General features: G+C 61.3%; 57 protein-coding genes (2 of these 57 only partly in view). 23 read left to right on the top strand and 34 right to left on the bottom strand.

Going from position 1 to position 55,256, the window contains the following annotated elements:
- From FHT29_RS19805 to FHT29_RS19795, 3 genes are all read right to left on the bottom strand, one after another.
- A protein-coding gene (locus tag FHT29_RS19805; protein ID WP_037193699.1) for a cytochrome c crosses the window boundary here: on the bottom strand, positions 1-750 show its 5' portion. 165 nt of this gene lie to the left of the window's left edge; only the first 750 of its 915 coding nucleotides appear in the window; the start codon lies at positions 748-750; its stop codon lies beyond the left edge, outside the window.
- A gap of 102 nt (positions 751-852) precedes the next feature.
- The gene (locus FHT29_RS19800; RefSeq protein WP_037193697.1) at positions 853-1,296 is read right to left on the bottom strand and encodes a cytochrome c; all 444 of its coding nucleotides are present in this window, start codon (positions 1,294-1,296) and stop codon (positions 853-855) included.
- A gap of 166 nt (positions 1,297-1,462) precedes the next feature.
- Positions 1,463-2,098: a LysE family translocator gene (locus FHT29_RS19795; protein ID WP_037193695.1), complete on the bottom strand. Its 636-nt coding sequence runs from the start codon at positions 2,096-2,098 to the stop codon at positions 1,463-1,465.
- 128 nt (positions 2,099-2,226) lie between these two features.
- Between FHT29_RS19795 and FHT29_RS19790 the strand changes: the two genes are divergently transcribed.
- Positions 2,227-2,928, top strand: coding sequence for a YafY family protein (locus FHT29_RS19790; protein WP_047559687.1), 702 nt, complete (start codon positions 2,227-2,229; stop codon positions 2,926-2,928).
- Between the two features lie 113 nt (positions 2,929-3,041).
- On the opposite strand, the gene FHT29_RS19785 is transcribed toward FHT29_RS19790, so the two are convergent.
- Complete coding sequence (locus tag FHT29_RS19785; protein ID WP_047559684.1) at positions 3,042-3,824, bottom strand: SDR family oxidoreductase; 783 nt, start codon at positions 3,822-3,824, stop codon at positions 3,042-3,044.
- Between the two features lie 164 nt (positions 3,825-3,988).
- Between FHT29_RS19785 and FHT29_RS19780 the strand changes: the two genes are divergently transcribed.
- Entirely contained in the window at positions 3,989-4,885 is an 897-nt protein-coding gene (locus FHT29_RS19780; protein WP_047559804.1) for an AraC family transcriptional regulator, read from the top strand.
- A 3-nt stretch (positions 4,886-4,888) separates the two neighbouring features.
- Here the strand turns inward: FHT29_RS19780 and FHT29_RS19775 are convergent, their stop codons facing one another.
- Positions 4,889-5,731: a metallophosphoesterase gene (locus tag FHT29_RS19775; RefSeq protein WP_047559681.1), complete on the bottom strand. Its 843-nt coding sequence runs from the start codon at positions 5,729-5,731 to the stop codon at positions 4,889-4,891.
- 120 nt (positions 5,732-5,851) lie between these two features.
- The gene (locus tag FHT29_RS19770) at positions 5,852-6,454 is read right to left on the bottom strand and encodes a superoxide dismutase (protein WP_034508020.1); all 603 of its coding nucleotides are present in this window, start codon (positions 6,452-6,454) and stop codon (positions 5,852-5,854) included.
- 387 nt (positions 6,455-6,841) lie between these two features.
- Between FHT29_RS19770 and FHT29_RS19765 the strand changes: the two genes are divergently transcribed.
- The 3 genes from FHT29_RS19765 to FHT29_RS19755 all read left to right on the top strand — a co-directional run bounded on the left by FHT29_RS19765 (position 6,842) and on the right by FHT29_RS19755 (position 8,244).
- A complete protein-coding gene (locus FHT29_RS19765) occupies positions 6,842-7,048 on the top strand; it encodes a cold shock domain-containing protein (protein ID WP_037193682.1) in 207 nt (68 codons plus the stop codon).
- A gap of 196 nt (positions 7,049-7,244) precedes the next feature.
- Positions 7,245-7,451, top strand: a complete 207-nt coding sequence (locus tag FHT29_RS19760; protein WP_037193680.1) for a hypothetical protein — start codon at positions 7,245-7,247, stop codon at positions 7,449-7,451.
- A 142-nt stretch (positions 7,452-7,593) separates the two neighbouring features.
- Positions 7,594-8,244 (top strand): aspartate/glutamate racemase family protein, encoded by a 651-nt coding sequence (locus FHT29_RS19755; protein WP_047559793.1) that lies wholly within the window; start codon positions 7,594-7,596, stop codon positions 8,242-8,244.
- 60 nt (positions 8,245-8,304) lie between these two features.
- Here FHT29_RS19755 and FHT29_RS19750 read toward each other — a convergent pair whose 3' ends face one another.
- On the bottom strand, positions 8,305-8,649 hold the full coding sequence (locus FHT29_RS19750; protein WP_047559678.1) for a nuclear transport factor 2 family protein: 345 nt from the start codon (positions 8,647-8,649) through the stop codon (positions 8,305-8,307).
- 184 nt (positions 8,650-8,833) lie between these two features.
- On the opposite strand from FHT29_RS19750, the gene FHT29_RS19745 reads away from it, so the two are divergent.
- The 3 genes from FHT29_RS19745 (at position 8,834) to FHT29_RS19735 (ending at position 11,667) form a co-directional block, all read left to right on the top strand.
- Positions 8,834-9,649 carry a helix-turn-helix domain-containing protein gene (locus tag FHT29_RS19745; RefSeq protein ID WP_037194364.1) on the top strand — a complete coding sequence of 272 codons (816 nt, stop codon included), beginning with the start codon at positions 8,834-8,836 and terminating at the stop codon, positions 9,647-9,649.
- Positions 9,650-9,757: 108 nt separating this feature from the next.
- A complete protein-coding gene (locus FHT29_RS19740; protein WP_047559674.1) occupies positions 9,758-10,441 on the top strand; it encodes a YbhB/YbcL family Raf kinase inhibitor-like protein in 684 nt (227 codons plus the stop codon).
- Positions 10,438-11,667 carry an MFS transporter gene (locus FHT29_RS19735; RefSeq protein WP_047559671.1) on the top strand — a complete coding sequence of 410 codons (1,230 nt, stop codon included), beginning with the start codon at positions 10,438-10,440 and terminating at the stop codon, positions 11,665-11,667. Before FHT29_RS19740 ends, FHT29_RS19735 begins: the two co-directional genes overlap by 4 nt.
- Positions 11,668-11,672: 5 nt before the next feature.
- Here the strand turns inward: FHT29_RS19735 and FHT29_RS19730 are convergent, their stop codons facing one another.
- The 3 genes from FHT29_RS19730 to FHT29_RS19725 form a co-directional block, all read right to left on the bottom strand.
- Positions 11,673-11,924, bottom strand: coding sequence for a DUF1488 domain-containing protein (locus tag FHT29_RS19730; protein ID WP_037193671.1), 252 nt, complete (start codon positions 11,922-11,924; stop codon positions 11,673-11,675).
- Between the two features lie 69 nt (positions 11,925-11,993).
- Positions 11,994-12,116 carry a hypothetical protein gene (locus FHT29_RS34965; protein ID WP_271024474.1) on the bottom strand — a complete coding sequence of 41 codons (123 nt, stop codon included), beginning with the start codon at positions 12,114-12,116 and terminating at the stop codon, positions 11,994-11,996.
- 227 nt (positions 12,117-12,343) lie between these two features.
- Positions 12,344-13,231, bottom strand: a complete 888-nt coding sequence (locus FHT29_RS19725) for a branched-chain amino acid aminotransferase (RefSeq protein ID WP_047559667.1) — start codon at positions 13,229-13,231, stop codon at positions 12,344-12,346.
- Between the two features lie 207 nt (positions 13,232-13,438).
- On the opposite strand from FHT29_RS19725, the gene FHT29_RS19720 reads away from it, so the two are divergent.
- The 4 genes from FHT29_RS19720 to zwf all read left to right on the top strand — a co-directional run bounded on the left by FHT29_RS19720 (position 13,439) and on the right by zwf (position 18,852).
- Entirely contained in the window at positions 13,439-14,479 is a 1,041-nt protein-coding gene (locus FHT29_RS19720; RefSeq protein ID WP_047559664.1) for a zinc-dependent alcohol dehydrogenase family protein, read from the top strand.
- A gap of 335 nt (positions 14,480-14,814) precedes the next feature.
- Complete coding sequence (locus FHT29_RS19715; RefSeq protein WP_168600062.1) at positions 14,815-16,374, top strand: TerC family protein; 1,560 nt, start codon at positions 14,815-14,817, stop codon at positions 16,372-16,374.
- A 15-nt stretch (positions 16,375-16,389) separates the two neighbouring features.
- On the top strand, positions 16,390-17,160 hold the full coding sequence (gene tam, locus FHT29_RS19710) for a trans-aconitate 2-methyltransferase (protein WP_168600061.1): 771 nt from the start codon (positions 16,390-16,392) through the stop codon (positions 17,158-17,160).
- A 171-nt stretch (positions 17,161-17,331) separates the two neighbouring features.
- Positions 17,332-18,852 carry a glucose-6-phosphate dehydrogenase gene (gene zwf, locus FHT29_RS19705; protein WP_168600060.1) on the top strand — a complete coding sequence of 507 codons (1,521 nt, stop codon included), beginning with the start codon at positions 17,332-17,334 and terminating at the stop codon, positions 18,850-18,852.
- A gap of 48 nt (positions 18,853-18,900) precedes the next feature.
- On the opposite strand, the gene FHT29_RS19700 is transcribed toward zwf, so the two are convergent.
- The 3 genes from FHT29_RS19700 to FHT29_RS19690 all read right to left on the bottom strand — a co-directional run bounded on the left by FHT29_RS19700 (position 18,901) and on the right by FHT29_RS19690 (position 21,765).
- The gene (locus tag FHT29_RS19700; protein WP_051963342.1) at positions 18,901-19,764 is read right to left on the bottom strand and encodes a carbon-nitrogen hydrolase family protein; all 864 of its coding nucleotides are present in this window, start codon (positions 19,762-19,764) and stop codon (positions 18,901-18,903) included.
- 87 nt (positions 19,765-19,851) lie between these two features.
- Entirely contained in the window at positions 19,852-21,207 is a 1,356-nt protein-coding gene (locus tag FHT29_RS19695) for a metallophosphoesterase (RefSeq protein WP_168600059.1), read from the bottom strand.
- Between the two features lie 162 nt (positions 21,208-21,369).
- A complete protein-coding gene (locus FHT29_RS19690; protein ID WP_037193654.1) occupies positions 21,370-21,765 on the bottom strand; it encodes a hypothetical protein in 396 nt (131 codons plus the stop codon).
- A 219-nt stretch (positions 21,766-21,984) separates the two neighbouring features.
- Here FHT29_RS19690 and FHT29_RS19685 point away from each other — a divergent pair, with 219 nt between their 5' ends.
- Positions 21,985-23,499 carry a helicase HerA-like C-terminal domain-containing protein gene (locus tag FHT29_RS19685; protein WP_168597085.1) on the top strand — a complete coding sequence of 505 codons (1,515 nt, stop codon included), beginning with the start codon at positions 21,985-21,987 and terminating at the stop codon, positions 23,497-23,499.
- A 124-nt stretch (positions 23,500-23,623) separates the two neighbouring features.
- Here the strand turns inward: FHT29_RS19685 and FHT29_RS19680 are convergent, their stop codons facing one another.
- Entirely contained in the window at positions 23,624-24,400 is a 777-nt protein-coding gene (locus tag FHT29_RS19680; protein WP_037193650.1) for a VOC family protein, read from the bottom strand.
- A gap of 219 nt (positions 24,401-24,619) precedes the next feature.
- Positions 24,620-25,342 carry a thioredoxin family protein gene (locus tag FHT29_RS19675; RefSeq protein ID WP_168597084.1) on the bottom strand — a complete coding sequence of 241 codons (723 nt, stop codon included), beginning with the start codon at positions 25,340-25,342 and terminating at the stop codon, positions 24,620-24,622.
- Between the two features lie 73 nt (positions 25,343-25,415).
- Between FHT29_RS19675 and FHT29_RS19670 the strand changes: the two genes are divergently transcribed.
- Positions 25,416-25,862 (top strand): MarR family transcriptional regulator, encoded by a 447-nt coding sequence (locus tag FHT29_RS19670; protein ID WP_168600058.1) that lies wholly within the window; start codon positions 25,416-25,418, stop codon positions 25,860-25,862.
- A 4-nt stretch (positions 25,863-25,866) separates the two neighbouring features.
- On the opposite strand, the gene FHT29_RS19665 is transcribed toward FHT29_RS19670, so the two are convergent.
- The 3 genes from FHT29_RS19665 to FHT29_RS19655 form a co-directional block, all read right to left on the bottom strand.
- Positions 25,867-26,619: an RES family NAD+ phosphorylase gene (locus FHT29_RS19665; protein WP_168600057.1), complete on the bottom strand. Its 753-nt coding sequence runs from the start codon at positions 26,617-26,619 to the stop codon at positions 25,867-25,869.
- Positions 26,579-26,962 carry an MbcA/ParS/Xre antitoxin family protein gene (locus FHT29_RS19660; protein WP_047559787.1) on the bottom strand — a complete coding sequence of 128 codons (384 nt, stop codon included), beginning with the start codon at positions 26,960-26,962 and terminating at the stop codon, positions 26,579-26,581. The genes FHT29_RS19665 and FHT29_RS19660 overlap by 41 nt, the downstream gene beginning before the upstream one ends.
- A gap of 127 nt (positions 26,963-27,089) precedes the next feature.
- A complete protein-coding gene (locus FHT29_RS19655) occupies positions 27,090-27,512 on the bottom strand; it encodes an organic hydroperoxide resistance protein (RefSeq protein ID WP_037193636.1) in 423 nt (140 codons plus the stop codon).
- Positions 27,513-27,645: 133 nt separating this feature from the next.
- On the opposite strand from FHT29_RS19655, the gene FHT29_RS19650 reads away from it, so the two are divergent.
- Positions 27,646-28,110: a MarR family transcriptional regulator gene (locus FHT29_RS19650; protein WP_047559633.1), complete on the top strand. Its 465-nt coding sequence runs from the start codon at positions 27,646-27,648 to the stop codon at positions 28,108-28,110.
- A 103-nt stretch (positions 28,111-28,213) separates the two neighbouring features.
- Here the strand turns inward: FHT29_RS19650 and FHT29_RS19645 are convergent, their stop codons facing one another.
- Both FHT29_RS19645 and FHT29_RS19640 read right to left on the bottom strand, forming a co-directional pair.
- Positions 28,214-28,945: a L,D-transpeptidase gene (locus tag FHT29_RS19645; RefSeq protein WP_047559784.1), complete on the bottom strand. Its 732-nt coding sequence runs from the start codon at positions 28,943-28,945 to the stop codon at positions 28,214-28,216.
- A gap of 159 nt (positions 28,946-29,104) precedes the next feature.
- Positions 29,105-29,911: a L,D-transpeptidase gene (locus tag FHT29_RS19640; RefSeq protein ID WP_047559630.1), complete on the bottom strand. Its 807-nt coding sequence runs from the start codon at positions 29,909-29,911 to the stop codon at positions 29,105-29,107.
- Between the two features lie 156 nt (positions 29,912-30,067).
- On the opposite strand from FHT29_RS19640, the gene FHT29_RS19635 reads away from it, so the two are divergent.
- Positions 30,068-31,420, top strand: coding sequence for a methylmalonyl-CoA mutase family protein (locus FHT29_RS19635; RefSeq protein WP_168600056.1), 1,353 nt, complete (start codon positions 30,068-30,070; stop codon positions 31,418-31,420).
- Positions 31,421-31,487: 67 nt separating this feature from the next.
- Positions 31,488-33,620: a methylmalonyl-CoA mutase gene (gene scpA, locus FHT29_RS19630; RefSeq protein WP_168600055.1), complete on the top strand. Its 2,133-nt coding sequence runs from the start codon at positions 31,488-31,490 to the stop codon at positions 33,618-33,620.
- A 109-nt stretch (positions 33,621-33,729) separates the two neighbouring features.
- Here scpA and FHT29_RS19625 read toward each other — a convergent pair whose 3' ends face one another.
- From FHT29_RS19625 to FHT29_RS19610, 4 genes are all read right to left on the bottom strand, one after another.
- The gene (locus FHT29_RS19625; RefSeq protein WP_037193622.1) at positions 33,730-34,716 is read right to left on the bottom strand and encodes an alpha/beta fold hydrolase; all 987 of its coding nucleotides are present in this window, start codon (positions 34,714-34,716) and stop codon (positions 33,730-33,732) included.
- A gap of 89 nt (positions 34,717-34,805) precedes the next feature.
- Positions 34,806-36,443: a cisplatin damage response ATP-dependent DNA ligase gene (locus tag FHT29_RS19620; protein ID WP_168600054.1), complete on the bottom strand. Its 1,638-nt coding sequence runs from the start codon at positions 36,441-36,443 to the stop codon at positions 34,806-34,808.
- Positions 36,443-37,453, bottom strand: coding sequence for a ligase-associated DNA damage response exonuclease (locus tag FHT29_RS19615; RefSeq protein ID WP_047559617.1), 1,011 nt, complete (start codon positions 37,451-37,453; stop codon positions 36,443-36,445). The genes FHT29_RS19620 and FHT29_RS19615 overlap by 1 nt, the downstream gene beginning before the upstream one ends.
- A gap of 28 nt (positions 37,454-37,481) precedes the next feature.
- Positions 37,482-38,228 carry a carbon-nitrogen hydrolase family protein gene (locus FHT29_RS19610; protein WP_246703057.1) on the bottom strand — a complete coding sequence of 249 codons (747 nt, stop codon included), beginning with the start codon at positions 38,226-38,228 and terminating at the stop codon, positions 37,482-37,484.
- Between the two features lie 242 nt (positions 38,229-38,470).
- Between FHT29_RS19610 and FHT29_RS19605 the strand changes: the two genes are divergently transcribed.
- The gene (locus tag FHT29_RS19605) at positions 38,471-39,841 is read left to right on the top strand and encodes a TIGR03808 family TAT-translocated repetitive protein (RefSeq protein WP_168600052.1); all 1,371 of its coding nucleotides are present in this window, start codon (positions 38,471-38,473) and stop codon (positions 39,839-39,841) included.
- Here FHT29_RS19605 and FHT29_RS19600 read toward each other — a convergent pair.
- From FHT29_RS19600 to FHT29_RS19570, 7 genes are all read right to left on the bottom strand, one after another.
- On the bottom strand, positions 39,838-40,626 hold the full coding sequence (locus tag FHT29_RS19600; RefSeq protein ID WP_168600051.1) for a crotonase/enoyl-CoA hydratase family protein: 789 nt from the start codon (positions 40,624-40,626) through the stop codon (positions 39,838-39,840). The two genes, FHT29_RS19605 and FHT29_RS19600, sit on opposite strands and share 4 nt — an antisense overlap.
- Positions 40,623-41,492 (bottom strand): hydroxymethylglutaryl-CoA lyase, encoded by an 870-nt coding sequence (locus FHT29_RS19595; RefSeq protein WP_037193609.1) that lies wholly within the window; start codon positions 41,490-41,492, stop codon positions 40,623-40,625. Before FHT29_RS19595 ends, FHT29_RS19600 begins: the two co-directional genes overlap by 4 nt.
- A complete protein-coding gene (locus tag FHT29_RS19590) occupies positions 41,489-43,477 on the bottom strand; it encodes an acetyl/propionyl/methylcrotonyl-CoA carboxylase subunit alpha (protein ID WP_168600050.1) in 1,989 nt (662 codons plus the stop codon). Before FHT29_RS19590 ends, FHT29_RS19595 begins: the two co-directional genes overlap by 4 nt.
- Before the next feature lie 9 nt (positions 43,478-43,486).
- Positions 43,487-43,870, bottom strand: coding sequence for a RidA family protein (locus FHT29_RS19585; RefSeq protein WP_047559598.1), 384 nt, complete (start codon positions 43,868-43,870; stop codon positions 43,487-43,489).
- Positions 43,871-43,880: 10 nt separating this feature from the next.
- Complete coding sequence (locus tag FHT29_RS19580) at positions 43,881-45,488, bottom strand: carboxyl transferase domain-containing protein (RefSeq protein WP_168600049.1); 1,608 nt, start codon at positions 45,486-45,488, stop codon at positions 43,881-43,883.
- Between the two features lie 35 nt (positions 45,489-45,523).
- Positions 45,524-46,687, bottom strand: coding sequence for an isovaleryl-CoA dehydrogenase (locus FHT29_RS19575; RefSeq protein ID WP_168600048.1), 1,164 nt, complete (start codon positions 46,685-46,687; stop codon positions 45,524-45,526).
- Between the two features lie 69 nt (positions 46,688-46,756).
- Positions 46,757-50,275: an indolepyruvate ferredoxin oxidoreductase family protein gene (locus FHT29_RS19570; RefSeq protein WP_348644869.1), complete on the bottom strand. Its 3,519-nt coding sequence runs from the start codon at positions 50,273-50,275 to the stop codon at positions 46,757-46,759.
- A gap of 394 nt (positions 50,276-50,669) precedes the next feature.
- Here FHT29_RS19570 and FHT29_RS19565 point away from each other — a divergent pair, with 394 nt between their 5' ends.
- Entirely contained in the window at positions 50,670-51,329 is a 660-nt protein-coding gene (locus FHT29_RS19565) for a glutathione S-transferase family protein (protein WP_047559587.1), read from the top strand.
- A 7-nt stretch (positions 51,330-51,336) separates the two neighbouring features.
- Here the strand turns inward: FHT29_RS19565 and FHT29_RS19560 are convergent, their stop codons facing one another.
- Positions 51,337-52,233 carry a LysR substrate-binding domain-containing protein gene (locus tag FHT29_RS19560; protein WP_037193594.1) on the bottom strand — a complete coding sequence of 299 codons (897 nt, stop codon included), beginning with the start codon at positions 52,231-52,233 and terminating at the stop codon, positions 51,337-51,339.
- A gap of 149 nt (positions 52,234-52,382) precedes the next feature.
- Here FHT29_RS19560 and FHT29_RS19555 point away from each other — a divergent pair, with 149 nt between their 5' ends.
- The gene (locus FHT29_RS19555; RefSeq protein ID WP_047559584.1) at positions 52,383-52,568 is read left to right on the top strand and encodes a hypothetical protein; all 186 of its coding nucleotides are present in this window, start codon (positions 52,383-52,385) and stop codon (positions 52,566-52,568) included.
- A gap of 27 nt (positions 52,569-52,595) precedes the next feature.
- Positions 52,596-52,958, top strand: coding sequence for an MmcQ/YjbR family DNA-binding protein (locus FHT29_RS19550; RefSeq protein ID WP_047559581.1), 363 nt, complete (start codon positions 52,596-52,598; stop codon positions 52,956-52,958).
- Here the strand turns inward: FHT29_RS19550 and FHT29_RS19545 are convergent, their stop codons facing one another.
- Positions 52,959-53,579 (bottom strand): glutathione S-transferase N-terminal domain-containing protein, encoded by a 621-nt coding sequence (locus tag FHT29_RS19545; RefSeq protein WP_047559578.1) that lies wholly within the window; start codon positions 53,577-53,579, stop codon positions 52,959-52,961.
- A 154-nt stretch (positions 53,580-53,733) separates the two neighbouring features.
- Positions 53,734-54,090 carry an NUDIX hydrolase gene (locus FHT29_RS19540; protein WP_047559575.1) on the bottom strand — a complete coding sequence of 119 codons (357 nt, stop codon included), beginning with the start codon at positions 54,088-54,090 and terminating at the stop codon, positions 53,734-53,736.
- A gap of 123 nt (positions 54,091-54,213) precedes the next feature.
- On the opposite strand from FHT29_RS19540, the gene FHT29_RS19535 reads away from it, so the two are divergent.
- Complete coding sequence (locus FHT29_RS19535) at positions 54,214-54,969, top strand: DeoR/GlpR family DNA-binding transcription regulator (protein ID WP_047559781.1); 756 nt, start codon at positions 54,214-54,216, stop codon at positions 54,967-54,969.
- Between the two features lie 142 nt (positions 54,970-55,111).
- Positions 55,112-55,256: the start of a DUF2127 domain-containing protein gene (locus FHT29_RS19530; protein WP_052212500.1), read on the top strand. 332 nt of this gene lie beyond the right edge of the window; only the first 145 of its 477 coding nucleotides appear in the window; its start codon is at positions 55,112-55,114; its stop codon lies beyond the right edge, outside the window.

Genomic DNA, 55,256 nt, shown 5'->3' with positions numbered 1-55,256 from the left:
GCCGATCTTCTTGGAACCGGGTGTTATGTCCGGAATCTGCCCCTTGCCCTCGGGATTGGGCGCTCCGGCCAGCCATTGGCCGCTCAAGAAGCCGCCGAGAGCATCGCGCGGGGTGTGACACTCGCCGCAATGGCCCAGGCCCTCCACCAGATACTGGCCGCGTTTGATCTTGTCATCCGCATTGGCAAGCACGACGCGCGGCTGGTCGTTGAGATAGAGGAATTTCCAGGCGCCGAGCGCCAGCCGGATGTTGAAGGGAAACGGCAGTTCATGCGGCGGGGCAACATTGTCGCTCTTCGGTAGCGTCTTCAGGAAGGCCCAGAGATCGTTGATGTCCTTGTCGCTCATGCGGGTATAGGAGCCGTACGGGAAGGACGGGTAGAGATGCTCGCCGTTTTTGCCGACACCCCGCTTCATGGCATTGCCGAAATCGGCCAGTGTCCAGCTGCCGAGCCCGGCCTTTTCATCCGGCGAGATGTTCGGCACATGGAAGGTGCCGAAAGGACTGGTGAGCGCCAGGCCGCCTGACAGCACCAGCTTCGCGTCCCCTTGAGCACCGGACGCGGCATGACAACTCGTGCAGCCACCGGCCCAGAACACCATCTCGCCGTTCTTGACATCGGGATCGCCGAGGTTGGCCCAATGGCTCGCCGGCAAGGGCGACGGCGCGGTCACGACATAGAACGCGCCACAGCCAAGAACGATCACGCCGACAAGGCAAAGCAGCCACCGGACAAACCGCGCCATCACATCTACCCCTTTAGCTCGGCTTTAAAACCATAAGGCATCCGCATCGGCGGCAAGGCCGATGCGGATGCCGAAACCAATTTTCAGACGAGGCCGACCTACCGCTTAGTCTTTCTTGATGCGGTAGGCCTGATGACAGGCGCCGCAGCTGCCGCCCAAGGTCTTCAGCGTTCCGCCGACGCCGGCCTGGTCAGCCGGGAGCTGGGCGAGCGCGGTCTCTGCATCGGTGGAGAGCTTTGCGGCCTTCGCCTTGAAGTCATCGAGATTGTCCCAGATCTTCGGGTTGACCTCGGCGTCGGTCTTGTCGCTCTGCGGATTGAACTGATCCGGAAACGCCTTCGCGGTTTCGGCGATCGTCGACAGCGAGGCCTTGACGATGTCGGCATCATAGGGCTTGTCGCCCTTGGCAATCGCTCCGAGAGCGCCCGTCGCACCGCCGATCTTCTTCATCATCCCGATGCGGGAATCATGCGTGCCGTCGGCTGCGACGACCGAACCCAGGGCGATGCCGGCCAAAGCCGTTGCCGCCACAATCGCTTTCCACTTCATTTTGTTCTCCTACCTCTCACTAGCCACAAAGACCGCGTGCGCGGCCGGCGCATGGTCACGGGTGACATGTTTGCCGGTTTCCGCTCCGGCAATGAAGTCACAAAGTGGTGAGAACCTAGCAAAATCAGTGTCATGTTCCCGACACACGGGCTGCGCCATCCCCAAGTCACGCCATCCTGAGCCCTTCCCAGACGGTGAACGCCGAGACCGCGACAAGGAGCAACCCGGCGGCGCGGCCGGCAAGGGCAGTCGCGCGGGGATTGGCAATCAGCAGATTACGGCTGCGCCCGGCGGTGACGGCAAGCCCGCCATAGATGGCAAATTGCGTTACTATGGTCATGGCTCCCATGATGACGGCCTGTATCCACATCGGCCCGTAATCCGGTTTCAGAAACTGCGGATACACGGCAAAGATGAAGAGATAGGCCTTCGGATTGATCAGGCAGGTCACCGCTCCCTGGCGGAAAGCCTTCCAGGCGGAGCGACTGCCGGCCGGCCCTTCCTGCCCGACGGTGATGGAACTGCGCATGAGCGTGACCCCGATGAAAGCCATATAGGCGCCACCGGCAATGAGCAGTGGGTTGAAAAGAATGGGCACGAAATGCATCAGCAGGCCGATACCGAGAGCGCCGTTCAGCGAATGCACCAGGCCGCCGAGCATGATGCCGCCGGTGGCGGCCAATCCGCGATTGCTGCCGCCCGTCAGTGAGTTGGCAAGGACGAACAGCATGTCCATGCCCGGTACTATGATGATGCCCAGGAGAAGAAGAAAGAAAAGCCAGAGATTTTCCGCGTAACCCATGTCAGTTGCCTATCGTTCTCCGCACGGATGCGGCAGAGAGAGTTGTTGATTTTCAAATCGATAGGCATTCTTATAGATCAGCCCAACTGACAGGGTATTGTCAGTAGCCTTCAATTCGGGACGATGAAATGCGCAAGGCGTCGCGCCTGTTCGAGATCATTCAGATCCTGCGGCTGGCCAAAAGGACGGTGACGGCCGCCGATATTGCGGAGCGGCTGGAGGTGACCGTTCGCTCGGTCTATCGCGATATCGCCGCGCTGCAGGCGATGCGGGTGCCGATCGAGGGCGAGCGCGGCATCGGCTATATCCTGCGTCCCGGCTTCGACCTGCCGCCGCTGATGTTTTCGATCGAGGAAATGGAGGCGATCGTCTTGTCGCTGGCGCTGCTGGAACGCACCGGCGACGATGAGTTGAAGCAGGCGGCCAAGCGGGTGAGCGCCAAGATTGCCGGCGCCGTGCCGCCGCCCCTGCGCCAGACCATCGACGCCAACGCGCTGCATGCCTGGGGTTTTGCCGCGCCATCGGCCTCGGCCACCGATCTGGCGCTGGTACGCCGCGCCATTCGTGACGAGGAGAAGCTGGATCTCGCCTATCGCGACGAACTGGGCCGCGCGACCGAGCGCATCATCCGCCCGATTGCGCTGATCTATTATGCCGAAACCGCCAACATCGTCGCATGGTGCGAGCTGCGCCAGGCGATCCGCAACTTCCGCAGCGATAGAATCGAGAGCTGCGAGGCGACCGGACGATCGTTCAAGGGCGAAGGAGACGCGTTGCGGCAGATGTGGGTGAATGGCTGGCAGGTGAATGCACAAGCTGCCGCCCCCTGAGCGACTGCGGAGGCTCAGGACCATGCCCGAATGGCGTGGCCCCGAAAACTCGTCTCATCGAAGATTGATCCTAAATACGACGCCAAAAAGGACAGCAAGTCCGTAAATCTAATTCAAACCACCATGCCGCCGGAGACCTCTATGCGCTGGCCATTGACCCAACGATTGTCCTCCGACAGCAGCGAGGCGATCATCGGGCCGATGTCGTCGGGCAGGCCGGCCCGGCCGAGTGCCGTCATCGACGCAACCATCTTGTTGACTTCGGGATTGTCGCGAACGATGCCGCCGCTGAAATCTGTTTGGATCGCACCCGGCGCCACCGTATTGACGGCGATGCCACGAGAACCAAGCTCCTTGGCGAGATATCGCGTGAGAACTTCAACCGCACCCTTCATCGCTGCATAGGCCGACGAGCCCGGGTTGCTGAAGCGGGCAAGGCCGGAGGAAATGTTGACGATGCGGCCGCCATCCTGAATGAGCGGCAGCAGCTTCTGGGTCAGAAAATAGACGCCCTTGAAATGGACGTTGTAGAGCTTGTCGAACTCGGCTTCCGTCGTTTCCGCAAAGGATGCGTGATAGGACGTGCCGGCATTGTTGACGAGAAAATCGAAACGGTCCCGCCCCCAGGTCTGGTGCAGCGCATGGCCGATGGCCGCGATGAAATCATCGAACGTGGCGACGTTTCCAGCATCGAACCGCAGCGCCACGGCCTTCTGTCCAAGTGCCTCGATCTCGGCCACGGCGCTGTCGGCTTCCGCCTTCTTTGAGTTGTAGGTCAGGATGACATCGACGCCACGGCGGGCGAGATGAATGGCCGTGTTTCGGCCGAGACCACGGCTGCCGCCTGTGATGATTGCGATCTTTGCCTTTGATTTATCGATATTTTCAGTCGTCATTTGCCATACTCCAGAGAATGCTTGATGACGGAAGTCTACGCCCGTCGAGCCATTTCCTTGAATGCCGGAACTCTCGAATTTCTTGCCTATTCCTCCAACTACCTTGTCGCCCGATGTCACACTGCTATGATGACGACATCGGCACCCTGCCCTGGAGACCATCGATGTCATCCGCTCTCAAAGACGCACTCACACACTTCATCGAAGCCAGCCCTGACGGCGACAACGGGATATTTCCGACCGGCATCGATGGCCTGCACATCATGCGCTCGACGGAGCTGAAGATGCCGCATGCGATGATCTACAGGCCGGCGCTCTGTGTGATCGTCCAGGGTGCCAAGCAATTGATGTTGCATGACAGGGTGATCGACTATGCCGAGATGCAGGCGCTGATCATCAGCATCGAGCTGCCCGCATCCGGCCGGGTGATCGAGGCAAGCCCGGAGAAGCCCTATATCGCCATCTCCCTCGAATTCGATGTCGGCATGATGCGCGAGGTGATGGAGCAGCTCGACACGCCGCCGAAGCCGGCCGGCAGTGCCCGTCTCGGCATCTTCGTCGAGGATCTCAGCCAGCCGCTTGCCGATTGCCTGGCGCGATTGACCAGGCTGCTCGCGACCCCAAAGGCCATTCCGGTGCTCTATCCGGCGATTATGCGAGAAATCTGCTTCTGGCTGCTCACCGGACCCAACGGCGGCGAGGTCTGCAAGCTGGTGCTGCCCGACGGCCAGACCCGCCGCATTGCCGACGCCATCCGCCTGCTGCGCGACAATTTCGCCGAGCCGGTGCGCATCGAGCAACTTGCCGCCGCCGCGCGCATGAGCCCCTCCTCGTTCCATCAGCATTTCAAGACGCTGACCTCGATGACGCCGCTGCAGTATCAGAAACAGATGCGGCTGCTCGAAGCCCGCCGGCTGATGGTCGCCGGCCACGCCAATGTGGAGAGCGCCGCCTACCGGGTCGGCTACGAAAGCGCCTCGCAATTCAGCCGCGAATATACCCGCATGTTCGGCACACCGCCGAAGCGGGATGTGGCAGAGATGCGGATGGCGGCGGAGTGAGCGTCAGCTCAACGCCAACCTTCTGCTTGTCTCCCGACCGAACCCGACAACATCAAGCCGGTCCTCATGGACCGAGACGATCGCAAAGGCGTTGCTGTCTTCGGTATCGACCATGCCTTTGAAATTGACGAAATAAGTTCCGCCGACGACGCCGAAATTGCCGGCGTGATTGTGGCCGTTGAGATAGGCGACGACATGATCGTGTTCGGCAAGGAGCGCCAGCATGCGGTCGCTGTCGAGCGCGTTATGCGAATCGTCCGGGAAAATCGGGTAGTGGTTCATGACGATGACTTTCTCGCCCGCCGTCTTCGCTGCCCGCAGTTTGGCCGCTAGCCAGGCATATTGGGTACTGCCGATGGCGGCATTCCAGCGTTGGCCGTTCGACGCCCCCGAAGTCTGCAGTGCCTTCATCCGCGCTTTCGCCTCATCCCGGCGAGGATCGCCCTCCGGCGGCGCGAACACGCTGATCTCGTTGCCGTCGAGCGCGATGAAGCGATAGCCCGCATGGCCGAAATCGTAATAGGCCGACGGCATGCCGACGCGCTGGTGAACTGCCTGCAGATGCTCGGGCGCTACAGCGAAATCGTGATTGCCGAGCAGGAAATGCTTTGGGTGGCGCAAGGTCTCATAGACAGGCAGAATGGCGTCGAAGCTCTTCCATTCGCGGTCGATGATGTCGCCGAGGGTCACGACAAAGGCGAGCTCGTGCCGGTTGAATTCTTCTATCGCCCCGCGAAGTTTGACAAGGCTGTTCGCGGGATAGCGATTGAGGGTCAGGTTGGGCTCCAGATCGGCATATTGCGGATCTGCGACGACACCGAAGCGGAAGAGCGGTGTGGACGACATGCAGCCTCCTTGGGCCGGCAAAGCGGTACGCGGACAACATCATTATTGACGATCGGCGGATAAGAAAACACCCGGCGCCAAGGTGACGCCGGGTGTGAAAGCCAGCCGATACGGCGAAGCTTATTTCGTTGCGGCTTCGTAGCGCTCCAGGACGTAGTCCCAGTTGATCAGGCTGTCGATGAAGGCTTCGAGATACTTCGGGCGCAGGTTGCGGTAGTCGATGTAGTAGGAGTGTTCCCATACGTCGACGCCGAGGATCGGGTTGGCGCCATGAACGAGCGGGTTTTCGCCGTTCGGGGTCTTGGAGATTTCGAGCTTGCCGTTCTTGACGGAAACCCATGCCCAGCCCGAACCGAACTGCGTGGCGCCGGCGGCAGCGAAATCGGCCTTGAACTTGTCGTAGCCGCCGAGATCGGAAGCGAAGGCTGCTTCAAGCTTGCCCGGCAGCTTGTTGCCGCCGCCGCCCTTCTTCATCCACTTCCAGAAATGGATGTGGTTGTAGTGCTGGGCAGCATTGTTGAAGAGGCCGGCATTGGTGCCGAAGGACTTCTTCACGATCTCTTCGAGCGAGAGATCGGAAAGGCCTGCTTCAGCGGCGAGCTTGTTGCCGTTGTCGACATAGGCCTTGTGGTGCTTGTCGTGGTGATACTCGAGGGTCTCGCGCGACATAAACGGCGAAAGCGCTTCGTAATCATAGGGAAGTTCAGGCAATTCGAAAGCCATGGTCATATCTCCTCTTGGCAAAAAATTGCGTCGGCAGGTGATCGGGAACATAGGAGGGGATGCTTGGAAGGGCAACCGGCGACATGCCAAAAAAGTCGCGGGCCGGAGGAAAATTTACCCGCCATCAGTCGGATACCATTTGCGCCGATCAAGCCAGCATGGACGTGGTATCGCCATCTAAATGCAGCAAAGACGGTCTATTCGCGCTTTCAGCCAAGACTGGTCTTATTTAAGCCTTAATCATCTTGTAGTTGCAAAGGATCGTTTTGGGTGGCTTGGCTCTTCGCGGCGTCAGAGTTCTCGACCCGCCGATCTCCTCAACCGTATGGTCTGGATATGGACGGCACAGCTGCCGTCATTTGACCATGCCAGGCCCGGGGAGACAGCATGTTCAATGGTATCGTCAAGAATTTCGACCTGGAAAAGGGCTACGGCTTCATTCAGCCGACCGACGGCAGCGTCGCTATTTTCGTTAACGCGAAAACAGTGGTGAAATCCGGCCTGGAAACACTCAAAAAAGGTCAGAAGCTGATCTTCGAAATCGAGCAGGACGGCATGGGCCGCAGCTCTGTTTCCAAGCTCAGATTGGCATGATTTGAACGGAATGCGGCGCTGACCACGGATGTACTGGCAGCCCGCGATCACTCCGTCGATAATCAGGCCACGATGTTCGGCAAGCGGCATCTCCGCCGTCTTGCCGGACATGCATTTCCCGACAGACGACATTCGCGCCATAGCGCCATGATAACAGGGCCATGCAACAGAGGTGGCCGGAAAGAAGAAGTGTACCGTGCCCATCCACCGTTTCCCCATCGGCCAGATCGTTCGACTCAAGAGCCGGAAAGGTCTTTCCCCGAAAGCGGCGGACATTTACCGGATCACGGCTTTTCTTCCGGCGAGGGACAATTCCCCGCAATACCGGATGCGCAATGACGACGTCGCCCAGGAACGTGTGACGCAGGAAGTCGACATCGAACCGATCGCGGACGCCGAATAGCGCACGCTGCGACGTCAGGCTGCTCTCAGGTTGAAGCCGCGCGGCCACGATCTGCGACATGACACGTGTCGACAACGAGATCGCCAAAGGCTAGCCTCGGCGATTCCCGACAGTGTCGAGTGGCCTCAGCGAGACAAATTCCGTGAAAATAGCCTGCCTGCACACAGCCGACAGCAATATCCCGATCTATGAGGATGCCGCAAGGCAGCTTGGACTTCCGGCAGGCGCCCTTCATCATCATGTCCGCGCCGACCTCCTCTTGACTGCCGAACGGCTGGGAGGACTGACGAGCGATATCGTGATGGAGACGGCTGATGTCCTGCAGTGCCTTGCGCGGGATGCGGATGCTGTCGTCCTCAATTGCTCCACTCTCGGCCCGGCGGCATCGGAAGCCGCCGCAAACGCAGCGGTTCCGATCGTCAGAGCCGATGGCGTGCTTGCGGAAGAGGCCGTCAAAGCGGGTGGCAAGGTGATCGTGCTCTGCACCGTCGAAACGACCATCGGCCCGACCACCGGGCTGTTCGAGTCGGCGGCCGAAGCGACCGGTGCTGCGATCGAGGTTCGATTGATCCCCGGCGCATGGGCGTTGTTTCGGGCGGGCAATCAGCCGGCCTATCTGGCATCCATCGCCAAGGCGGTGGAGGCGGCCCATGGCGAAGGCCCCGTCACGGTGGTTTTCGCGCAGGCCTCCATGACCGACGCCGCGCAATTGCTGCCCGAAAATTCCGCCCAGCCCATGAGTGGTCCGACGACCGCTCTGGCGGCAGCCTTGTCGAAGATCGCTGCCGTCTGAAGCGGCTATTTTTACGCAATTCCGGATGGAAATCCGCTTCGCACCTTTCCTGGAATTGCGTCAGACGTTACGCCCGAAATAGACATTCACCTCGGCGATCCTGTCGCCGGCGAAACGGATCAGTTCGACATTGCGAAAACTGTTCCCGTCCATCTTCTCGGCACGATAGCTGACGATCACGTCGTCGCCGTCGGGCACCAGATGCTCGATGTGAATGTCACGAAACACCTTCTCTTTCGGCCAGCAATGCTCGAAATACCGTTGCCGGTCGATGTGATCGTCGCGCGGGCTGGAAAAGGTGAAATCAGGGGCCAGCATCGGAGCGACGGTATCTGGATGCTGCGCCACATAGGCGGCAAACAGGCGCCGCACCGTATCGCAGCGGACAGTTTCAAGAGAACTCATGATGCGTCTCCTCTCCAAGGCAGGCGACCAACCCCAAATTTGTTGAGTTAGCCGCAAACTGATTGCAAAACGCAATCGGTTATAACATATGCCAACCGAACCGACAAGGCACTTTGCGGCCTTGGCATCGTCACCCGTGTGGTCCAAACTTGACGACGCCCCTCATCTGCAGAAAGCCATCGTCGTGTCCGAGGCCCACAATTACATACTGGAAAAGTTGCGCCGCCTGGCGGCCAAGGACAATCGTCCCGCCGCGATGCCGGTCGGCGCAAACAGCTACTCCACACTCTTCACCTTCGTCACGCGCGAACGCGAGCGCATTGCCGGCTCGGCCTTTTCCCAGCTCTCGATCGTTGCCATCCTCGAGGGCTCCAAGGAGATCCTGAGCATGGGACGGCATCGGCGCTTTGCCGCCGGCACGGTGATCGTGCTGCCCGCCGGCTGGAGCGGCGATGTCGTCAACGATCCCGATCCGCAGAGCGGCATCTATCGGGCGATCTTCATCACCTTTCCCGACCAACTCGCGCGCCGCGCCACCAAAGCCTTCCCGCCCGCCCACGTCGCCTCGCAGATCGATCTGCCGCTGGATTCGCTGCTGGCCGCCGCCGTCCATCACGCCGGCGAAGGCATTGCTACCGGCGGCATGCCGACCGCCCTGATCGAGCATCGCCTCCTGGAAGTGCTCATGGTACTCGGCATGCGCGGCGCGCTGCCGGGCTCGCCGGAAACGACCGCAGATGCTGTACGCGCTCTGGTGCGCTGGCAGCCGGATCGTCCCTGGACCGCCGATCTTATCGCCGCCGAACTCGGCACGAGCAATGCAACACTGCGCCGCCGCCTGTCGCGGGAGGGTGCGTCGCTGCGCGACGTGCTGGCGAGCGAGCGTATTGCCTTGGCCACGACGCTGCTTGTCGAAGACGGACTGTCGCTGCGCGAGGCGGCCCTCGCAACAGGCTATCGTTCCCCTCGCCGCTTCGCGGGTCGCCTGCGCAGCGCGTGAGCGTTTTTGGCCGCATATTGAGCGTTTGCGTGCGCCAATGCTCAGGGTGGATTTGCTACACCCTGCCCTCGAAAGCTCGCATGGAACGAAACGCGAAAGGGCAACATCATGAAAAGCAGTCTCACCCTCATCACCGCCATTGTCGCCGCGGCGGCCGCCACGCCGGCCCTATCGGCCGATCTCAAGGTGACGATCGAAAAGAGTAACGGCCGGATGATGTTGCCGGAGAATGCCTCCTGCATTTCGACACCGAACGACAAATCGGCGCCCGGTCCGAACAAGAGCCTTCCCCTGTCATGGGCGAAGGGACCGAAAGGCACGCGCTCCTATGCCGTGACCATGGTGGATCCGGATGTGCCGACCGACTTCTCGCTGTTCAACAAGGACGACAAGGCCATCCCGAAAGACTTCAAGCGGATGGAGTTCGTCCATTGGGTCCTTGCCGATATTCCCGCCTCCCGCACGAGGCTTGCCGAAGGCGCCGATGGCGGTGGCCCCTCGGCGAGCGGCCTGCCGCTCGAGCACACGGACCACGGGCGGCGCGGCCAGAACGGCGCCGGCGGCGGCAACTTGAAGGATGGGCCGCATGGGGGGTATATGGGCGCATGCCCGCCCTGGAACGACGAGCGCGTGCACAGCTATCATGTCACCGTCTACGCGCTGGATGTCGACCGACTGAACCTTCCCGACCTGTTCACCCGCGCCGACCTGCTCGCCGCCGCGAAGGGTCATATCCTTGCGTCAGGCAGCCGGGAATTGTTTTACACAATGAATGCGAAGGCCAGGAAATGACCGAGACGAGATGGGAAGCAGCCGCCCCGGCTGAGCCGGAAACCGCTCATTGGATGCGGAACCTGATCATCTGCCTCGTCGGCTCCTTCACGACCATCGTGGCGATGACGCTACTGCTTCCCTTCCTGCCGATCTATGTCGAGGAGCTCGGCGTTACCGACAAGGCGGCGATCGTGCAATGGTCCGGGATCGCCTATGGCGCCACGTTCTTCGCCGCCGCCTTCGTCGCGCCGCTCTGGGGGAGGCTCGGCGACATCTACGGCCGCAAGCTGATGCTGGTGCGCGCCAGCCTCGGCATGACGGTCGCGATCTCGCTGATGGGCATGGCGGGCAATGTCTGGCAGTTGGTAGCGTTACGCCTGTTCACCGGCCTTGCCGGCGGCTACGCCTCCGGCTCCATGGTGCTGGTGGCGACGCAGACGCCGAAGCATCGCTCGGCCTGGGCGCTGGGCACGCTGTCCGCCGGCATCATGGCAGGCAACCTCGTGGGACCGCTGATCGGCGGCGCGTTGCCGCCGCTGATCGGCATCCGCGGTACGTTCCTGCTCGCCGGCGGCGTCATCTTCTTCACCTTCCTGGCGACGACCTTCCTCATCAAGGAGGAGAAATCGGCGGCGCGGAAGAAGGCGGCAAAAGCCAGCGGCGGCTGGGCCTCCATCCCCGACAAACGCCCCGTCATCGCCATGCTGTCGATCGGCCTGCTGCTGATGCTGGCCAACATGTCGATCGAGCCGATCATAACAATCTATGTCGCGCAGTTCGTGGCCGATACGAATGTGACAATGGTATCCGGCGTTGTCATGGCCGCGGCGGCCCTGGGCAGCATCCTGTCAGCCTCATGGCTCGGCAAGCTCGCTGACCGCATCGGCCATTGGACCGTGATCATGGCAGCCCTGGCGGTCGCAGCATTGCTGCTGATCCCGCAGGCTTTCGTGACCTCGGCCTGGCAATTGATCGCGCTGCGTTTCCTGATGGGCGTGGCGCTGGGTGGGCTCCTGCCCTGCATCACCGCCGTTATCCGCCACAATGTGCCGGATGCAGCCACCGGCAGCATCCTCGGCCTCTCCATCTCCTCACAATACGTCGGTCAGGTGGTAGGTCCCGTCATGGGCGGTTTCGTCGGCGGCCATATCGGCATGCGCGCCGTGTTCCTCGGAACCTGCGTGCTGCTGGCGATCGGGGCAATTTACTGCTGGTGGGTCAGCCCTAGGAAAGAGACCGAGTAATCCCGTCAGCGAAAATCATTCGCCGTCAGGATATAGAGGCGCCGCCGGGCATAGCCATAGGCTTTCGTTGCGACCTTCTGGATCGCGTCGCGACCGGCATCGAAGGCGGCGAGATAGCCGGCCTCGGTGCTGGCACCCGGGAAGACATCCGCCTCGACGAGAAACGGAACCTCGAACATGCCGTCATGGCCCGTGAAACGGATGCGCCGTGCCGAGGCATCGTAACTGCGGCTGCGGTTGGGAAAGCTCAGGCTCATCGTCGACTACCTCTTAATAATATGGACCCGTCCGCCTTCATGGGCCGACGGCTTCGATCGCTTCCGATATCACCAGGTCAATCCGAACAGCGTCGAATAGATGATGAATGCAATCGCCAACACGACACAGAGCTGAAGAAAAACCCTGTAATAGTCGAAGAGATAGACAGACGCAGGAAGAGAAATTTTCATGGCGGCCTCCTTAGTGGTTATGCCGACCAAGTTCACTTTACCACAATAGCAATCGCTGCGGGATTAATTCTCAATATTTCTTATGTCGTAATTTATTCTTTTGCGCCCTGGCGCCTATGTTTGTTCCGATCCGAAAGCGCATCGACTATTGCTGACGAATGATCCGGCGGAAAGCGGCCTCCGCCGAACTCTGCGCTTCACCGAGGCTTAGTGCTTCGCCGTCGCCCTCATTCTTCGCTGGTGCGGCGTCCGTGTGCCCAATGCATGTAGAGCTCCAGAGCCTTGCGGGCGACTGGCCCCTGCTGGAATTCGCGGTCGTCCAGGCGATTGACGGAAACGACCTTGGAATAGTTGCCCGTCGTGAAGATCTCATCGGCGTCCGTGAACTGTTCGACAGACAGGGTCTCCTCGCGCACGTCGAAACCCTCCTGGCGCAGCAGGCCGATGACGCGGGCGCGGGTGATGCCGGCAAGGAAGGTGCGGTTGGCGACTGGTGTATAGATAACGCCGTGCTTGACCATGAACACGTTGGATGAGGCAGTCTCGGCGACATTGCCGTTCATGTCGCGCACGAGCGCGTTGTCGAAGCCGCGCTTCCTCGCTTCCAGGATCATGCGGCCGCTGTTCGGATAGAGCGAGCCCGCCTTGGCGTCGGTCATCGCCGTTTCCGGCGACGGACGACGGAAGGGCGAGACAGTCAGCGTGATACCACCAGTGCCGCCGAGCGGCGCCTCGAACAGGCAGAGTGCGAAACGGGTCGATTCCGCATCGACGGCGACGACGCTGCCTGCGGAGCCATGCTCGCCCCAATACATCGGCTTGATGTAGAGCGGCGTCTTGCCATCGAATTTCCTGATGCCTTCCCAGGCAAGCGCCTCGATTTCCTCTGATGTCTTGATCGGCTTCAGCCCCATGGCCACAGCCGAGCGGTTGATGCGCTGGCAGTGAAGATCGAGATCGGGGGCGATGCCGTCGAACCAGCGCGCGCCATCGAACACGGTCGAGGCAAGCCACATGGCATGCGAGGTCGGCCCGATCAGCGGCGGATTGCCGGTGAGCCATTCTCCTTCGACATGGGTCCATGTGGTGGTGCGGGGCGATGTATCGACGGCCATGGTGGTTTCCTCTCTAACGTGGCGAAAAGCAAATAACCGCACAATCCCAGGGTCAAGCAGAAACTGCGCGACAAAATCCATTTGCAACAAAGCGCCTGATACCGCATTCATAGCGCAATTTTCATGCGCCGAAACAACAGCTTGACGAATAGGTTCATCAGGAAAAATGATGGCCTGCAAAGACCGTTAGGAAAAGCGAGAAGTCCGATGAAAGCGATGTATTACGAGGCCTTCGAGGTGATGCCCGAGATCCGCACCCTGGCCGACCCGACGCCGGGCGAGGATGGCGTTGTCATCGCGGTCGGCGCGAGCGGGCTCTGCCGCAGCGACTGGCATGGCTGGATGGGCCATGACCCAGATATCAGGCTCCCTCACGTGCCGGGGCATGAGCTTGCGGGAAAGGTCGTGGCGACCGGTCGCGGCGTCGTCCGTTTCAAGGTCGGCGATCGCGTCACCGTTCCCTTCGTATCAGGCTGCGGCCATTGCGCCGAATGCCATTCCGGCAACCAGCAGGTCTGCCCCAACCAGTTCCAGCCCGGCTTCACCCATTGGGGTTCCTTTGCCGAATATGTCGCGATCGACTATGCCGACACGAACCTCGTTCACCTGCCCGAGACGATAGATGATGCGACGGCGGCGAGCCTCGGCTGCCGTTTCGCCACCTCGTTCCGCGCCGTCGCCGATCAGGCGAAAACCCGCCCCGGCGAGTGGATCGCCGTGCATGGCTGCGGCGGCGTCGGTCTCTCCGCGATCATGATCGCCAGCGCGCTCGGAGCGAATGCCATCGCCATCGACATTTCGGACGAGAAGCTGGCTTTCGCCCGTGAGTGCGGTGCTGTCGCGACGATCAACGCGGCAAGCGTCGCCGATGTCGCGGAAGCGGTGCGCGATATCACCAAGGGCGGAGCGCATGTGTCCATCGATGCGCTTGGCCACCCCGCAACCTGCTTCAACTCCATCAAGAACCTGCGCCGGCGCGGCCGGCATGTGCAGGTCGGCCTGATGCTCGGCGAGCATGCGACGCCGCAGATCCCCATGGCGCAAGTCATCGGCCATGAGCTGGAAATCTACGGCAGCCACGGCATGCAGGCCTGGCGCTACGATGCCATGCTCGACATGCTGGCGGCCGGCAAGATTGCGCCGCAAAAGCTGATCGGCCGCAGGATCAGTCTGGAGGAGGCCGTTCCGGCGTTGACGACGCTGGACAAGGCCGAGGGCACGGGGATCAGCGTCATCACGCAATTTTGAATCTCACTCCGAGCGCAATACGGCCCGCCGTCAACCTTTCAGAGTGGTCGAAACCATGGGCAAAAAAGCATTTTTGAAAAAATGTCATGGAACTCAGGTAGATTGATCTGCCCCGCGCCCTTGCGCAAATGCGATTTCGTGTCCAGATAGCAGGCCATGCCCGATAGCGAGCCTTATAGTTCTTGTCCCAGGAAAGCCGACCCGCTTGGTCTATGCGATCCGGATAGCGACGGCTGTACCAGCCGCGCTTTGGGATTGGCGCGCGGCATATCATCCGAAAAACTGAAGGAAAGAATTGGCAGGCCTATCATGGCCGGCGCCAAGCTTAGGAATTAATGATCTTCGACTGGCTATCCGACCCATCCGCCTGGATCGGGCTTGCTACCCTGATCGTTCTCGAGATTGTTCTCGGCATCGACAATCTCGTTTTCATCGCCATCCTTGCAGACAAGCTGCCGCCGCACCAGCGCGATGCCGCGCGCATGATCGGACTGGCGCTGGCTCTCATCATACGCTTGGCGCTGCTCGCCTCCATCGCCTGGGTGGTGACGCTGACGGCACCTCTGATCTCCGTCTGGGGCTTCGGCCTGTCCGGTCGCGACATCATCCTGATCGTCGGCGGCCTGTTCCTGCTGTTCAAGGGCACGATGGAACTGCACGAGCGGCTGGAAGGGCAAGAGGCCGAGGGGGAAAAGAAGGTCGTTCATGCCGTCTTCTGGCAGGTGATCGTCCAGATCGTCGTACTCGACGCCATCTTCTCGCTCGACAGTGTCATCACCGCAGTTGGTATGGTGCAAGAGCTCTCGGTGATGATGGTTGCCGTGATCATTGCCGTCGGCGTCATGCTGTTCCTGTCGAGGCCGCTGATGGCCTTCGTCTCGAAACATCCGACCGTCGTCATCCTCTGCCTTGGCTTCCTGATGATGATCGGCTTTTCGCTTGTTGTCGAAGGCTTCGGCTTCCATGTGCCGAAGGGATATCTCTATGCGGCAATCGGCTTCTCGATCGTCATCGAGGCCCTGAACCAGCTCGCCCGGCGCAACAAGGAACGGCTGATCACGCCGACCAACATTCGCAACCGCACCGCCGACGCCGTTCTTGGCCTGCTCGGCGCACAACGGCCGCAGGGCGCGCTCGGCGAAACGAGCGAGCGGACAGCCGAAAAGCTGGTGACCGAGGAAGTGTTCTCGACGGAGGAAAAGGACATGATCCACGGCGTGCTGACGCTCGCGGATCGCTCGGCCCGCTCGATCATGACACCGCGCACGGATATCGTCTGCCTCGACCTCGACAAGTCGCGCGAGGAGCAGCAACGCCGCGTCATCGAGATCGGCCATTCGCGCTTTCCGGTCATCCGCGGCAGCTTCGACAATTTCGTCGGCATCGCCAGCGCGCGCGACGTCATGCGCGATCTGCTGCAGGACGGCGAGATCGATATTAAGCGCTCCATCCGTCAGCCGCTTGCCGTGCATGAAAGCATCAATGTGCTGAAGTTGATGGAGCGGCTGCGCCAGTCCAACCAGGCGATGGCGCTGGTTCTCGACGAATATGGCGAAATCGAAGGACTGGTGACGACCACCGACCTCTTCGAAGCGATCGCCGGCGAATTCCCCGATGAGGACAATGAGCCGCTGACCATCGACAAGGGCGAGGACGGATCGTTGACCGTCGACGGCTGGATCGACATTCGCCATCTGTCGAAGCTTGTCGGCACCGACCTTATCGACGAGGCGGATCGCTATTCGACGCTTGCCGGCTTCATTCTATGGGGCCTTGGCCATTTGCCGCATGAGGGCGAACGCTTCAACTCTGGCCGACTCGCCTTCGAAGTGGTCAAACTCAATGGCCGAAATATCGACAAGGTCCGGATTCAACCGATGGAATATGCAATCTAGGTAGAGGATACGCTCATGGCATGGTCTGCTGGCCAATATGTGAAATTCGAGGATGAACGCACGCGTCCGGCGCGCGATCTTCTGGCGCAGGTGCCGCTGGAGCGCATCGAACGAGCGATCGATCTCGGCTGCGGCCCCGCCAATTCGACAGAATTGATCGTCGAGCGCTATGGCGCCGCCGGTGTCTCCGGTCTCGACAGCGATGAGAATATGCTGGAAGCGGCGCGCAAGCGCATGCCCGGCACGACTTTCGTCAAGGCCGATCTTGCCACATGGCGCCCCGAAGAGCCCGTCGACCTGCTCTTTGCCAACGCTGTCTTTCAGTGGCTGCCCGATCATCTTGAGATTTTCGATCACCTGATGGATGGGCTGAAGCGCGGCGGCGCACTGGCTATCCAGATGCCCGATAATCTGACCGAGCCCAACCATCTGATGATGGAGGAAACCGCGAAGAACGGCCCCTGGAGCGACGCTTTCGCGAAAAAAAGCGTGCGCCGCAATCCTCTTCCCACACCCTCGGCCTACTATAACAGGCTGATCGGCAAGTCGGCACGCGTCGATATCTGGCACACCAACTATAATCACGCGCTGGAGAATGCTGCTGCCATCGTCGAATGGGTCAAAGGCACGGGCCTGCGTCCCTATCTCGATCACGCTGGCGCCGAGCATCGGGACGCTTTCGCGGCCGAGTATCTGAAACGCATCGAAAAGGCCTATCCGCCGCTCGTGGACGGCAAGGTGCTGCTGCGCTTCCCGCGGCTCTTCCTGGTCGCCGTGAAGAAGTAGGCGACTGCCCATCCCAAAAGTCGGGCTGACAGCGGTCTGTCGATCCCATCGACAACCGGCGTTGGCCCGCGCTAGAACACGAGCAGCCAAAGCTGAAACAGCAATAGCTCCGAGGAGATAGTCGATGTCGTCCAGAAGCCCCTTGTATGGCCGCCAGAAGGAGATGCGCTCATGACCAGCCCCGACGTTGCACCGGCCCCGCCGCTGACATTCGTAATCTTCGGCGCGACCGGCGATCTTACCCGGCGCCTTCTTATTCCGACACTGATCAACATGACCCACAACGGGCTTGTGGGCGAAGATCTGCATGTTCTCGGCATCGGTATCGAACCCGGCAACGTCGAAATGCTGCTGGAGCGCCTGGATGCATTCTTGAAAACATCAGGCGACATCGAGGATCAGGAGCGAAAAGCGGCGTGGCAAAGCCTGCGCAAGCGCATCAGCTACATCTCCGGCGACTTCACCCAGAATGCTGTCTACAAGAGTATCGCGGATTATCTTTCGCATGCGCCGAGCGCCAATGCGGCTTTCTATTTCGCCGTGCCGCCGAGTTTCTTCGGTGATATCGCCGAAAAGCTTTCGGAAAACGGCCTAACCGACGAAACGACCGGCGCATTCCGGCGCATCGCGATCGAAAAGCCTTTCGGCCACGATCTTGCCTCGGCCCAGGCGCTGAATGCGCGACTCCTCAATCATGCCGAAGAAAGCCAAATCTATCGCATCGACCACTTCCTCGGCAAGGAAACCGTCCAGAACATCATGACGACGCGTTTTGCGAACATGATGATCGAGGCGCTTTGGAACAACAATTACATTGATCACGTCCAGATCACGGCAGCAGAACTGGTGGATGTCGGCCTTCGAGGCAAGTTTTACGATGCGACCGGCGCCTTGCGCGACATGGTGCCGAACCATCTCTTCCAGCTCCTGGCGATGGTGGCCATGGAGCCGCCAAACAGCTTCGACGCAGAATCGATCCGCAACGAAAAAGCTAAAGTTCTGAAAGCTCTGCGCCATTATTCGCGTGAGGAAGCAACCCAGAACGGTGTGCGCGGCGCCTATACGGCCGGCCCTCTCGCCGGCAGGGATCTGCCCGCCTATACTGAGACCGCCGATATTGCGCCTGACAGCGATACGGAAACCTTCGTGGCACTGAAGCTCCTGGTCGACACTTGGCGCTGGGCCGGCGTGCCCTTTTACCTGCGCACCGGCAAGGCGATGAAGACGCGCGATACTGAGGTGGTCATTAGCTTTCGGCAGGTGCCTTTCGCACAATTCCCCCGCCACGATTCGCGCCCTCAGCTGCCGCCGAACAGGCTCATCATCCAGGTGCAGCCCGATGAGGGGCTGGACATGGAAATCTCGATCAAATCGCCGGGGCTTGTGCTGAAAACCGCGCCGATTTCGCTCGATTTCCGTTATGCCGACCGTTTCGACATCGGCAAGCAGACGGGCTATGAAAGCCTGTTCTACGAGCTTTTCGTCGGCGACCAGACCCTGTTCCAGCGCGCCGACGGCATCGAGGCCGGCTGGGCAGCCGTGCAGCCGTTCCTCGATCTCTGGGCCGAGGGCGGCAAGCCCGATCCTTACGCGCCCGGCAGCATGGGCCCGGCCTGCGCCGACGAACTCATCGGACGCGATGGCCGCACCTGGCATCAGCCGGGCGATAAACCGGGCAGAAAGACGGTTTGAATGTGCACGGGCCGGTATCGATAGATGCCGGCCCGGCCGATCTACGTTTTATTCGGCCAGCCCGTATAAAATCCGCTCCGCGCGATGTGCTTCCAGCACCGCGGCAAAGAAGCGGTCTTGTTCCGGGTCGTCTGCAAGTGCGTTGATCGTGAAGCCGGCTTCATGGCGCGTAGCCTGGCCGCCCATATGGCCGCCACGCTCGATCCAGAGGCTCGGATAGTCCTGGCTCTGCCGGCACGAATTGGAAGAGCTGACCGCATAGAGATATTGTCTGCCATAGGCCTGCATCATTGCGGGAACGGTGTGCGTCTCGTTCTTGTCACGGCCTTGTCCGTCGGCGCAGGCGGAATGAAAGACCAACTCGACACGCCCCTCATATTCCCGCCAAACCTCCGGATAACTCCAATCGCGGCAAATGAGGAAGCCGCAGGCAACGCCGTCAATGTCGAGAACGAGCTGTCGACGGCCCAGTTCGAAAGCGCGCAAATCATTGGCCGAACAACAACGCTTGTCGTAGCGACCGACAATATTGCCATCACGATCGAGGGCATAGACGGAGTTGAATTTCCGGCCGGTGGCCTCGTCATTGTGCACACAGCCGGTCACGACCCAAACACGATGCGCACGCGCGGCCGATCGGACCTTTTCCAGCGCCGCTTGAAGGGCCGCCCAGTCGAAGCCGGTCCAATCAGGCCAATTGGCAGAGCCATACCCGGACAGGGCACATTCCGGGAAATGGGCGACATCCGCGCCGGCCTCAGCCGCCGCTTCTATCAGCGACAGAATCTGCGTCGTATTCGCTGCAATGTCATGGCCGACAGGGATCTGGCACGTCGCCACGCGTAGTCGCTCCGGCGCCCCGACAGCCGACGGCCGTTTGTGCCAAGTGTAGGCGCCATCCCATTTCGCCATGCCAATACTCCCCTGCCTCCGACTCGATCAGGCAAGCAGTTTAGCAGAATCCGAAACGGCGGCGGAAAGCACATGCTTGCCACAGCGCTAGCTTTCGTATCCAATCTGGACGGTGAGCTCGCTACCCATGAAGGGGCGATCGGCCGGACCGCCCTGACCATGTCCCACGCTCCATTGCGCCGGCCAGACCATATGCTCGAGGCCGGTTGCGGAGGCTCCGTGGAATGAATTCCATCGGTGATCCCCGTGCATGCGATAGAGCATGCCGCCCGGTCCCATGCCGGCATGCAAGGCGATGTCGATATCGAAAGGCTGGCCGGGGATCAGATCGGGTCCGAACCAATAATGAGGGCTGCGGCCGGGCTTGCGGCCGAGAATCAGGGTCAAGGTCTGATGCGGGCCGCGCAGGCCGAGCCAAAGCGGCGCGATGATTTGAGGATCGAAGGCGGAGAAGAGCGTTTGCGCCGGTGCATGCGCCCCATCTGCCATGAACCCCGTAATCCGCAGTTCGACGACATGGTTCGGCCCTTTGGAGCCGCCGAAGCCTGCCGCATGCGATCCCGGCGACAGATTCTGCCAATTCTCGGCCGGCTTGAAAGGCCATTGCAGTTTCTCGCGAACCACGCCATCGGTGTCCAGCACCTGATAGCGAAACCCGTCCGCATCCAGCGCGGCCTGGATGCTATGCAGATATTCCACCTCCTCCGGCATCCGATGCGCAGTACCTGCCCCTGCCGTGCAGAGTTGCAGGACGCCACGATGAACCTGAACGTCGAAGGCGAGCATATGGCTGCAGACATAGGCAAGCACATCGGCTTCCACGAGAATATCCCAGAATCGCCCGGCATATTCGGGACCGATTTCGCGTTGGTAGGCACCGGAAAAGCCGTTGACCGGGAAGACCGGATGATGGCCGAGGACGATCTTGTGCCTGATATCGGCATGCTTCCTCAGCGTCGCCTCCAGCCATTCCGTCTCGACATGCCCCTCGCCGCCAAGACCTGTCCATAGCGTATGGACGAAAACAAGCAGAAGATCGCCGCGGCGGACCCAATAGGACAGTCCCTCCTGCCCCGGCGGCCCGTTTTCCGGCAGCTGAAGCACCTCGCGGAACACCCGCTCGCTCATCTCGTCATAGGTCGTGTGGTTGCCGGTGGTGTGCCAGAGCGGCGTCGCCTGCCGGTCGAGCCATGCCATTTCATGATCGAGCCAATGCCGCCATTGCGCCCGCAGCGCTTCCGGATCGGCCGTCAGCCCGATGATCTCGTCACCCGGAAACAGAATGAATTCCGGCGGCGGATCGAGCCGGCGCAAGACGGCGTTGACGGCAGCGAAGGTCCCTTCATGCAGGGCACCCGGAACGCCGGAGCAGGAATCGCCGTATAGCACGAAACGATGCCCCGGCCCTCTCGGCAAAAGGGAGGGAATAGCGCTGACGGACATGAGGCGACCTCCCCAAAAGCCACGGCCCTCGCCTCACAAGGGATGGCGAAGGCCGGAAGACATGAAGATTGGACTGGCGCTCGCTGGCGGCGCCTGCAAAAATCGACGCGCGCCGGTGGCGGCCGGCCTCTCCGAGCTTTCCGGAAAGGCCTTACACCTATCTCAGAGGAACTGATGCAGGCCAGGAACGGAGTTGACGACCTGGTCGACCACTTCGTCGCCGGCATGCTGGCGGGCGGTTGCGATCGTTTCCTTGGCGAGCGAGGTGATCTCGCCCATGCTGAGGCCGCTGCTCATCAATTGCTGGCCGAGCGCCATGAGGCCGCCACCGCCGCCAACGGCGCTAAGGAGGCCGCCGAGCAGGCCGCCGCCCGATGTTTCCTCGCCATTGTATTGCGCAACGAGATCAGACGCGCCTGGGATCGATTCGATCATCTTGGTGACGGGGCCATCCGGAGCCTCGCGTTGCAGAAAGCCAAGGATCATGCCAACGGCCTTCTCTGCGAGATCAGGAGCAATGCCGGCTTTGGTCGCGATCTGATCAATAACTTCGTTCACTTTGGCCTCCTGCCTTTTTACGACGTTAACGTCAACGTAACTGAACGGGCCAACCGACACAAGCCGCGCCGGACCTCGTTATACTACCAGAAACATAACCGTGACGCGAATGGTTGTCCCCGTTCAAGTCAGTTCTTATAACAGTGTCAGGACAAATCGATGAACGGTTCTGGCAACCTTTAAGCGTTGCTGTGCCGCCGCCCAAAGGGAGACGACACCATGCCGCAGCAGGATGGACAGATTTTCGTCGGCGCCAGCCGCAATCCGGACGAAAGCATCAACAAGGACGAATTCCTGACGCTGAAATTCGGCAACCGCCACGGCCTCGTCACCGGTGCGACAGGCACCGGCAAGACGGTGACGCTGCAGGTGCTGGCGGAAGGATTTTCCAAGGCCGGCGTGCCTGTGTTTTGCGCTGACATCAAGGGCGACCTCTCCGGCATCGCCGTCAAGGGCGAGGCCAAGGACTTCCTGCTGAAGCGAGCCGAGGAAATCGGCCTGTCCCCTTATGAATTCGATCAGTTCCCGGTCATTTTCTGGGACATCTACGGCGAAAAGGGCCACCGCGTGCGCACGACCATCGCCGAGATGGGGCCACTGCTGCTCGCGCGCCTGATGGACGCTTCGGAGGCGCAGGAGGGCGTGCTCAACATCGCCTTCAAGATCGCCGATGAAAACGGTCTGGCGCTGCTCGATCTCAAGGACTTCCAGGCGCTGCTGAATTATATGGGCGAAAACGCCAGCGAGCTTTCCAGCAAATACGGCCTGATCTCGAAATCGTCGGTCGGCTCGCTCCAGCGATCGCTTCTGGTGCTGGAGCAGCAGGGTGCTGAAAACTTCTTCGGCGAACCGGCGCTGAAAATTTCCGACATCATGCGCGTCAGCAACGACGGCTACGGACAGGTCTCGGTGCTGGCCGCCGACAAGCTGATGATGAACCCCCGCCTTTATGCCACCTTCCTGCTCTGGCTGCTCTCGGAACTCTTCGAGGAGCTGCCTGAGGTCGGCGATCCGGAAAAGCCGAAGCTCGTCTTCTTCTTCGATGAGGCGCATCTGCTCTTCAACGACGCGCCGAAGGTCCTCATCGAGCGTGTCGAGCAGGTTGTGCGCCTGATCCGCTCCAAGGGCGTCGGCGTCTATTTCGTGACGCAGAATCCGCTCGATGTGCCAGAAACGGTGCTGGCGCAGCTCGGCAATCGTGTGCAGCATGCGCTGCGTGCCTATTCGCCGCGCGAGCAGAAAGCCGTGCAGACCGCAGCCTCGACATTCCGGCCCAATCCCGCCTTCGACTGCACTGAAGTCATCACCACACTCGGCACCGGCGAAGCGCTCGTTTCGATGCTCGAGGGCAAGGGCGCGCCGTCGATCGTCGAGCGCACGCTGATCCGCCCGCCGTCAGGCCGTATCGGTCCCGTCAGCGATGCGGAACGTCGGGCCGTCATCAACGCCAGCCCGGTCGCAGGCTTGTACGACCAGACGATCGATCGCGAATCCGCCTATGAAATCCTGACCGAACGCGCGCGCAAGGCAGCCGCGCCGCAGAGCGATAATGCTGGTGATGGCTGGACACTCCCCGGCTTTGGCGGAGACAGCAACAAGACATCAAGCCGCGGCCGCTCCGGCTATCAGCGCGAGACGATCATGGAAGCGGCCTTGAAGAGCGTGGCGCGCACAGTCGCCACGCAGGTCGGCCGCGCGCTGGTCCGGGGGATTCTGGGAAGCTTGAAGCGGTAGAAGGGTACCCTCCCCTTGAGGAGGTCGCGGCAAAGCCGCGGGTGGGGGTGACATGCCGCAAACTTGGAGATCACCCCACCCAGGCCCTTTGGGCCGACCCTCCCCCTCAAGGGGAGGGTAGAGATCACCGTATCGGCGCGACCAGGGAGAAAAACGCTCCCTGCGGGTCGGTGGCTTGGACGATCCAGCTACCGCCGGGAACCTCCATCGGGCCGTTGACGATCGCGCCGCCGCCCTCGCTGATACGCGTGATCGCCGCATCGATCGCCGGCACGTTGATGTAGAAATTCCAGGCCGGCACCGGCATTTCCGCGGGCTTGGTCATGATGCCGCCGAAGTCCCGATCGCCGATCTTGAAGATCTTGTACGTGCCCATCGGGCCCATATCGAAGTCGGAACTCGATTCCCAGCCGAACATCTCGCAATAGAAATCGAAGGCCTTCTGGCCGTCGCCGGCATAGAGTTCATGCCAGCCGATATAGCCGGCAGCAGCGGGCTCCGACGGACCCCAATCCTGCCCGGGTAGTGGCGTGAAGATGCAGAAGGCGGCTCCATAGGGATCGGCCACCACAGCAAACCGGCCGATGCCCGGAATATCCGTCGGCTCGCGATAGACCTTGCCGCCCTTCGCGACGATGGTCTTGGCTGCCTCGTCGACGTTAGGCACGCCGATATAGCCGGTCCAGCAGGGGGGCGTCCCCATGGCCTTCGCCTCTTCAGGCAGCACCATCAATCCGGCGACGGGACCCGCACCGGCGCTGAACAGCGTGTAGGCCATGCCGACATCCGGCATGCCGGCGTCCTCTGCGTCCCAGCCGACAACCTTCCGATAGAAAGCCTCTGCCGCTGCCATGTCGGTGGTCATCAACTCGTACCAGACAAAATAACCCTTCTCAGCCATCGAATCTCTCCCTATTCGTTTGTGGCATTCGTCCAGCTCAATTTGAGCCGGTTGTCAGCGCGAGCCATCATCGCCGATGAAAGTGACGGCCGAACGATAATCGATCAATCGACCTGTTTGTTTCGCTGCAAGCAAGCGCTAGGTCTTACCTAAATACAAAACACAACATTTCGACCCCTGCTCCCACGGAATCATCAAATATCACAGTCCTGTAGCGTCTCAATGGCAGGAATGCGCCTTGGCGGTATCCTCATATTCATCATGACGACGAACGAAATTCATCGTGCTGCTTTCGTTGCGCCCCTTGGGTGCGCGATCAAGAATCATCAGCGTGCCGATCAACTCTTCGGGGCCGCGGGCATAGCTTGAATAGGTGTGGAAAATATTACCAACCTCGTCCTTGTAGAAAGCGCTGAGACCAGGCAGCTCGTCATTGCCTTCAGCCGAATCCATGGGCGTGAAATTGTAGAAGACCGTCTCGCCGGCAAGCTGCTCCTTCGAGAAGGAGACATGATAATCGAAGTTGAAGTCGTTGGCGAAGGACGATACCCAGGGGAAGTTCCAGCCCATCCGTTTTTTGTAGGCCTCCACCTTGTCGATCGGGGCACGGGAAACGACGACCAATGTGACGTCATGATGGTTGAGATGCACAAGCGTTCCATCGAGATGATCCGCGAGGAAAGAGCAGCCAGGGCATCCAGCCTCCCAATCCGGACCGAGCATGAAGTGATAGACGATCAACTGGCTGCGGCCATCGAAGAGATCGGCAAGCGATTTCCTGCCGGTCGGCGTATCGAAAACATAGTCTTTCTCTACCTTCACCCAGGGCAAAGCCATGCGCTCCGCATTGACGCGATCGCGCAAATGCGTTGCCTCCTTCTCGCTGGCAAGCAATTGACGGCGGGCCTCCAGCCATACGTCTCGGGAAACGACCTGGTTCATTGTTCCGCGCCCTCCTCCGGCGTTTTCCAGTTCCAAATCTTGACAAATATATTGATATCAATATTAATGAATCATGTCAAACGCGATCGAAATTCCCTTTGAAACTACCCTGTTGGTGCGTGACACCTGCCTTTGCCTGCATGTCCAGCGTGCGGCGCGAGCTCTGGCGCGACGTTTCGACGAGGCGCTGAGGCCGCTCGGGCTCACCAACGGGCAGTTTTCCCTGATGATGTCCTTGAACAGGCCGGAGCCCGCGCCCATGGGTCCTGTCGCGACACTGCTTGCAATAGATCAGACGACGTTGACGGCAGCCTTAAAGCCGCTGGAGCGGCGCGGATGGGTGAATATCGTGCCCAATCCCAGGGATCGCCGCGCCCGCCTGCTCACCCTCACACCATCAGGCAAGGCGATGCTCGCCGCCGCCGTGCCGATCTGGAAGGCAACGCATGCGGCCTTGGAAGAGCGTCTGCCCGATGGTAATGGCGACCGGTTGCGGAGTGACCTGGCGGCATTGCTCTGAGCCGTTATCCCGCCAGACGGGGATCGCTGCCAAAATCCCTCCGTTCGAAGCCGATACGGCGCCTGGGGAATTCGCACAGCGCCTGAACACCGGCTCGCGACAGCCTGATGCGCCAGGTCTGTCGTTCCACAGGTTCGCGCGCCGCGAAGGCTTTGGCGGTTAGAAGCGCTATGTTTCTGCCGCCTTGCGGATCCCGGACCGAGCGATAGAGGATCGCCTCGATGCCCCCTGCGCGCGCTGCCTCGGCAAGCGATTGACATGCCTCGTAATTGACCGGATCGGTCCATTGCCGCAGGTCGCGATCCAACGGCGGCCTTGTCAGATCGATCGCCGCCTTCGTCTCGATCGCCGCGGCAAAGGCAGTATATTCCGCAGCATTGGTGGGCAGTGGGGTATCCGGGGAATCGCGGAAGAAGAGCAGCCGATAGAAGCTCATTTCCGCTAGGGACGTCTCCACCTGTTCGGAGGCGTAGAAAACGCCGAGCGTGCGGCCGGCACGGCGGAAGCGGGAACCGTGCGGATAGATCGCGCCATAGCGAAAGGGCGTGGCGAGCAGATAGTCGAGCCCGGCACATTCCGGCGGCAGGACCGGTTTGCTTTCTTCCAGAAGATTTTCGAGGAGCGCCTGCTCTTCCAGCGTATCGACCAGTTTCAGCGTCGAGACCTGATGCTGCGATTCCACCAGCCGCCAATAACGGCCGGAAATTGCCCCCGCCTCAGATGAGAGCGCGGCGGGCGTCCAGATAGGCAAGGACATCGGTCAAACCAGAAATAGAGGTGATCTTATCTTGCGGCGCGGCGCCAAGGGCGAGATTGCCGTTGCGCAGCCATTGACGCGCCACCATCTCATCGCCGCCCACAATGGCATCGAGCGAGCGAAAGAGACGAACGAAAAGCACGGCAAGTTCGAATGGCTTGCTGTCACGCTCCAGAAGGTGATCCTGCCGTTTCATGCGCGAGACGGTCGCCTCGGAAACGCCGATCACCGCAGCCAATATGCGCGCATTCAATCCCAGCCGCTCGGCGGCATTGACAACCGCCTTGGTGATGACGACAGCCTCACCAGGCGCCGAATGACCTACTATTTGAGCTTTTGCCATCGCCTTATCCTTTCCTGAGAAAATATATAGCATATTTCTTGCAAAAGAAAAGGAGCGGCAAGCAAAAAGCTCACCGCTCCCAATTTTGATTTGTCCGCCTCTCACGGCCGCGTGAGAGGATTTCGTTTTAGGCGACCGTGACCGGCACTTCGGTCGACGTGCGCAGGGCGTGGCTATAAGGGCAGACGATGTGGGCGGCGGCGGCGAGCTTCTCAGCCTCGGCCTTGTCCATGCCGGGAATGTGGACGGACAGAGACACCTCGATGCCGAAGCCGCCGCCGTCCGCGCGCGGGCCGATGCCGACAGTCGCGGTCACCTTGGCGTCTTCCGGAATCTTGACCTTCTGCTGGCCTGCCACAAATTTCAAAGCGCCGAGGAAGCAGGCAGAATAGCCAGCCGCAAAGAGCTGCTCGGGATTGGTGCCGGTAGCGCCATCGCCGCCGAGTTCCTTCGGCACAGTCAGCGTGACGTCGAGGACGCCATTTTCGGAAACAGCGCGGCCAGCGCGGCCACCGGTGGCGGAAGCTTTGGTGGTGTAGAGAATAGGCATGTCATCTCTCCTTCGGGTTGGATGTCGATTTTATATATCACGATTTAATCGTGCGCAATATATATTTTTGCAATTTGATTTTGCAAAGTGAATTTGTGACAATGCACCCAACAAGAAAAATGGCGGAGCAGCAATGACGGACAAGCCAAATGGGCAAAGCATGATCCCCGACGAAGAAAAGCGGCTTGAAAGGCAGCTTTGTTTTGCCGTCTACAGCGCCGCACATGCCTTCAACCGTGCTTACAAGCCGATCCTCGATCGCGTCGGCCTCACCTATCCGCAATATCTCGTCATGCTCGTGCTGTGGGAAAAGGGTCGCCTTTCGGTCAAGACCATCGGCGAAAAGCTGGATCTTGATTCCGGCACACTGTCGCCCCTGTTGAAGCGATTGGAGCAGGCTGGCCTGATCAGCCGCACGCGCGACCCGAAGGACGAGCGGCAGGTGATCATTTCACTGACGGAGAAGGGTACCGGTATGAAATGCCAGGTCGGCACCATCATGGACGCCATCGGCGAGGCCACCGGCTGCGACATGACTGAAATCGCCAATCTGCGCGACCGGCTACAGCAATTGAAGACCAATCTGACGGCCGAGTGAGCGGCGGCTGCCTTAGGTCATCTCGCCCGCCCGTTCGGTAGGATAGATGGGCGAGGAAGGACGCCCGCATTCGTGGCGTCCCTGTTGCGACAATAACCCGACGTTAAGACGTCACCAGGATCGGCGCGCGTTCCGGCACGCGATCATAGAGATCGATGACGTCCTGGTTCAGCAGACGGACGCAGCCGGAAGAAACGGCCTTGCCGATGGAGCGCCAGTCCGGGTTGCCGTGCAGGCGATAAAGCGAATCCTGCTTGCCCTCGAAGATATAGAGAGCGCGCGCGCCGAGCGGGTTCTTCAGGCCCGGATCCATGCCGCCATTGGCGATGGAGAACTTGACGAGCTCCGGCTGGCGGGCAACCATTTCGTCCGGCGGGTTCCAACGCGGCCACTTCTTGCGCCACTGAATGACGCCGCGGCCCTGCCAGGCAAAGCCTTCGCGACCGACGCCGATGCCGTAGCGCATCGCCGTGCCGCCCTGCTCGGTGACGTAGAGCATGCGCTGGGTGGTATTGACGATTACACTGCCCGGCGCTTCGCCTGTGGGATCGACGACGCGCTGGCGATAAAAGCGCGGATCGATCTGCTGATAGGGAATCGCCGGGAGATGGAAGCCGCTATCGTCCATGGCCGCATAGATCACGGCTGGATCCGGTTGCTCACCGTCATAGCTGGAGAGCCAGGTACGGAACGGCCTGGGCGCGCCGGTATATTGCACCGGGCTGACGACAGGGCCGTTGTCGATGGTGGAGGCACAGCCGGCGAGCGTCGAGACGGCACCGATGCCAGCAAGGGCGAGGAAATTACGTCGGGAAAAGGATGAAGGCAGGCTCATGTCGACAGCATCGTTCCTATTGAAGGGAAGCAAGAACCCGCAACAAAAAGCTGATTCGGCTGCCCCGAGGTTCGCAGAGACAGGAGCAAAACTAAAGAGCGCAGCCGAGCACGGCTATCGCACTTATGCAACATCACGAAAATTTGTGGTAAATTACCGCTACAAAACGACGATTTCCGCTTTGTCGGGCACGCGGTTATATAAATCCATCACATCCTGGTTGAGCATGCGCACGCAGCCGGAGGATGCTGCCTTGCCGATCGACTGCCAATCCGGCGTGCCATGGACACGGTAAAGCGTGTCCTTGCCATTCTGATAGATGTAGAGCGCACGCGCGCCGAGCGGATTGGTCGGCCCCGGATTCATGCCGCCGCGCTCGGCCGAAAGCGGCCTCATCTGCGGTTCGCGGGCAACCATTTCGGCGGGCGGCGTCCAGCGCGGCCATTTCTGCTTCGACTGAATGACGCCCCTGCCATGCCAGGCGTAACCTGCCGCACCGAGGCCTACGCCATAGCGCATCGCCTTGCCGCCCGGCTCGATGAAATAGAGATAGTGGCTTCTGGTATCGACGACGATCGTACCGGGCCGCTCGTTGGTCGTGTAGTCCACCTCCTGCCGCAGGAAGCGTGGATCGATGCGCTTGTAGGGGATCGCCGGCAGCGTGAAATCGTCCTCGTCTCGCTGCGCATACATGGCCTGATGCACCGGATTGAAGGTCGGCAGACCATAGGTCTGATGGAATTGCGTGCGGAAGAGATCGCGCGATTGCGGCACGGGCTGCACCGGCAGGCGCCGCACCTTCTGCGGATCGATGCCTTCGGGCCGATAGAAGACCGGTGACGTTTCCTGCACGAACCGATCAGGATCGGTCGCACCGGTATCGGGAATGACGCTGCAAGCGGACAATGTCGCCAAAGCGCTAGCGGCAAGCAGGTGGCGGGAAACGGGCAGCAGATCGGCCATCATCGGAAACCAGTTGGAACACACGTCGGGTCGGCGGCATGATGACCGGCGCGGCTGGAGCGAGGCTGGCGTCACGGGCGAAGATATTGCACGGATTGGCCAAACTCCTGTTTTCCCCCGCGACATCATGGGCTAGACCATTGCGGGACGGAGGATGGCATGAATATCGACAGTCTCGACCCGAACATCTTCGCTGGAGCCGATCGCAAGACATGGCTCAAGCTGGTGGAACGGGCGCTGAAGGGTAAGGATTTTCAGGAAACGCTGGTCTCGCAAACCGATGACGGCATCGCGATCGAACCACTCTACGAGCGCCGCCGCGATTGCGCGCCGCTATCGCGCGGACGAGCCGATCTCCCCTGGACAGTCACCCAGCGACTGGACGATCCCGACATGGATCGTGCCCTGCAACAGCTCGATGACGATCTTGCCAACGGTGCAAGCGGGATTTTACTCGTCTCCAAAACCTCGGTCTCAGGCTTCGGCACCGGAATCGACACGGAGAGGGAGGCGCTCGCCAACCGGCTTGTCACGGTGATGTCGGGCAAGAATGTCTCGCTGCGCCTCGATGGCTTCACTCCCGACACCGCGAAGACTCTGATCGCTGCCTTCGGAGAAAAACCGCCCGCGGCGCTGCATCTTGGCCTTGACGCTTTCTCGATGGGCGACAAACAGGCCGAGACAGCAAGGGACATTCGCCGTTTGTCCGAACAGAAGCTGCCCGGCACCACCGTCAATGCAGACGGCCGCTCAGTCCACAATGCCGGCGGAACCGAGGCGCAGGAGCTGGCGGTCATGGCCGCAAGCCTCGCAGGCCATCTGCGGTCGCTGGATGAGGTGGGACTTTCACCGGAGGCCGTTCTGGCCGCAACGAGCCTCTGCCTTTCAGCCGACCAGAACCAATTCACGACCATGGCCAAGGTCCGTGCCGCGCGATTGATCTTCAGCCGCATCGCCGAGGCCTGCGGCGCCTCCGATCCGCAGCCCGCGCATATCTTCATGGAAACGAGCTATCGCATGCTCACGACGCTAGATCCGGAGACCAACATTCTGCGCAATACGATCGCGGTCTTTGCGGCGGGCACCGGCGGCGCCGACGAAATCGCCGTGCTGCCGCACAGCCTGACGCATGGCATCCCCGATCCGCTGGCGCGGCGCCTGGCGCGCAATACGCAGACGATTCTGATCGCCGAAAGCCATCTCGACCATGTCGCCGATCCCGCCGCCGGCGCCGGCGGCATCGAGGCGCTGACGGACGCTCTTGCCGAAAAGGCATGGGAGATCTTTACCGGCATCGAACGCGACGGCGGATTGGCGAACGTCATCGCCAGCGGCCGGCTGGCGGCGATGGTTGCCGAGGCGCGCGCAAGCCGCATCGCCAAGCCGATTGTCGGAACCACATTGTTTGCGATGAAGGCGGACCGGCCGGTTGCGGTCTTGGGGCCGCTGGGTCCGCTCGTTGGCGGGATGGGGCTGACGCCGATACGGCTGGATGAAGGATTGGGGGCATGAGAACGATCATCGAATTCGTCGCAGCTGGGCGTAACGCAGGCTCGGCATTCGCGGAGGTACCGGCCGCATGACCCTGATTCCCGATTTCGCCAATATCCCCTGGGCAAAGCCGCAAGCCAAGACACGCACGACAAGCGCGCCGGCCTGGGACACGCCGGAAGGGATCGCCGTCAAGCGCAGCTACGGTGAGAGCGACCTCGCCGGCTTGCATTTCCTCGATACCCATCCGGGCGCCGCCCCTTTCCTGCGCGGGCCCTATCCGACCATGTATGTCCAGCAGCCCTGGACCATCAGGCAGTATGCGGGCTTTTCCACCGCCGAGGAATCCAACGCCTTCTATCGCCGCAATCTTGCCGCCGGACAGAAAGGCCTCTCCGTCGCCTTCGATCTCGCCACCCATCGCGGCTATGACAGCGATCATCCGCGCGTGGCGGGCGACGTCGGCATGGCAGGCGTCGCGATCGATTCCATCCTCGACATGCGCCAGCTCTTTGACGGTATACCGCTCGACGAGATGAGCGTGTCCATGACTATGAACGGCGCCGTGCTGCCCATCATGGCGCTCTATATCGTCGCGGCGGAGGAACAGGGCGTTTCCGAGGACAAGCTTTCCGGCACGATCCAGAACGATATCCTCAAGGAGTTCATGGTCCGAAACACCTATATCTATCCGCCGCAGCCTTCGATGCGGATCGTTTCGGATATTTTCAGCTACACCAGCCAGCGCATGCCGAAGTTCAACTCCATCTCTATCTCCGGCTACCACATGCAGGAGGCCGGTGCGAGCGCGGATCTGGAGCTCGCCTATACGATCGCCGACGGCATAGAATATGCACGGGCCGGGGTCGCTGCCGGACTGGACATAGACAGCTTCGCCCCCCGCCTCTCCTTCTTCTGGGCAGTCGGCATGAACTTCTTCATGGAAGTCGCCAAGATGCGCGCCGGCCGCCTGATCTGGGCCGCGCTGATGCAGAAGAATTTCGCGCCGAAGGACCAGAAATCCCTGGCGCTCAGGACGCACAGCCAGACCTCCGGCTGGTCGTTGACGGCGCAGGATCCGATGAACAACATCATCCGCACCATGGTCGAGGCCATGGCGGCGACGCAGGGGCATACGCAGTCGCTCCACACCAATTCCTTCGACGAGGCGCTGGCGCTGCCGACCGATCATTCGGCCCGCATCGCCCGCAACACGCAGATCCTGCTGCAGAAGGAGTCCGGCACATCAGGCATCATCGACCCCTGGGGCGGCTCGGCCTATGTCGAGCGGCTGACCCATGATCTTGCAGCCCGCGCCCTTGCCCATATCGAGGAGGTCGAGGCGCTCGGCGGCATGGCGAAGGCGATCGAGAAGGGCATTCCGAAGCTCAGGATCGAAGAGGCGGCCGCACGCACGCAGGCACGCATCGACAGCGGCCATCAGATCCTCGTCGGCATCAATTTTTCAAGGCCGGAAAAGGACATCGAAGTCGACGTGCTCAAGGTGGACAATTCCGAGGTGCGCGCCCGGCAGCTCTCGAAATTGCAGCAATTGAAGGGCACGCGCGAGACGGCTGCGGTGGAAACCGCCTTGGATGCTCTGGCAGACGCCGCGCGCAACGGCACCGGCAATCTGCTCGACTTCGCGGTCAAGGCGGCGCGGGCGAGAGCGACGGTTGGCGAAATTTCGCTGGCGCTGGAAAAGGCCTATGGCCGGCACGTTGCCAAGATCAGGACCATTTCGGGCGTCTATCGCCAGGAAGTCGGCGATGCCGACCCAGCATTCAACAAGGCCGTCGCCAAGGTCGAAGCCTTCCGCAAGGCGCGTGGCGAGAAACCCCGCATCCTCATCGCCAAGATGGGCCAGGACGGTCACGATCGCGGCCAGAAGGTCATCGCAACAGCGTTTGCCGATCTCGGCTTCGATGTCATCGTCGGCGCGATGTTCCAGACACCGGAGGAAGTGGCCGATGTCGCCGTCCGTGAAGGTGTTGATATCCTCGGCGCATCATCACTGGCTGCAGGCCACTTGACGCTGGTGCCGGAGCTGAAGGAAGCGCTCGCCCGCCGCCATGCCGGCAATATCCTGATCGCCGTCGGCGGCGTCATCCCGCCCCAGGATTTTGCAGCGCTGGAGGCCGCCGGCGCGGACGCGATCTTCCCGCCCGGAACGGTGATCGCGGAAGCGGCGGCGGCACTGATCGAAAGACTGATGGCATAGCCGATACATAGTGCGGTGCAGCGTTTCACGAACTCGCCGAACCGCTCTACGCGTTGCTCTGAGGCAATTCCGGACGGAAAACCGCTGTGCATTTTTCCTGGAATTACTGTTAGGCGGCCACGCTCTCGAAGAACCGGATGCTTTGCTCGATCTCGCCCGGCAGCGCGGAATTGTGGCTGCCCGGCATGGTTTCCATGTCCATCTTCACGCCGCCCGCCGTCGCCCGCTTGGCGAGCAGAGCGAGCCGAGAGTCGAAATGAGCCTCCTCAGTGCCGTGAAACAGCTTCATCGGGCATTTGAAGTTGTGCGCATAGCAGAGCGGCGAGCGCATCTGATATTCGCGCGGGTTCTTGGTATTGAAGCGGATATCCTGCGGATAACGGCTGAAGAAGGCATAAGCATCCGGATTGCCTGATATCGGCGCGGCCGCGCGGAAGCGCCTGGTCGACATGGCAACGAGCATTGTCAGCGTACCCCCCACGCTATGTCCAGCCAGGAACATGCGATGCGGGTCGACGCCGGGCAGATGCCGCAGCCGGTTGGAAGCGGCCAGCACATCCGAAACCTCGTCATAAAACCCGGAGAAATTGCCCTTCTGGCCGTTTTCACCCCGCATCGAAGGGATCATGACGACGTAGCCAGCCTCGATATAAGGCTTCATCAGCTGCCAATGACCCTGGCCGATCGCGTTGCCGCCATGCAGGAAAAGCACGGCCGGTTTCGGCTTGGCCGTTCGCGTGTAGCGGGAAACCCAGGCGACGAGCTCCAACTCGCTGCCGACGCCGCTACGATAGAAAAGCTGGTCGGCGGTCGACGGCGTCACCAGCGGTTCGTATATGTCAGGAGCAGGCCCCTTGCTCAGCAGATCCGTGCGGAACAGGTGGCGCTCCTTGGCATAATCGCCCGACAGCAGCGGCGGCGCATCCGCTGCCTTTTCCTCATTCTTTGCGACGGCGCTCTTGCCATCGGCAGGCTTAGGTCCGGCCGTGCTGTCATCGGCAGCCCTAACGATGTTGGGAGCGAAAAGCGCGGCGGCGAGGCCGGCAAGAACGCCGCGGCGATTGGGACGGAATGTGTTGTCGTCAGACATGGTCATAGGCTCTGTCCAATTATCCCGGCGCAGTTCAAAATTGCACGGGTTGAAAGGCAGGGCCAACTCACATTGTGGTGGGGAATCGCCCTCACCTATTCATCAACAGCGGGAGCCTTCGCGTCAATCAGTGCGATCAAACTTTCTAGCCGATCCGCCTCATAGGGCGGCTTGTCCGGCCGAAGCCTGGCAATGCGGGGAAAACGCATCGCAACACCGGATTTATGACGGGTGGAGCGGTTTATCCCCTCGAAGGCGACTTCGAGAACGAAGCCGAAATCGCGATCGGCGCGCACCGCCCGCACCGGACCGAAGCGATCGACCGTATTGTTGCGAACGAATTTGTCGAGCACTTCGAGCTCGGCATCGGTGAAACCGAAATAGGCTTTGCCGACGGGCACCAGCTGCTCGCCCTCCGGCGTCATCGACCAGACGCCGAAGGTGAAGTCGGAATAATAGCTTGAACGCTTGCCATGACCGCGCTGCGCGTACATCAGCACGGCATCGACATTGTAGGGGTCGCGCTTCCATTTGAACCAAGGGCCTTTGGCCCGTCCGGCAAGATAGGCGCTGTCCCGGCGCTTGATCATCACGCCTTCGATCACCGGATCGGGCGGCGAGGCGCGCAGCCACTCCAGTTCCTCCCAGGAGGTGAACTCGACAAGGGGCGAAAGATCGAAGCGGTCATGGGGTGCCGCCTCGACGATCTCAGCCAGCCGTTCGCGCCGATCGAGAAAGCTGCGGCCGCGCACATCCTCCTCGCCGTCGAACAGCAGATCGTAGGCGCGGATGAAGGCAGGATATTCCTCCAGCATCTTCGGCGTGGCCGTCTTGCGGTTAAGGCGCTGCTGCAGGTCTGAAAAGCTGCGCGTCGGGTTGTTGGAGCGCACCGTGCCGCCGATCAGCAGCTCGCCATCCATGACGCCTTCGAAGCTCATCGCATCGACGATGTCGGGAAAGGCGCCGGAGATATCGTCGCCGGAGCGGGAATAGAGCTTGCTCATGGACCCGGCACGCGAAAGCTGGACGCGGATGCCGTCCCATTTCCACTCGGCTGCGAAATCCTTAGGATCTAGCCCATCGAGATCGCCTGGCTCGACCGGATTGGCGAGCATGACGGAATGGAAGATCGCCGGCGTCGCCAGCACCGGCCGCTCTGCCCGCCCTTCAAGCCAGCGGAACAGGCTCTCATAGGGTGGCTGCAGACCATGCCACAGGGTTTCGATTTCGGTCACGTCCCTGCCGCTGAGCTCTGCCAGTGCCTGCTTGGCGAGCCGGGCCGATACCCCGATGCGCAAGGCGCCGGTGGCGAGCTTCAGGAAGGCGAAGCGGCCCGAGGTATCCAGCCGATCAAGCAGGTCTCGAACGAAGCTGCGCACCTCGGTACGGCCAAGCGCATTCATGCCGCGGACGACCTCGCCGAGCCTGGGCTGCTCGCCGGCCGGGCGCACGATGTCGCTTTCCTTGTCCCAGACCAGCGATATGGTCTCGGCGAGATCGCCGACATAGTCGTAGGAATAGCGGAACAGCACGTCGTCCATGCGCTCCAGCACGAGTTCGCGCAGCATCGCGGGCTTGACGTTGCGAACCTCGAGCGTGCCGGCGATGGCGGCGAGACCATAGCCGCGATCGGGGTCCGGCGTGTCGCGGAAATAATCGGTCAACAGCTTCAGCTTGCCGTTGCGGCTCGGCGTCAGCACCAGGCGGTCGAGAAGATCGGCAAAGGCTTTCATCAATCGCCCTCGTCTTCATAGCCGATGAGATGCAAAGGCTTCGCCGCAATACCCTGCAGCTCGCACCAGCGGACGAGTGCTTCCTCGCGTCCGTGGGTGACCCAGACCTCGCCCGGCTTCAATTCGGAAATCGTCTCCGTCAGCTCCGGCCAATCGCAATGATCTGAGATGACGAGCGGCAGCTCGACGCCGAGCTGCTTGGCACGCTGGCGCACCAGCATCCAGCCGGAGGCAAAGGCCGGCAGCGGATCATGAAACCGCCTTGCCCAGCGATCGGAAAATGCCGATGGCGGGCCGACGACCACGGCGCCCTGGAAGATCGACTGATCGCGGCTCTCGACCGTTGCCGGCCGCAACTCGCCGAGCACAATGCCCTGACTGATGTAGTAATCGCACAGGGTCTCGAGCGCGCCGTGAATATAGATCGGCTCGTCGTAGCCGGCATCACGCAGCAGCCGGATGACGCGCTGCGCCTTGCCAAGCGCATAGGCGCCGATCAGATGGGTCCGCTCCGGGAATTGGCGAAGGGAAGCCAGAAACTTCTGCGTCTCTTCCATCGGGTCGGGATGGTGGAACACCGGCAGCCCAAAGGTAGCCTCGGTGATGAAGACATCGCAGGGAACGGGTACATAGGCGGCGCAGGTCGGATCCGGCCGGCGCTTGTAGTCTCCGGAGACGACGATCCGCAGCCCATCCTTCTCCACCGCGATCTGCGCCGAGCCGAGAACATGACCCGCCGGATGGAACCGCACCTTAACCTCGTTGATCGTCACCTCCTCGCCAAAGCCGACCGCCTGTTCCGAGCCGGCAAAGCCGGTGCCGTAACGAATACGCATGATATCCAGGGTCTGGCGTGTGGCGAGCACATGGGTATGGCCGGAGCGGGCATGGTCGGAATGGCCATGCGTGACGAGCGCCCGTTCGACCGGCTGCACGGGGTCGATATAGAAGCCGCCGATCGGACAGAACAATCCCTCGGGCGCTGGATAAAGCAGTTGTTCTGGTCTCATGGATGAAAGGATAGCGTGATTTGCGCGATTATGTAGCGATGACACCAGCTTTTTGATCGAATTTGCCTTCATGCTGTCGATCGGGCAGATCGAACACCAGCACATCCTCGCTATACGGCTTCGCCTTCGCAACGACGACGCCGTTGGGATCGACGATCGCTGAGCTGCCATAACTGAGCCAGCCGTCGTCGTTGCTGCCGACGACATCCGACGCCATGACCCAACATCCTGAATGCTTGGCGCATGTCTGCAGGCCTGATATGCCCGGCCTGTGCCACATCTCCGCCTTGTGCGGGCGAAGCATCAGGTTGACAGGATTGCAGATGAGGCCGGCACCCTTTCTGGCAAGCCGGGATGCCGTGTAGGGATATCTGAGGTCGGCACAGATATTGATGCCGAAGCGCCAATCGTCCAATGCCCAGGTAGGAAAATCCGTTCCCGGCGTGCAGCCGCTCTCAAGGGGATGCGCCTTGGCATAGACCCCGATTATATGACCTGCCTTGACGACGATCGCGCTGTTGTAGATCGCCTCCCCTCGCCGCTCGAAAAGCCCGATGACCGCGGTCGTCCTTGCCGATGCGCAGCGACCAATCAAGGTATTCAGGGCGGGATCATCGAGAGAGAGGGCGCGCCGCCTGGCAATCGCCTTGTTGTAGCTGTGTCCCTGAAGGTAGCATTCGGGAAAAAGGGCGAGGTCGATGCCTTGTGCTTCCGCCCATGCCACATCGCGCGCCAGCACCTCCGTCGTCCGATCGACGGCGTCGAAGAGTGCCATACGTTGAAAGGCTGCGATCCGCATGTGGCACAGCTAGCATGCGCCGCGATTCGCCCACAGCGCGAACCGATCGAATTCCAGCCATCGTCCGAGCCGGATCGGTAAACGAAACGATAAGCGTGCGGCCCGACGCCCAGGAGGAAAGCGTCCAAGTCACAGATTCGGCGTCGCATGCGTGCCAAAACGGGACAGATGCGCGTGGCACGATTTCTGCTTGATGAGTGCTATTTCGGGAGTCCGCAATGATCCAGCGCCGCGCCTTCATCGCCTCTGTGGCGGCTTCTGCCGCCGCCGGCCTGTTTGCGCCCCGCCTTTTTGCTGCGCCGCTTGCCGGGATGAACGGCGCCGCGCTGCGCGGCCCGATCGACGCCATCGCCTACAAGGCGACGCCGGGCACGAGCGACATCAAGAGCGGCAAGCTGCAGGCGATGATCGACAGTGCCGCGCGCAACAACGTGCCTCTCCTCCTACCGCCGGGCAACTACACCGTCTCGAACCTGACGCTGCCTGATAATACTCGCATAACCGGCGTGCCCGGCGCCACGCGCCTCGTCTATGGCGGCGACGGCCACCTGATGAACGCCGATAAGGCCAGGCGCGTCGAGCTTTCCGGCATCGTCTTCGATGGCGGCAATCGCTGGCTTGCCGACTATGCCGGTGGTCTCCTGCAATTCACCGGCGTCGACGAGGTGCTGATCGACAATTGCTTGATTGCCGGCAGCCGCAAGCATGCGCTGCAACTGGAGCGCTGCGGCGGCCGGATCGAGCGCAGCCGCATCTCCGGCGCCGCCGAGGCCGGCATCTACTCCGTCCAATCGGCCGGATTGACGGTCACAGGCAATAGCGTCGAGGATTGCGGCAATGGCGGCATCCTCATCCATCGCTGGGAGAAGGCCGAGGACGGCAGCAGCGTCACTGACAACCGCATAGCCCGCATCGGCGCCAATGGCGGCGGCACCGGCCAGAACGGCAACGGCATCAACGTCTTTCGGGCCGATGATGTTCTGGTTTCCGGCAACCGCATTGCCGATTGCGCCTTCACTGCGATCCGCGCCAATTCGGCATCGAACGTCCAGATATCGGTCAATCAATGCCTGCGCTCCGGCGAGACGGCAATCTTCTGCGAATTCGAATTCCAAGGCGCCGTCATCAACAACAACCTGATCGACGGCGCGGCAAACGGCATTGCCGTCGCCAATTTCGACAAAGGCGGTCGGCTCGCCACCGTGACGGGCAATATTGTCCGCAACCTGTCGCTAACGGCGCCTTACACTCAGGAAAGCGGTTTCGGCATCGGGATATCGGCCGAGGCCGACACGCTGATTGCCGATAACGTCATCGAAAACGCCCCGCTTTGGGGCCTGAAACTCGGCTGGGGGCCTTATCTCCGCAACGTCGTCGCGACGGGCAACATTATCCGCCATGCCGGCATCGGCTGCGTCGTATCGGTAGCGGATGGCGCCGGCTCGGCGCTCATCTCAGACAATCTCTTCCAGGAGATGGAGAAAGGCGCGATCATGGGTTTTCGCTGGGACAAGCCAGCTTCCGGCGATCTGGCGGCGGGAAACGGCGAGTTCCCGCAACTGACTATCGAACGTAACAGGGTCGTCTAGGCCTCTCGCCAGTTCGGCGGTCGCTTTTCGAAGAAGGCGGCAACGCCCTCCTTTGCCTCCTCGCTCTCCCACGCATCCGCCAATTGCTCGACAACGTGATCGATCATGCCATCGGTAATCGGCCTGCCGACCGAGCGAGCCAGCGCCTTGGCGCGGGCTGCAGCTTGCGGAGACGCGGCAAGGAAATGGCGGACTTCCGCTTCGACGGCCTCGTCCAGCGCCTCCTCGGGGACGACACGGGAAAGCAGGCCGGCGGCATGCGCTTGCCAGGCATCGATGATCTTGCCCGAGAGGAAGAGCGGACGGGCATTCGCCTCGCCGATGCGGGCCACGACATAGGGGCTTATGGTGGCGGGGATGATGCCGAGGCGGACCTCCGTCAGACCGAAGCGTGCCGTGGACGCGGCAATCACCAAGTCACACACGCTGAGGATGCCGATGCCACCACCGAAGGCATTACCGTGGACACGCGCGACCAGCGGCTTGGGCAATTCGTTCAATGCCTTGAAAAGCATGGCAAGCCGGCGAGCCTCAACCATGCGCCCGGCGCGCGTTGCGTCGAATTGGGCGCGCATCCAACCGAGATCGCCGCCAGCGCAAAAGCTTTCCCCCTCGCCTGCAAGCACGACGACGCGGACAGTTTTGTCGTGGCCGAGATCATGGATTGCAGCGGTCAAGTCATCGATCATCTCTGCCGACAGGGCATTGTGCTTTTCCGGGCGCGCCAGCGTCAGCTGGGCGACACCACGCTCATCGACAAGGACATGGATCGTTTTCGATATCATGCGGCACTCCTCAGGCTTCGCGCGAAGGCAGCGGCTCGGCCGAGCTTCTCTTCGTCAAGGCCGGTCCGGAAGCCGCGCGAAACCAGATAGTCATGCACGGCCACCGTATCGACATTGCCTTTTGCGCCAGGTGCGAAGGGGCAGCCGCCGAGGCCGCCGGCGGCGGCATCGAACACCCGCAAGCCGCGCTCCAGGGCAACAGCGATATTGTCGAGCGCGCGCCCGGACGTATCGTGAAAATGGCCGGCGAGTGCTGCGACGGGAAGTTCGGCCAGAACCGCCGCGAGCATTCTGTCGACGGCCTCCGGCGTTCCCTTGCCGATCGTATCGCCGAGGCTGATTTCATAGCAGCCGAGCGCCCGCAATTGCCAGGCAACATCGGCAACCTTCTCCGGCGATACCGGGCCTTCATAAGGGCATTCGACGACGCAGCTGACATAGCCGCGCAGAGGAAGGCCGTGATCGCGGCTCGCGGCCGCCACCGGCCGGAAGCGCTCGATGCTCTCGGCTATGGAGCAATTGATATTGCGCATGGAGAATGTTTCTGAAGCAGATGCAAAGATCGCCACTTCGTCGGCACCGGCCGCAAGTGCCGCCTCGAAACCCTGCATGTTCGGCGTCAGCGCCGCATAGCGCACACCTGGTCTACGCTCTATCCCGGCCATTACGGTGGCGGCGTCGGCAAGCTGCGGCACCCATTTCGGGCTGACGAAGCTGGTGACCTCGATGCGCTCGAAACCGCAATCGGAGAGCAGGTTCACCAGCTCGATCTTTCTTGCCGTATCGATGGGTTGCTTTTCGTTCTGCAGACCGTCACGCGGAGCCATCTCGACGATCGTGACATGGTCGGAGGGCTCTTCAATCATGCCATATCCTCCGGGCGGAGCAACAGAAGGACGGCGCTCTCACTGGTCTGATCGCCCTCGCCGACATGCAGGCTCTCCACGACGCCATCGCGCATAGCCGTCAGCGTCAATTCCATTTTCATGGCCTCCATGATGATCAGCGCCTGCCCCTTGGCCACCGCCTCGCCCTCGCGGACGCGGACGATCTTGACGAGGCCCGGCATCGGGGCGATCAGTCGATCGCCGCCGGCGGTCGCCTCTTCGCCGCCGTCCAGCGGATCGAGCCGATGGAAATGATGCGTGCGCCCGTCGAGGAACAGCGTCATGCCATGCGATGCCTCGAAGATATCGACGCTCGACTGCCGGCCGTCGATCTCGACGCGACGGACACCATTGCCATCTGCCATGAGGCGGACCGGAATGGTGCGGTCATCGAAGGCGACGCTGAAAAGCTGCCCGCCTTTTGCGATCACGCGGCAATTCGTCTGCTCGCTGCCGAAATGCAGCGTCACGGGCCGGCTCATTTCGCCCCAGAGCTGCCAGGCGCCGAGCGCATGCCAGGGATCACTTCCATCGAGCCGGGCAAAGCCGCCTGCCTCGACAATGGCTGCAATAGCGAGCGCCGCATCGTCAGGCTGTTGCGCCGATGTCAGGGTCTCCGCTTCCCGGTCGATCAGCCCCGTATCCGGACGGCCGGCGCAGAAATCCGGCTGGCGGCTGAGGCGAATGAGGAAATCGAGATTGGTGGTGGCTCCCGCCACCTGCGTCTGCTCCAAAGCCCGCGTCAGCCTGGCAAGTGCTGCCTGGCGATCCGGCGCGTGAACCGTCAGCTTGGCGATCAGCGGATCGTAGTGCGGCGTGATGCTATCCCCCTCGCGCACGCCCGCATCGATGCGGACATCGCCATCGGGAAACCTCAGATGCGACAGCGTGCCGGTTGCCGGCAGGAAGCCGCGCGATGGATCCTCTGCGTAGATCCGCGCTTCGAAGGCCCAACCGTTTATCGCAAGTTCGGCCTGCGTCTTCGGTAAAGGCTCGCCACCGGCAATCCTTAACTGCCATTCCACCAGATCGACGCCGGCAATCGCCTCGGTGACGGGGTGTTCGACCTGCAGACGGGTATTCATCTCCATGAAGAAGAAGTGATCCGGCGACAGGCCGTTGGACACATCGGCGATGAACTCGACTGTGCCGGCACCGCGATAGTCAATGGCCCGTGCCGCCCGTACCGCCGCCTCGCCCATGGCGCTGCGCATCTCCTGCGTCATGCCGGGCGCCGGCGCCTCCTCGATCACCTTCTGGTGCCGGCGCTGCAGCGAGCAATCGCGCTCGAAGAGATGCACGACATTGCCCTGGCTATCGCCGAAAACCTGGATTTCGATGTGGCGAGGCTGGATGAGATATTTTTCGATCAGCACGGCATCATCGCCGAAGGCCGATTTCGCCTCGCGCTTTGCAGCTTCCAGCGCGGCCGGAAAATCGTCAGGCCGATCGACACGGCGCATGCCCTTGCCGCCGCCGCCCGCCCGTGCCTTGATCAACACGGGAAAGCCGATGCTACCAGCCTGCTCGATCAGGAAGCCCGGCTCCTGCCTCTCGCCGTGATAACCGGGCACGACGGGCACGCCGGCCCGCTCCATCAGCGCCTTGGCCGCATCCTTGAGGCCCATGGCGCGGATCGAGCCCGGCGAAGGGCCGATGAAGACCAGTCCGGCCTTCTCGACCGCCTCGGCAAAATCGGCATTTTCCGACAGGAAGCCATAGCCGGGGTGAATGGCTTCCGCGTTGGCCCGCCCGGCGGCCGCGATGATCTTCTCCTTCGAAAGATAGCTTTCGCCGGCGGCGGCCGCGCCGATATGGATGGCTTCATCGGCCAGCGCCACATGCATCGCGCCGATATCCGCATCCGAATAGACGGCGACCGTGCGAACGCCCAGGCGTCTTGCCGTCCGGATGATCCGGCAGGCGATTTCTCCGCGATTGGCGATCAGTATCTTCGAAAACATCAGCGGACCCTATTGCGCGGCGATGACCTCGACTTCGAGAAGCCAGGCCGTATCGAAAATACCGGCAATCACCACCGTCATGGCCGGCGTGAGCGAACCCAGATATTCGCTGCGGATCTCGCGGTTCTCCATCGTGTGGTGACGATCGGCAAGAAAGGTCGTCACCTTGACGATATCGGCCTTGCCCATGCCGGCCGCTTTCAACTGGGCATCGATATTAAGCCAGACCTGGCGGGCCTGGGCCTGGAATCCCTCGGGAAGCGCATCGTCGGCGGTCGTCGGAATCTGGCCGCTGATGAACAGCAGTTTCTCGAAATTCTCGAGCTTTACCGCCTGGGCATAGCCGCCGCGCGGCTGCGGCGCATTCTTGGCATTGATGGTATCGCGTTTCATCTCAATCTCCTCACATTCTGAACAGGCCAAAGCGTGTGTCTTCGATCGGCGCATTGAGCGCGGCCGAAAGCGATAGAGCCAGTACGTCGCGGCTCTTGCGCGGGTCGATGATGCCATCGTCCCAAAGCCGGGCCGAGGCATAGAGCGGGTGGCTCTGGATCTCGAACATCTTGAGCGTCGGCGCCTTGAAGGCGGCCTCTTCCTCCTTCGTCCAGGGCTTGCCGGCACGGGCCAGCGCCTCGCCGCGCACCGTTGCAAGCACACCGGCCGCCTGCTCGCCGCCCATCACTGAGATGCGGCTGTTGGGCCAGGTCCAGAGGAAGCGCGGCGAATAGGCGCGGCCGGCCATGCCATAATTGCCGGCGCCGAAAGAGCCGCCGATCAGCATGGTGATCTTCGGCACTTTCGTCGTCGCTACCGCCGTCACCAGCTTGGCGCCGTTCTTGGCGATGCCCTCCGTCTCGTACTTTCTGCCGACCATGAAGCCGGTGATGTTCTGCAGGAAGACCAGTGGGATCTTGCGCTGCGAGCAAAGCTCGACGAAATGGGCGCCCTTCAGCGCCGATTCCGAAAACAGCACGCCATTGTTGGCGATAATGCCGACGGGAATGCCGTGGACATGGGCAAAGCCGCAGACCAGCGTCGCACCATAGCGGGCCTTGAACTCATCGAAGCGCGAACCGTCGACGATGCGGGCGATCACCTCGCGCACGTCATAGGGCGTGCGCGGATCGGAGGGGACGATGCCGAGGATTTCTTCCGGATCGTAAAGCGGCGGCTCGGGCGCGCACAGTTCGACCGTCATGGGCTTGCGGCGATTGAGATTGGCGACCGCCTGCCGCGCCAGGGCAAGCGCATGCGCGTCGTCGCGCGCCAGATGGTCGGCAACGCCGGAAAGACGCGTGTGGACATCACCGCCGCCGAGATCTTCGGCCGAAACCACTTCGCCGGTCGCCGCCTTCACCAGCGGCGGGCCGGCGAGAAAGATCGTCCCCTGCCCTTCGACGATGATGGCCTCATCGGACATGGCAGGTACATAGGCGCCGCCTGCGGTGCAGGAGCCCATGACCACTGCGATCTGCGGAATGCCGGCCGCCGACATATTGGCCTGATTGTAAAAGATGCGGCCGAAATGATCGCGGTCCGGAAAGACCTCATCCTGGTTCGGCAGATTGGCCCCGCCGGAATCGACCAGATAGAGGCAGGGCAGATTGTTTTCCGCCGCGATCTCCTGCGCCCGCAGATGCTTCTTCACGGTGACCGGATAGTAGGTGCCGCCTTTGACCGTGGCGTCGTTGCAGACGATCATGCAATCGCGGCCGGAAACACGACCGATGCCGGCAATGAGCCCGGCGCCCGGCGCGTCGCCGCCATAGAGGCCATGGGCTGCCGTCGTGCCGATCTCCAGAAACGGTGTTGCGGGATCGATCAGTCCCATCACCCGGTCGCGCGGCAGCATCTTGCCGCGGCTGACATGACGCTCTCGTGCCTGCGCACCGCCGCCTTCCGCCGCCTGCAGGGCTGCAGCGTCCGCCACGCCGATCGCCTCCAGCATGGCGACGCGATTGTCCCTGAAACGATCCGTATGCATCGATATCTCTGATTTCAGGACGGTCATGCGGCTTCACCGTTAATGGGAATGGAATTGCGCAATCAGGCAGTTTCGGCGAACAGTTCGCGGCCGATCAGCATGCGCCGGATTTCGGAGGTGCCGGCGCCGATCTCGTAAAGCTTGGCGTCGCGCAGCAGCCGGCCGGCGGGATAGTCGTTGGTATAGCCGTTGCCGCCGAGCGCCTGGATGCATTCGAGCGCAAGAGCCGTCGCCTTTTCGGCGGAGTAGAGTATGCAGCCAGCCGCATCCTTGCGGGTCGTCTCGCCGCGGTCGCAGGCGGCGGCGACCGCATAGACATAGGCGCGCGCGGCATTCATCGTCACATACATGTCGGCAAGCTTGCCCTGCATGAGCTGGAACTCGCCGATCGACTGGCCGAACTGCTTGCGCTCATGCAGATAGGGCAGCACGACATCCATGCACGCGGCCATGATGCCGACGGGACCGCCTGATAGTACGACGCGCTCGTAATCAAGACCCGACATCAGCACGTGGACGCCGCCATCGATCTGGCCGAGCACATTTTCCTCCGGCACTTCGCAATCCAGAAAGATCAGCTCCGACGTATTCGAACCGCGCATGCCGAGCTTGTCGAGCTTCTGGCCGACCGAAAAGCCGGCGAACCCTTTTTCGACGAGAAAAGCGGTGATCCCGCGCGGTCCGGCATCCGGCGATGTCTTGGCGTAGACGACGAGAACATCGGCGTCCGGGCCGTTGGTGATCCACATCTTGCTGCCGTTCAGTAGATAACGGTGCCCGCGCTTTTCGGCTTGCAGCTTCATCGACACCACGTCCGATCCCGAGTCCGGTTCCGACATGGCAAGCGCGCCGATATGTTCGCCGGAAACCAGCTTCGGCAGGTAGCGCTCCTTCTGCGCCGTCGTGCCGTTGCGGTGGATCTGATTGACGCAGAGATTGGAATGGGCGCCATAGCTCAGGCCGACGGAAGCGGAGGCGCGGCTGATCTCCTCCATCGCGACAGTATGGGCGAGGTAGCCGAGACCGGCGCCGCCATAGTCGTCGTCGACGGTGATGCCGAGCAGGCCAAGCTCGCCCATCTCCCGCCACAGATGCGTCGGGAAACTGTTGTTGCGATCGATCTCGTCGGCAAACGGTGCGATGCGGCGGTCGGCAAAGCGGCGCACCTGATCACGCAGCGCATCGATCTCCTCGCCAAGTGCGAAGTTCAATCCCCCTTCAAACATCCGGCTTCTCCTCCCGTGCTTCCCAAACGCATCTGTCGATAAGCTTGTTTCATATCCGCCCCGAAGCCGTCAGGCTGCATCGGCCGGAACACGTTGCTTCTCCCGCGGCGCCTCATAGGCCTTCAGCTTGTCGGCTATTTTGGCCATGATCTTCCGGGCAGCCTCCTCCTTGACCGGGCCGAAGCCTCTTATCTCATCGAACAATGAGAGGATGGCAAGGGCTTCCGTCTCGTTGTCGTGATTGAGGCCCGCAAGCACGCGCCCGGCGATGCCTTCATATTCAGTGATCAGCCGGCGCTCCAGCCGGCGCTCCGCCATGTAGCCAAAGGGATCGAGGGCCGTGCCGCGCAGCCGCTTCATCGGCGCGAGCATGCGAAGAAGCGGCAGAATCCAGGCGCCGAATTCGCGCTTCTTCGGCCGGCCGTTCGGATCCTTGCCGCCGAGAATGGGCGGGGCGAGATTGAGGGCCAGCTTGAAATCGCCCTCCATCTCGTCGCGCAGATGCGCTTCGAAGGCCGGATCGGTCAGAAGCCGCGCCACCTCGTATTCGTCCTTGTAGGCCAAGACCCTGGCATAGGTGACGGCAACGGCGAAGGGCACTTTGTCCGAAAGGCGCTCCCTTGCGGCCAGGGCGTTGGCGCGGTCGACGAAGGCGGCGTAGCGGTCGGCAAGCGCGGCGTCCTGATAGGCTGTCAGATGCGCCTTGCGATGCCTGATAAGTTCTTCGAGGCTCATTTCCGCCAGCGTCTTGCCGACATCCGGCTCGGCCATCATGTCGTGTACCGATTGCGGATCATGGGCGAGAAGCCTGCCCCAATGGAAGGCCGCGAGGTTGGCCTTGACGGCGACGCCGTTGAGCTCGATCGCCTTTTCGATCGCTTCGAGCGACAACGGCAACAAGCCGCGCTGCCAGGCAAAGCCCGTCAGCATGATATTGGTCGACATGGCATCGCCGGTGACCTCGGTGGCGACATGGCCGAAATCGAGGAAGACGGACTTATCGCTCACAGTCTTGGCAATCGCATGCTGCACCGAGCCGACCTTGAAATCGAAATCGCGGTTGCGGACTAAATCGGCGACCGGCATCAGGCCCGTATTGACGATGGCCGTGGTGCGCGTCGACGAGCAGAGCGTGATCGCATCCTTGGATGCGCCGACCACCTCGTCTGCTGACAACAGCAGGTCGGCGCCGCCATTGACGATGCGCGACGAGGTGACGTCGGCCTGATTGAGGCCGATGCGAAGATGGCTCATGACGGCGCCGCCTTTTTGCGCGAGGCCGGCCATGTCGAGGATCATCGGCACTTTGCCGTCGAGATGGGCAGCCATGCCGAGAATGGCGCCGATGGTCAGAATACCGGTACCGCCGACGCCGGCAATGGCGATGTTCCAGGGCCGTTCGCCGACAATGGGGATCTCCGGCAAGGGCATTTCGACATCCGCGTGTTCCAGCGCCTTCCGCTTGCGGCGCTTGCCGCCATGGACTGTCACGAAGGAAGGGCAGAAGCCTTTGACGCAGGAGAAATCCTTGTTGCAGCTCGACTGGTTGATCTGGCGCTTGCGGCCGAATTCTGTCTCCAGCGGCTCGACGGAAATGCAGTTGGATTGCATCGAGCAATCGCCGCAGCCTTCGCAAACCGCCGGATTGATGAAGACGCGCTTGGCCGGGTCTTCCATCAGGCCACGGCTCCTGCGGCGGCGCTTCTCTGCCGCACATGTCTGCACATAGACGATCGCCGAGCAGCCCTGCGTCTCGCGCAGCGTCAGCATTACCTGATCGATATGGTCGCGGTGCAATACCTTGACGCCAGGCGCAAGCTCGGAGGCCCGATAGACGCCGGGATTGTCGGAGAGCAGGTAGATCGGCGTGACGCCCTCGTCGTGCAGCTGCTTCGTCACCAGCTCCGGCGTCAGATAGCCGTCTATCTGCTGCCCGCCGGTCATCGCGACGGCATCGTTGTAGAGCAGCTTGTAGGTAACGTTGACCTTGGCGGAAACGGACTGACGGATGGCGAGAATGCCGGAGTGGAAATAGGTGCCGTCGCCGAGATTGACGAACATGTGCTTTTCGTCGGTGTAGCGGGCAATCGCCGTCCAGGGCACACCCTCGCCGCCCATCTGGGTGAAGGTCTCGGTGTTGCGGTCCATCCAGGTGACCATGTAGTGGCAGCCGATGCCGGCGATGGCGCGGCTGCCCTCGGGGACGCGGGTGGAGGTGTTGTGCGGACAGCCGGAGCAGAAGAAAGGCGTGCGGTTCACCGGCGCGACATGGCTGCGGCTGATCTGGCCGCGCTCGGCAAGGTAGGCGAGTTTAGCAGCGATACGGTCGTGCAGCGAAGGGTCGAGATCGAGCTTGACGATGCGCCCGGCGATGGCTCTGGCGACAGCGCCGACGGTCAGTGCCGCCGAGAGGCTGAGATAGGGTTTGTCGTGTTCGTCGAATTTGCCGACGATGCGCGGGCGGACATCGGCGCGCCAGTTGAAGAGCTGCTGCTTGATCTGGTTTTCGATGATCTCGCGCCGCTCCTCGACAACGAGCACCTCGTCCAGCCCTTCGGAAAAATGCCGCACGGCCTCCGGCTCCAGCGGCCAGGGCATGCGGACCTTGAGGATGCGCAGGCCGATCGCAGCCATTTCCCTCGGACCGATCTCCAGTTCGCGCAGCGCCTGCAGCACATCCTCATAGGCCTTGCCCGAGGAGATGATGCCGAAGCGGGCATTGGGCACGTCATGGGTGATTTCATCGACGCGATTGGCGCGGGCAAAGGCGATGGCGGCATAGGCCTTGTAGGTCTGCAGACGATCGTCCTGCACCAGAGGCGGATCGGGCCAGCGAAGATTGAGGCCGCCGGGCGGCAGCTCGAAATCGGTCGGCAGCACGAATTGCCGCTTTTCGCTCGAGAGATCGACGGCAGCCGTCGTCTCGACGGTGTCAGCAATGAACTTCATGCCGACCCAGCAGCCGGAATAGCGTGACATGGCGATGCCGAGCAGGCCGTATTCGAGAAATTCGTGAATGGAGGAGGGATAGAGGACCGGAATAACAGCCGACATGAAATCATGGTCGGTCTGGTGCGGAATCGTCGAGGATTTGGCCGAATGGTCGTCGCCGGCGAAACACAGGACGCCGCCGTGCTTCGATGTGCCGGCGGCGTTGGCATGTTTCAGCACGTCGCCGGAGCGGTCGACGCCGGGGCCTTTGCCGTACCAGATGCCGAGCACGCCATCCTTGCGCGCACCGGGTGACAGCCCGACCTGCTGCGTGCCCCAGACGGCGGTGGCCGCAAGATCTTCATTGATGCCGGGCTGGAAGGTGACGTCGTGGGCGTCCAGGTAAGTCTTGGCTTTCAGGAGCTGCTGGTCATAGCCGCCGAGGGGTGAGCCGCGATAGCCTGAAATGAAGGCTGCCGTATTGAGACCGGCGGCGTGGTCACGCCGCATCTGGGTCATGGGCAGTCGAACCAGCGTCTGCAGGCCGGTCATGAAAACGCGGCCTTCCTCTGCGGTATATTTGTCGTCTAGCGATACGCTGGTTGCAAGCATCTGCTCTCCTCCCGAGATCGCAGTCACCAATTGCGGGTATTTCACCGAATGCCTCCTACCGCACCCGACGAAACCACAACCCCAATGTAACATGCACGGGCGCTAATTTCCGAACGAAGGCTGGGCATCGGCAGCATGATTTGCAAAGATTTCGGGCGGCTTGCGGATATTTTCGTGCTTGCCCCCAGCGCCCGCCATCCGCCTCGCCCTTCGAGGCTCCAGCACCCGGGCTAACTGCCGCCGTTCATCTCAGCGCTCTCTCTCCAACCCTCATGGTGAGAGGTGCCTTGCCGGCGACGCGGCAGGGCACCTCACCACGAGGGTTGGCCAGGCGGCCCACCGCTCATCAAAAGCTTTGATCTCAGATATCAGCGCAAGCCTCTTCCGTTTGACAGGACGCACGCATAACGTCCTGCCGACTCAAAAATCGGAGAACGACATGCTGACGATCTATGGCGTTTATCGCTCGCGCGCATCGCGCAACTACTGGATGGCTACGGAGATCGGCATAGCGTTCAACTCCGTGCCGGTCATCCAGGCTGGGCGCGTCGCCAATCCGCTTGCCGCCGATGCCCCGATCAACACGATGTCGCCGGAGTTTCTGGCCATCAATCCGATGGGCATGATCCCCTGCATCAAGGACGGTGATCTCGTCATGCATGAATCGCTCGCCATCAACCTTTACCTTGCCCGCAAATATGGCGGCCCGCTCGCCGGCAAGACTGTCGAGGAGGAAGGCATGATGTCTATGTGGACCATGTGGGCGGCGACCGAAGTCGAACCCTACAGCGTCGCGATCGTCCGCATCTATGACAATGCCCAGGAGAACAGCGAGCCCGGAAAGGCCGGGATCGCGGTTGCTTGCCGCTCGCTGAAGAAGCCGTTGGATGTGCTGGAAAAGCACCTGCAAAACCAGGACTACCTCGTCGGCAACCGCTTTACCGCCGCCGATCTCAACCTGGCGGAAGTGCTGCGCTATGCGCAGACGGAGCAGGAACTCTTCGACGCACGACCGAAGGTAAAAGCCTGGATCGAACGCTGCCAGTCACGCGACGGCTACAAGGCCATGCAGGCAACCCGCGGCAAGGAGCCGGTCTGAGTCCCCGCTATTGGAAGAGACGCATGCTTTCTTCCATCTCCTCGCGGATCCAGGCCTTGAAGGCGGTGACCTTCTGCGCCTCGCGCACGCCTTCGGCGGTGATGAAATAATGGCCGAAACCGGTTCTGGCGCGGATGCCGAAGGGGTCGACGAGGCACTTCTGCTCCAGCGCATAGGCTGCCAGCGTCTGCCAGGCGAGCATCGTGCCCTGCCCCGCCATGGCAGCGTCCAGGCAGAGTGATGCGTCGTTGAAGATATGCCGCTCCTCCATGCAGCGGCCGGAGAGGCCAGCCTCGCGAAGCCAGACGTCCCATTTGAACATCGCGTGTCCGTCGATGACGGCAGGCACTTTCAATAGGTCGGCGGGCTCGCGAAGCGTCGCGGCGATCTGCGGCGTGACGACCGGAAAGATCTCCTGCGCCAGCAACAGCTCGGACTTGACGCCCGACCAATGCCCGCTGCCGACCCGGATGCCGATATCGACATCCGAGGTTGCAGGGTTGACCAGCTGCGTGGTGGCATCGATGCGCAAGCGGATATCCGGATGGCGGCCTGCGAAGCGATCAAGCCGGTACACCAACCAACGAGCAGCAAAAACCGGCGCAACTGAAATTGTGAGGATATTGTCGTCCCTGTGCTGCGCAAGGGCGACTGCAGCCGACAGCGCCTGAAAGCCCTCCCGAAGCCGCGCCAGTATCGAAGCTCCCGTCTCCGTGACCGTCATGCCCTTGGGCGTGCGCTCGAACAGCGGCCGGCCCAGCTGTGCTTCGGACTTGATGACCTGTTGGCTGACGGCGCCGATCGTCACGCCGAGCTCATCAGCGGCGGCTTGCAAGGAGCCCAGCCGACCGACCGCCTCGACGGCGCGAAGACCATTCAGATGAACGCTGTTGAGATTCTTCATATAGATTATCTATATCAGCATCTCGTCATTCTCAATTGCATAAAGCGGTCATAGCCGCGATTATTGCAGCATGGAATTGAAAACTGCCGCCGCCCGACTGGCCGATGCCCTCATGGTTGCATCGATGCGGAGATCCAAGGAGGCATGCCATGTCTATATTGAAGCTTTTCTTCAGTCATTTACTGGATGAGGCTCGCGAAGAAGAAAGCGATCCCCTGCAGCATCCTACACTCGCGGCCATGTCGCTTGAGGAGTTGGCCGACTTGCCGCTGATGCCGGAAAATCTGGGGCGGCCTATGGACAAGCGTACCGTTCATCCGGAAGAATGCGCGTAAGAGAGACCCTATATCCCCGGCACGAGCATGGCCTCACCTGTCGACATCGATAGCATCGCTGCCCGCCTGCAGCAGCTCATCACGCAGGCGCAGTTGCCGGGCGTCGAACCTGGTGCGCATTATGGCTTGCCCGCCTTCAAAGTCGGCGGCAAAGCATTCGTTACGGTCAAGAACAACGAGACCGTCGTGCTGGCCATCCCCATCGACCGCAAGGAGCAATTGATGGAGATGGCGCCGGAGATTTATTTTCAGACCGATCATTACGTCGGCTGGCCGTCCCTGCCCCTGCGCATTACCGCGATCGGCGACGAGGAACTGCAGCAGCGCTTGATCGAGGCGTGGCAGTACCGCGCGCCGAAGAAGCTTCTGGCGGCATTCCGCCAGATGTGATCAGCCCTTCTCGACGGCAAGCGCTCTCTGAACGGCCGGGCGCTCGAGCATGCGAGCATAATGAGCGCTGACCTTCGCGAAACCGTCGCGATCAACGCCGTCGCCGGGCAACCAGGTTTCCATGGTGAAGAGATAGCCGTCTGCGACGGTATATTGCTCGCCCATCACCCAAGGCCCCTTCAGCATCTTGTCTTCGATCAATGCGAAGCTTTCGGCCATGGTCTGCGGCACTTTTGCCTTCATCGTCTCGATTGCCGCCGTATCGTCGGTCCAGCGATAGCCGCGTCCCTTGTGCGAATGGTTCACATGGACGGTCGAGACAATATAGCTGTTGAAGGCCTGCATCTCAGCAAATTCAAAGGGATCGTCGAACGGTGCCAGTTTTGCTGCCGGCGCGATCTGAGCGATATAGGTCATGATCGCAATATTCTCAGTGATGACGCCTCTGTCGGTCACCAGTGCCGGCACACGTCCCTTGGGGTTGATGGCAAGATATTCCGGCTGGCGCTGATCGCCGTTGGCAAGGATGAGACGCCGGGGCTCATAGGCAAGACCGGCCTCTTCCAAGGCGATCAAACTGGCGAGCGCGCAGCTGCCCGGTGCAAAATAGAGTGTGAGCATGTTCCATTCCTTGGTTGGATTCCAGCGGAAAGCTAAAGGCAACCTGGCAAATACGGAAGTGGCTGGCGTTGATAGCCGCTACAAAAGGTTTTGATCGATCAAGCCGGCATGCCCATCCGCATGACATGGGATCACGAGGATGGGCGGCTAGCGATCAGGCGCAGCCGGGCACGTCTTCCAGCTTGTACCAGACGGGAATGCCGCGCTCGCGGGCGATGCGGACATCATTGTCGGCGCCCTTGGACTCGCCCGGCAATCTCAGAACACCCTCGCAAAGCTGAAGCAGGCGACCGGCGGTCGGATGGAAGATCTCCTCATAGAGGTCGTCGCCGATACTCCTGCCGCCGGCGGCATGCCAAACCGGCAAGGCCACCCATTCGCCGATGACAGGCAGATGCCCGGCCTTGAACAGGGCATAGGACGGCGCCTCCAGGCGCTTGAGATTTTCGGCCATTTTAACGGGGTTATCCCCGGTGCCGGAACGATAGGGGCCGGCGATCAGGATCAACATGTCACATCTCCTTTTCCTCCTGCTTACTGCAGGAATTTGCACGAATATGCGCATATTTTCTTGATTGTCGACTCTATTCTGATAGATTCATGAAAATTCATGAATTATCGTGCGGAAACAAACATGCTCACCAGCCAAAGAAAAGCTCTCATTCTCGATATTCTGCGCCGTGACGGCCAAGTCATCGCCAAGGCGCTGGCCGATGATCTCGGCCTCTCCGAGGACACGATCCGCAGGGACCTGCGGGAAATGGCTGGGGAAAAACTGCTGAAGCGGGTGCATGGCGGCGCACTGCCGCTTTCGCCCGACCTGCCGGACTTTTCGGCCCGGCAAAGCGTCTCCTCGGATGAGAAGCGGCGGCTCGGCGCCTATGCGGCTGGCATGGTTCGGCCTGGCCAGACCGTATTCCTCGATGGCGGCACCACCAACGCAGAGATTGTCCGTCACCTTCCGAAAGATCTGCCCGTCACCATCGTCACCCACAGCCCGACGATTGCCGGCGAGCTGGAACATCATTCCGCCGCCGACGTCATTCTGATCGGCGGCAAGCTCTACAAGCATTCGATGGTGGCAACGGGCGCCGTGGCCATGGCGGCAATCGCTTCGATAAGGGCGGATACGTTCTTTCTCGGCGTCACCGCCATCCATCCCGCTCGCGGATTCTCGACCGGTGACTTCGAGGAGGCCGCCATCAAGCGGCACATCGCGCAATGTTCGGCGGAAACCTATGTGCTGGCAACGCGCGAGAAGCTGAATGCCGCCTCTCCCTGCCAAATCCTGCCGATGACGAGCGTCTCCGGCTTGATCGTATCGTCCGATATCCCTGAGGAAAGCCTGGCTCCCTATCGCGATGCGGAGGTGCCCCTCTTGACGGCCTGATGAAAGTGCCACCATTCAACAGCCGGAAAAAATGCGGCATTGGAAATTGCTTCGCAATGATCATGATCCGGCCGAAGATTGATCCTATGCCGGCCTGATACCAGTGCATTTCAAGAGCATCCCAAAGAGGTTACGATCGCATATGAATGAGCGCCGGATTCATCAGCTCTTCGAAATCAGCGTCCTGTTGAAGGGCGCGCATGCATTGATCGAATGCATCGGCGGCATCGTCCTTGGGCTTGTCAGCACCGAGTCGATCCTCCGGCTGGCGAACAGGGTCTCACAGC

It is taken from the genome of Rhizobium sp. SG741 (genome assembly GCF_012275435.1).
In the GTDB taxonomy this organism is placed as follows: domain Bacteria; phylum Pseudomonadota; class Alphaproteobacteria; order Rhizobiales; family Rhizobiaceae; genus Rhizobium; species Rhizobium lusitanum.
This window is presented reverse-complemented; position numbering and strand designations above follow the sequence as displayed.

What these genes read in the sequence shown, in the direction of transcription:
- FHT29_RS19685 (WP_168597085.1), top strand. Translation starts at nt 21,985, where the DNA reads ATGCCGCAGCAGGATGGACAGATTTTCGTCGGCGCCAGCCGCAATCCG.
- FHT29_RS19735 (WP_047559671.1), top strand. Translation starts at nt 10,438, where the DNA reads ATGACCGAGACGAGATGGGAAGCAGCCGCCCCGGCTGAGCCGGAAACC.
- FHT29_RS19700 (WP_051963342.1), bottom strand. Translation starts at nt 19,764, where the DNA reads ATGGCGAAATGGGATGGCGCCTACACTTGGCACAAACGGCCGTCGGCT.
- FHT29_RS19655 (WP_037193636.1), bottom strand. Translation starts at nt 27,512, where the DNA reads ATGCCTATTCTCTACACCACCAAAGCTTCCGCCACCGGTGGCCGCGCT.
- FHT29_RS19740 (WP_047559674.1), top strand. Translation starts at nt 9,758, where the DNA reads ATGAAAAGCAGTCTCACCCTCATCACCGCCATTGTCGCCGCGGCGGCC.
- FHT29_RS19750 (WP_047559678.1), bottom strand. Translation starts at nt 8,649, where the DNA reads ATGAGTTCTCTTGAAACTGTCCGCTGCGATACGGTGCGGCGCCTGTTT.
- FHT29_RS19555 (WP_047559584.1), top strand. Translation starts at nt 52,383, where the DNA reads ATGTCTATATTGAAGCTTTTCTTCAGTCATTTACTGGATGAGGCTCGC.
- FHT29_RS19595 (WP_037193609.1), bottom strand. Translation starts at nt 41,492, where the DNA reads ATGATTGAAGAGCCCTCCGACCATGTCACGATCGTCGAGATGGCTCCG.
- FHT29_RS19765 (WP_037193682.1), top strand. Translation starts at nt 6,842, where the DNA reads ATGTTCAATGGTATCGTCAAGAATTTCGACCTGGAAAAGGGCTACGGC.
- FHT29_RS19560 (WP_037193594.1), bottom strand. Translation starts at nt 52,233, where the DNA reads ATGAAGAATCTCAACAGCGTTCATCTGAATGGTCTTCGCGCCGTCGAG.
- FHT29_RS19680 (WP_037193650.1), bottom strand. Translation starts at nt 24,400, where the DNA reads ATGGCTGAGAAGGGTTATTTTGTCTGGTACGAGTTGATGACCACCGAC.
- FHT29_RS19720 (WP_047559664.1), top strand. Translation starts at nt 13,439, where the DNA reads ATGAAAGCGATGTATTACGAGGCCTTCGAGGTGATGCCCGAGATCCGC.
- FHT29_RS19575 (WP_168600048.1), bottom strand. Translation starts at nt 46,687, where the DNA reads ATGTTTGAAGGGGGATTGAACTTCGCACTTGGCGAGGAGATCGATGCG.
- FHT29_RS19580 (WP_168600049.1), bottom strand. Translation starts at nt 45,488, where the DNA reads ATGACCGTCCTGAAATCAGAGATATCGATGCATACGGATCGTTTCAGG.
- FHT29_RS19550 (WP_047559581.1), top strand. Translation starts at nt 52,596, where the DNA reads ATGGCCTCACCTGTCGACATCGATAGCATCGCTGCCCGCCTGCAGCAG.
- FHT29_RS19640 (WP_047559630.1), bottom strand. Translation starts at nt 29,911, where the DNA reads ATGATGGCCGATCTGCTGCCCGTTTCCCGCCACCTGCTTGCCGCTAGC.
- FHT29_RS19620 (WP_168600054.1), bottom strand. Translation starts at nt 36,443, where the DNA reads ATGAAAGCCTTTGCCGATCTTCTCGACCGCCTGGTGCTGACGCCGAGC.
- FHT29_RS19615 (WP_047559617.1), bottom strand. Translation starts at nt 37,453, where the DNA reads ATGAGACCAGAACAACTGCTTTATCCAGCGCCCGAGGGATTGTTCTGT.
- FHT29_RS19795 (WP_037193695.1), bottom strand. Translation starts at nt 2,098, where the DNA reads ATGGGTTACGCGGAAAATCTCTGGCTTTTCTTTCTTCTTCTCCTGGGC.
- FHT29_RS19800 (WP_037193697.1), bottom strand. Translation starts at nt 1,296, where the DNA reads ATGAAGTGGAAAGCGATTGTGGCGGCAACGGCTTTGGCCGGCATCGCC.
- FHT29_RS19665 (WP_168600057.1), bottom strand. Translation starts at nt 26,619, where the DNA reads ATGTCCTTGCCTATCTGGACGCCCGCCGCGCTCTCATCTGAGGCGGGG.
- FHT29_RS19600 (WP_168600051.1), bottom strand. Translation starts at nt 40,626, where the DNA reads ATGATATCGAAAACGATCCATGTCCTTGTCGATGAGCGTGGTGTCGCC.
- FHT29_RS19625 (WP_037193622.1), bottom strand. Translation starts at nt 34,716, where the DNA reads ATGACCATGTCTGACGACAACACATTCCGTCCCAATCGCCGCGGCGTT.
- zwf (WP_168600060.1), top strand. Translation starts at nt 17,332, where the DNA reads ATGACCAGCCCCGACGTTGCACCGGCCCCGCCGCTGACATTCGTAATC.
- FHT29_RS19790 (WP_047559687.1), top strand. Translation starts at nt 2,227, where the DNA reads ATGCGCAAGGCGTCGCGCCTGTTCGAGATCATTCAGATCCTGCGGCTG.
- FHT29_RS19670 (WP_168600058.1), top strand. Translation starts at nt 25,416, where the DNA reads ATGTCAAACGCGATCGAAATTCCCTTTGAAACTACCCTGTTGGTGCGT.
- FHT29_RS19715 (WP_168600062.1), top strand. Translation starts at nt 14,815, where the DNA reads ATGATCTTCGACTGGCTATCCGACCCATCCGCCTGGATCGGGCTTGCT.
- FHT29_RS19785 (WP_047559684.1), bottom strand. Translation starts at nt 3,824, where the DNA reads ATGACGACTGAAAATATCGATAAATCAAAGGCAAAGATCGCAATCATC.
- FHT29_RS19540 (WP_047559575.1), bottom strand. Translation starts at nt 54,090, where the DNA reads ATGTTGATCCTGATCGCCGGCCCCTATCGTTCCGGCACCGGGGATAAC.
- FHT29_RS19605 (WP_168600052.1), top strand. Translation starts at nt 38,471, where the DNA reads ATGATCCAGCGCCGCGCCTTCATCGCCTCTGTGGCGGCTTCTGCCGCC.
- FHT29_RS19590 (WP_168600050.1), bottom strand. Translation starts at nt 43,477, where the DNA reads ATGTTTTCGAAGATACTGATCGCCAATCGCGGAGAAATCGCCTGCCGG.
- FHT29_RS34965 (WP_271024474.1), bottom strand. Translation starts at nt 12,116, where the DNA reads ATGAAAATTTCTCTTCCTGCGTCTGTCTATCTCTTCGACTATTACAGG.
- scpA (WP_168600055.1), top strand. Translation starts at nt 31,488, where the DNA reads ATGACCCTGATTCCCGATTTCGCCAATATCCCCTGGGCAAAGCCGCAA.
- FHT29_RS19695 (WP_168600059.1), bottom strand. Translation starts at nt 21,207, where the DNA reads ATGTCCGTCAGCGCTATTCCCTCCCTTTTGCCGAGAGGGCCGGGGCAT.
- FHT29_RS19675 (WP_168597084.1), bottom strand. Translation starts at nt 25,342, where the DNA reads ATGAACCAGGTCGTTTCCCGAGACGTATGGCTGGAGGCCCGCCGTCAA.
- FHT29_RS19565 (WP_047559587.1), top strand. Translation starts at nt 50,670, where the DNA reads ATGCTGACGATCTATGGCGTTTATCGCTCGCGCGCATCGCGCAACTAC.
- tam (WP_168600061.1), top strand. Translation starts at nt 16,390, where the DNA reads ATGGCATGGTCTGCTGGCCAATATGTGAAATTCGAGGATGAACGCACG.
- FHT29_RS19585 (WP_047559598.1), bottom strand. Translation starts at nt 43,870, where the DNA reads ATGAAACGCGATACCATCAATGCCAAGAATGCGCCGCAGCCGCGCGGC.
- FHT29_RS19725 (WP_047559667.1), bottom strand. Translation starts at nt 13,231, where the DNA reads ATGGCCGTCGATACATCGCCCCGCACCACCACATGGACCCATGTCGAA.
- FHT29_RS19660 (WP_047559787.1), bottom strand. Translation starts at nt 26,962, where the DNA reads ATGGCAAAAGCTCAAATAGTAGGTCATTCGGCGCCTGGTGAGGCTGTC.
- FHT29_RS19645 (WP_047559784.1), bottom strand. Translation starts at nt 28,945, where the DNA reads ATGAGCCTGCCTTCATCCTTTTCCCGACGTAATTTCCTCGCCCTTGCT.
- FHT29_RS19535 (WP_047559781.1), top strand. Translation starts at nt 54,214, where the DNA reads ATGCTCACCAGCCAAAGAAAAGCTCTCATTCTCGATATTCTGCGCCGT.
- FHT29_RS19730 (WP_037193671.1), bottom strand. Translation starts at nt 11,924, where the DNA reads ATGAGCCTGAGCTTTCCCAACCGCAGCCGCAGTTACGATGCCTCGGCA.
- FHT29_RS19770 (WP_034508020.1), bottom strand. Translation starts at nt 6,454, where the DNA reads ATGGCTTTCGAATTGCCTGAACTTCCCTATGATTACGAAGCGCTTTCG.
- FHT29_RS19545 (WP_047559578.1), bottom strand. Translation starts at nt 53,579, where the DNA reads ATGCTCACACTCTATTTTGCACCGGGCAGCTGCGCGCTCGCCAGTTTG.
- FHT29_RS19650 (WP_047559633.1), top strand. Translation starts at nt 27,646, where the DNA reads ATGACGGACAAGCCAAATGGGCAAAGCATGATCCCCGACGAAGAAAAG.
- FHT29_RS19635 (WP_168600056.1), top strand. Translation starts at nt 30,068, where the DNA reads ATGAATATCGACAGTCTCGACCCGAACATCTTCGCTGGAGCCGATCGC.
- FHT29_RS19610 (WP_246703057.1), bottom strand. Translation starts at nt 38,228, where the DNA reads ATGGCACTCTTCGACGCCGTCGATCGGACGACGGAGGTGCTGGCGCGC.
- FHT29_RS19775 (WP_047559681.1), bottom strand. Translation starts at nt 5,731, where the DNA reads ATGTCGTCCACACCGCTCTTCCGCTTCGGTGTCGTCGCAGATCCGCAA.
- FHT29_RS19780 (WP_047559804.1), top strand. Translation starts at nt 3,989, where the DNA reads ATGTCATCCGCTCTCAAAGACGCACTCACACACTTCATCGAAGCCAGC.